This window comes from Floccifex porci (genome assembly GCF_009696175.1).
Lineage (GTDB): Bacteria > Bacillota_I > Bacilli_A > Erysipelotrichales > Erysipelotrichaceae > Floccifex > Floccifex porci.
On record NZ_VUMM01000014.1, the window covers coordinates 1 to 43,604 of the forward strand.

Consider the following 43,604-nt stretch of genomic DNA (forward strand, 5'->3'; position numbering starts at 1 on the left):
TAATTGCTTGTATGATATTCCTTGTTTTCGTTTCTTGTAAATTTCGATTTTTTGTTCTCTTGTAAGCTTTCCCATAAAGAAAATGAACCTCCTTAATTGGAAGTCCAATTTTTGGGGTTCATTTCACTGTTGTCTCCCTTTTTTATCCATCACTTCGACTGAAACGATTTAACATATTGTTGCTTCGAATATCTAAAATAGTATGAAGTAAAGCGTAAGTATTTTCTTTTACAAATTTTTCAATTTTTAAATTCGCAATCTTTAATAAAGAAAGATCCTTTGTCTTGTTAAATTCTATATCTGTTTCATTTATAATATTATGACCGTAGGAAGGAATCTTATCCTGATATCTTTCGATATGAGGAATGGATTGTGAATAATCGGCATCGGCCATAGCTGCAATTAAACGGGATGTCCAGTATAAAGAATCGGTTGAGACTTTTTCTTCACAAGTTCCATAATATTCAGGAATTTCATTCACATTGGCATAAAATGGAATGAAGGCATTAAAGGCATTGGAAGCAAACGAGATCCATTCAATTGCCTGTATTTGTTCAGGGACATAAGGTCTTAATTGAACGCAGGAAAGAAAATTGTTACGATTGATTCCAATTGTTCGATAACAGTTTGGAAGCGTTGCGTTTTTTCCATATGGATCATAAGGGGTACCCTGATAATGATTGGATAAAATGCATTTAACATCTTCTACTGTGACTTTTCTTTCTGGAACCATACACCAAGGCAAAGTATCCTGTTCCGGATGACCCTGGAAAGATGGATTTAAATATCGTAACATGATCCAGGCACGTGGTGTGTTGTAGATATGGTCTGAATCACTGTGTGAACCAAAAGCAAGTCTTGGATCAAAGGGTCTATCTGGATTTAGATCCAAATGATTCTTATTGACAAATTCTTTTAAATCAGAACAGCACATATAGTTTTCCTGTTTTCCATATGCATCTTCAAAATCAAAAGCATCGATTCCCAATTGATTTGGCATGACAACATAACAATCATCTGGAACTCTACGAGCCATCCAGTGATGACCTCCAATGGTTTCAAACCACCATATTTCATTGACATCACTAAAGGCAATTCCATTCATTTCATAAGTCCCATAAGTTTCATGAAGATATCCTAAACGAATAACTCCTTCTTTTGCACTGTGAATATAAGGCAATGTAATTGTCACAATGTCTTCTTCACCAATTCCATTTTCAACCAGTGGATCGGCTCCTAAAACTCTAGGATTGCTGGTAATGGTTTCGGTTGCGGTCATAGAAACATTTGCTTCATTGACTCCTGCAGCTGCCCAGATTCCATTCTTGCCATGAGCACTGGGCATAGCTGTATAACGCATAGGATTTTCTGGTAATTCTATCTGAACTTTTGAAAGAATAGACTGATAGTGTACAGGCTGTTCTTCTGGATGAACAACAATCAGTTTTTTTTCATCAAAAGAACCTGCAACACTGTCTTCATTACGAGCAATCATTGTAGATCCATCATAACTTGCATTTTTTCCAACAAGTAAAGTTGTGCATGACATAATTTCACCTTCTTTTCAAATATAAATTATATATCAACTTTTCATTTAAAAAAAATAATTTGTGCTAAAATACAAAGGGAGTGTTTATGAAACAAAGAGATTCTTTTTTTGACAATTATAAAGCTTTTTTAATTTTATGTGTGGTTTTAGCTCATTTCTTAAATCATTTTAAACCAGATTTTGAGATTGCCAATATCATTCGAATCTTTGTTTATTTTTTTCATGTACCTGCTTTTGTCTTCATATCTGGATATTTTGCACATAAAAAAGATATAAAGTCTTTAATTCGACAATTGGCTTTTCCTTATTTATTATTTCAGCTGGTTTATTATGGTATGTACCAGCTTATTGATCATAATGTTTCCTTTTCCATATATGATCCATATTTTACTTTATGGTATATCATCGCCTTATTTTTCTGGAGATTGATTTTAAATGTTGCAGAAGATAATAAATATCTGCTTCCTGTATCCATTATCAGTGCCTTACTGATTGGATTTTTACCCGATGAACTGGATTATTTTAGTATTTACAGAGTCTTTTCCTTCTTTCCTTTTTTTGTATTAGGACACCAATTTAAAAAAGATCGGTTTATGGAATTAAAGTCAAAGCCATTTATAAAATACATATCTTTTATGGCTTTATTTATTTTATTTCTATTTGTCTGCAGACATTATGAAGCCATTGATCTGGAAGTTTTAAACTATCAGGATTCGTATGAAAATTTAGGAGTGGATTCTTCAGGAATTGTTATACATTTTATTCTTTCCTGTATATCTTTTTTCTGTATCTTCTGTATTGGATTTTTAATTCCGTTAAAAACAACTCCTTTTACAATGATTGGAAGAAATACAATGAGTGTCTATCTGCTTCATGGAATTATATATAAATATATTTCACTGGGAATGAATGTACTGGATTATGTAGATGGAAGAATGGATCTTTTGATTTATATCATTTTGATTATTGGTTTAGTGTATGGATTAAGTGTAATTCCTTTAAATCGTTATTTAAATGAACTGTATGATAGGATTACTGGAATTCCAAAAAGAATATATAAATGGATATGTTAATTTGCGATGCTGGAGGAAATTCTCTATTTTACATACAATTTGTAAAAGGAGGAAAGGTTTATGTTGAAATATAGTATAAATAAAGAATTACTAGAGATCACAAAACAAAAAGCACCATCAAATATAAAGCTTTATCCTCTTATAAGTTTTGCGATGAAATATATGTTCAAATGTAAATCAGATGATGATGTTGATGTTTTACAATATGAAATTGAAGGATATATGGGCGCAAAAATAAAGACATATGTTATTGAACCAAAAGGTTGTAAGGAGATACTTCCATGCATAGTTTATTTTCATGGGGGTGGATTTATATTAAGGGCTAGTGCAGCACATTATAAAATCGCAAAATGGTATGCTCAAAAAGTGAAATGTAAAATTGTTTATGTAGATTATCGGTTAGCACCTAAACATCCATTTCCAATTCCAGTAGAAGATTGTTATAGTGCATATCAATGGACAATTCTCAATGCAGACAAGTTAGGAATTGATAAAAATAAGATTGGAATAGGTGGTGACAGTGCGGGTGGAAATTTAGCGGCTTCTGTTACAACTATGTTAAAGGATAGAAAAGAACAGCTTCCTGTTGGAGCAATGTTGATTTATCCAGTGATGGATAGAAGAATGAAAACAGAATCTATGAAGCGATATACAGATACGCCTGTATGGAATGCAAAGTTATCTAAAATGATGTGGAAGGCGTATTTAAGGGATATCAATGTTGATGTGAAGTATGCTTCACCTATGGAGGCGGAAAGCTTAAGCTTTTTTCCAAGAACGTATATAGAAGTGGCAGAATATGATTGTTTACATGATGAGGGCATGGATTTTTCTGATAGACTACAACAAGAAGGTGTAAAAGTCGAATTGCATGAGGAAAAAGGAACTTGTCATGGATTTGAAATGCATTAAAAAGTACAATATTAAAGAATGCAATGGAAAGAAGAGTGAATTGGTTAAAAGAAATCCTGTATAAGTACTAATCTTATACAAAAATTAACTATAAATGGAAAATTGCAATCACATTTTTAATAATGAACAGTTTAGTTATACAGCTATTCCGGCTAAAGATTTTTGGGTTATTGATGATGATACATTTGGTTTTGAAAATGGAAAAGGGGGTTAACTTTACAACACCTACGGCCAAAGGGCCAGATACAGAAGGAATTACAGTGGATGGAAATGGCTTTGTTTATTTAGCAAGTGAATGTGACAATTCGGATAAGGGAGTTAACTACAATGTGATCTTAAAAGCTGATCCAAATGCACAAGGGACTTCTCAGAATGCGATGCAGCAATGGGATTTAACAAGTTCACTTCCATCTGTTTCAGCCAATATGGGAATTGAAGCAGTAGAATGGGTTTCCAATTCAAAAGTTGCAGGGAAATTATTTGATCAGAATACAAATAAAGTCTTTGATCCATCAAATTATCCAAATGAAGTTGCGGATATCGATTCAAAATTAGATGGGCCATTGCATTGGATTACGATATATATGAAAATAAATTATGGGTAACAGCGGATTATTGTTATTCATGTAAGTCCAACTGCTAGTGTAGATATTACATTCAATAATGAAGGATTTGCCATTGCAGGTGTAGAGTATACAATCAATGGACAAAAACCTGTTTACCACTTTAGAGATGGTGTTACATCTGGAGCTTTAACAATAGGTTCTTTAAGTAGTTCATATAACCAAGAGCAAACACATGAGCATGTGTATGGAGATTTGCAATATGATCAGACAAATCATTAGAAAGAATGTGAATGTTCCGATAAAACGGAAATGGGTACTCATACTTATGAATGGGTAATTGATAAAGAAGCAACAACGACTTCTACAGGACTGAAACATTTAGAATGTAAAGTATGTAAAAAAGCACTTCCTTCGGAAGTCATTAGTAAGGTAAGTGAAAATACTACAACAAAAACAAAGAAAAAAATCCACAAATGCAGGAAATCTCACTCATTTAACAATGTGGCTTTCAATGTTTGTTGTATCTGGAATGGGCATTGTAGCGATCCTTTTTAAAAAAATACGATAATTAACTCTTTCACAGGTCAAATAAATTTTACTTTTTCACTCATAAAAAAGCTTTGTATTATGGTTATCATAGTACAAAGTTTTTTTATTAGGGGAATTATTCATCATTATATAAAACTCTATCAGATAATATAGAATTAAAACCTCTAAATCCACTTTGAAAATGATATATTTATAAAATATATCGGATATAACACAAAAAATAAAAGAATTATCAGGTTATATAAGCCCTATTGACTATATAAAATCACTTGGTTATCATACTTATAAAGTATAAGAAAGCATCCGTATCCCTTTTATAAAATTTATAGTTGTGCAGCATTATGAAATTATAATTAAGGGATTTTTTATAAATAAAGCATAAAAGTATTCAGGAGGTTTAATCTATATGAAGCAAGTCAAAATCATTAGTGATCCCTATAAAAAAGAAACGTCATTTCAAATATTTGATGAAAATCAAAAAAATTGGATAAATATTGATAAACTGTCAAATCCAAACAGTAAATTAATAAGTGACGATTTTAAAAGCAGTTTTTTTCCATTTAAAATTCAAGAGATAGTTGAAACGATTATTAAAGAGTATGGTATTGGTGATAATCAATTAGATATTTATTTTAAAGGTACACCAGACCATTTTGATGATTTGCAACAGATTATAGAAACGATTGATGTATCTTGTAAACTTACGTTATTTCGTGATGATAGCTATTTAATTAATGCACAAGATGTATTACCAGAAATTATAAATATCTTTAAAAAACTTAAACCAATTATTGAATTAGGTGAAGATAATAAAGAAAAGCTGAAAAAATACATTGAACGTTTTTCCGATTCTTCTGCTGACAGAATTCCATTATGTGTAATTGGAAATTACAGTTCTGGGAAATCAACTTTTATCAATGCATTAATAGGGAAAGAAATTCTACCTAGTGGTGATGATCCTGTTACTGCAAAAGTATTTAAAATTAATCAATTAGAAAATGATAACAGTACGTACATTAAATTTGAATATGATGGGAATGACGTTCAAATTTTAATAAATGATAAGAATTTTGAAGTTTTAGGTCAAACATCATCTTTTGAGCAAGAGTTAAAAGAAATCCTTAAGGAAAATATTGAAGATGGTAATGTAAAGACCATTAATGCATGTATTGCTTATATCAATAAGACTGACTACACAAGAATATCTTCAATCATAGAAATTGGGACATCTTTTAAAGGTGGTATTTGGAATGAATGTTCAAGTAGGTTTATTATCATAGATACTCCCGGATCAAATTCAGCTACTAATTTAGACCATAGTGAGGTTCTAGATAAAGCTTTAAAAGGATTAACAAATGGATTGCCACTTTATGTTTCTGAAGCCAATAAATTAGATAGTACAGATAACTTTGATCTGTATAAAAAAGTTAAGGACATGCCAGAAATTGATTCACGGTTTACTATGATTATTGTGAATAAAGCAGATGATAGTGATTTACCTGAAGAGGGTTATTATACTGAAGAAAATGAAATTGCATTGCTTAATCAGGCAATTCCAAAAAGTATGTATTCAATTGGAATTTATTTTGTTTCTTCTATTATGGGATTAGGTGCTAAGTGCAATGGAGATTTTGCTAACAAACACTCTAGAAAAATTCATAGAAAGAATTTAGATATGTTTAGTGATATTGAAGATGAAGATTACACATGTCTGTATAACTTTAATATTATGCCACGACAAATAAAAACGAATTCGATTGAAAAATGTAAATCAATTATGAATGATTTAGTATATGTAAACAGTGGTTTATATGCAATTGAACACGGTATTCAAAACTTTGCAAATAAATACTCTGCTTATAACAAATGTAAACAATCTTTGATGTATCTGGAAAAAATTATTAAATTAATAGATTCAGAAATTAAAAAGTTAGTATCAGAAAGTGAAAAGAAAAAGAAAGAATTGATCGAATCACTTAATGAAGAAAAGGCAAATTTATTAGATACAATTGAAAAAACCAGTAGAGATCGTAAAAGCGAATTCGTAGAAGAAGGAAGAGTCTTCTTAAGACAGTATACCCAAGAAAATAAACCTTCAATATCTCATAATGAACTGGTTTCTTATGAAGAGGAATTTATCAAAAAACAAAGAAGAAATATTCAATATTCTTTTTATCAAGAACAAGTTAAAGATTCTAAGCGTTCATTTGTAAACAACTTAAAGAGTGGATTTGGTGATACAATTCAGAACTTATCATTTGATATCATCAGCAATGCTGTATCTACAGCAATTAGTGATGGAAAAAATATTATTGAAAGCTATTATGATCGTAATAAAGCAGAAAAGGATGCTGATAAATTAGCAGCTAAGGATATTATTGATAAAATTGATAAGGACTTAACTATTAATTCAGATGAATTTTTCAGTAAAACTAATGAAGCTTCTATTCAATATTGGGATGATAAATCTTCAGAGGTTAGAAAAGAGTTGTCGAAAATTGTTTTAGGATCAACTGCTTTATCAGAAAGTAAAAAGAATGAGTTAACAGAATTAATCATGAATTACGATGCCATTGAGTACAATGTAATACACGATAATATATTGAAAGTTGAAGATTATAAATTTCGATTCTTCTCAGAGAAACTTATTAAAATAAAATTATCAATTGATGTGAATAAATTGTATGATTCGTTTGCTAAATATACAAACAATACAATTTATGAAAGCCATAGCTTAAGTTTTAAAAGATGGATGGATCAATTATCTCATATCATTACTGAAAATATTGTAGATTACAATCCATTATTATCTGAGCTTCAAAAGGCAATCAATGCTGAAATTGATAAAATACATGAATTGCAATACAGACAAGAAGTGGTTGAAAGTAATATTGCCTATATTCGTAAAAAAATTGATTGGCAAACAAATGAATAATGGAGGAACCAAATGGGGATTAAGAATGTAGTAAAGAAAATTGCTGATAAATCCGCTGGTACAGTATCTAAGTTAGCATCATTAAGTTCTGAAGAATTGGAAAAGATAGAAAATCAACGTTTATCATACTTATTTGATATGCCTTCAGTTGATGATGATGAATCCTTGGAACTGACGGGAAGATTAATGGCGGCTGCATCAGTAGAAATATATAACGCATATTTACCTCAAATCAAAAATCTGTATTCACCTATAAAAAACAATGTTGAATATGGAAAAGATTTTATTCCAGGTCACAATATTCGCTATATCAATATTACAAAATGGGTAACAAATAAGGAAGAAAACAGTCTTGAAAAACTTATTAATGTTTATGAAGTATTATCAAATGAAGAATGTAATATTGCATTAGTTTTCAATAGAACCGTAACTAAAACAAATGTATATTTAGCAGTAACTAATACTCTAAATGAAAACAACAATACGAACATTGACATCTATAAGAGGAGAATCGTAGATGCTATTAAAGGAAACTTTCCTGGTTCAGAATACATAGATGATGGAATTGGTACTCTTCCTTGTTTTAACGATGAGTTAAAATATTCTATTGCATATGCATCGAATATTCCAGCTGAAAAATCGGAAAAATTTATAAGTCAAACAATAGAAAAATTATTAGATGGAATTGTACCAATAAGAAAGAATCAAGAATACACAATTGTTTTATTGGCTACACCTATTCAAGATGTAGAAGAAAGAAAATTAAAACTTGCTGAATTCTATACAGCTTTATCACCATATGCTTCATGGCAAACGGATTTCCATTTCAATGATATGCAAGCATTTGGAGCATCTGCAACAATTGGAGTAAATGTTGGAGCAAGTGCTGGAGTGCAAAAAGGAACAAATCATTCCAATACAGACACAGATGGAAGTACAACAAATGAATCAAAAACAGATACAGATACAACATCTGAGGCAGTAACTAAAGGTTCTAGCGATACTGCTGGCGGAAGTATTTTTGGTTCAGGAACAGCTTCAGCAGGGGTCTTAGGAACTGGAGCTTCTGCTACTGCTGGCACAAGTGTAGATTATCGTCACACATGGAGCAGAAGCAAAACTTCCACAACAGGAAAAAGTGTTGCAAAGACCGTTGGTAAAGCTATAACCAAAAGTTCAGCAAAAACAATTGGATCTACTGCTAGTGGAAGCCTAGGAGCTAACTTTGGAGCTAACTTTGCTAGATCATCAAGTGTAACTGCGACAGTAGGAAAAAACGAAGGTATCACTCAATCGCATACAAACTATACTATCAAACATACTCTTGAAGTATTAGAAGAACAGATGAAGAGATACGAACAAAGTGTTGCTTTAGGAATGTGGGATTTTGCCGCCTATATTCTAAGTGAAGATATGGATATTGCTAATAATGTAGCTCATTCATATGTAGCTTTAACACAAGGCGAAAAATCATATATGTCACAAGCGTCTATTAACTTATGGCGAGGGGATACAGATAGTGAGGAAAGTTTAAATGCAAAAGAAATTTATCAATATATTTCTAATTTAAGACATCCTATTTTTGGCTTAGATCCAGGAATCATTAATTTAGACAGTACTTTCCTAGTATATCCTTCTGTTGTGACAGCAACTACATGTTTATCAGGTAAAGAATTAGCTTATTCATTAAATTTTCCTAAATCATCAATTTCTGGATTACCGGTAATTGAATGTACGGAGTTTGGTAGAGATATTTCAAGATATAGTCAATTTGAATCTGAAAAAAACATTAAATTGGGAAATATTTTTCACATGAATCATATGGAAAGTACAACTGTATCTTTAGATGTTAACTCTATGGCTTCTCATACTTTTATTACAGGTAGTACAGGTACTGGTAAAAGTACAACAGTATATAGACTGTTAAATGAATTAAGGAAAAAAGATGTTAATTTTTTAGTTATCGAACCGGCAAAAGGAGAGTATAAAAACATCTTTGGTAATAGAAAAGATGTAAATGTATTTGGAACTAACCCAAAGAAAAATGAATTATTAAAACTAAACCCATTTAGTTTTAATGAAGATATTCATGTGTTAGAACACATTGATCGTCTTACAGAACTATTTAATGTATGTTGGCCAATGTATGCAGCAATGCCAGCTGTATTAAAGAAAGCAATTGAATATGCATATAAAGATTGTGGATGGGATTTAGATAATTCTATAAATGAATATTCAGAAAGCTATTATCCTACTTTTACAGATGTAGCTCGTAACATTAAATCTATTATTGATTCTAGTGAATACGATGCTGAAAATAAAGGTGCTTATAAAGGATCTTTACTGACAAGATTAGAATCTTTAACAAATGGTATTAATGGAATGATTTTTACTAAAGATGAATTATCTGATGAAATCTTATTTGATGAAAATACTATTGTGGATTTAAGTAGAGTTGGATCGAATGAAACTAAATCATTATTGATGGGAATTTTAGTTTTAAAATTGCAAGAATATAGAATGTCTACATCGGATATGAATGCAAACTTAAGGCATATTACTGTATTAGAAGAAGCACATAATTTATTAAAAAGAACTTCTTTTGAACAATTTTCAGAGTCATCTAATTTATTAGGTAAGAGTGTTGAAATGATTAGTAATGCAATTGCGGAAATGAGAACCTTTGGGGAAGGATTTATCATTGCAGATCAAGCACCTGCCTTATTAGATATGGCAGCAATTAGAAACACAAATACAAAGATTATTATGAGATTACCTGATCAAGGGGATCGTGAATTAGTAGGAAAAGCGGCCAATTTAAATGATAATCAAATAAAAGAACTTGCTAGACTTCCTAAAGGGGTTGCAGCTATTTATCAAAATGAATGGATCGAACCTATTTTATGTCAGATAAAAAAACCAAAGATAAATGAAAGCAGGTATGAATTTACACCTATTCCAATTAAAGGTGATATAGAACCGTTTAATAACTATAGGTCATTCTTGGCAACATTGATTTCCAAATGTAATTCGATTACTGATGAAAATACATTGAAAGAAATAAAAGTTGCGATTGATAGTATCAATATTCATGATTCATCAAGAGTCGCAATAATTAATTGGTTAACAAATCCACCAAAAGAACCTAAAATGACAAAAATGGCTCCATTGATTAGTGAATTGTATCCTGAAGTTTATAGAGCAGTAGCAAAATCATTTTATGATTCAAACAACCCAAGAGAATGGACTTTAGCTGCTGTTAATACTCTTGAAAATATTGATTGTTCGTTACAAGGACAAATTAGAAGAGATATTATTCAATCTATCATCACAAATCATATTTATCTTGAAAGAAATGATATCAAATCATTAGAAAAATGGACCAAAGTAGGAGGATTAAAATGAATCTAGACAAACTATCTAAACCAGAAATGTCAAATTCTACTTCATTAGAATCTTCTTTGTTTGATCCTGACAACCGCATAGAATTAAACGATACAGATCCTGAGGAATTTACGGATGATAAACCTGATTTGAATGAAGAATCTGGAAATAGTGATCCAGATAAACGAATTAAATCAGATGATATTGATAAAGATAATCATCTAGATTCAGTAATTGACTCAGATTGTCTTAATAATATGGAAACAGGAGGAAATGAATTTAATCCTAATAATAGAATAGATACAAAAAATAAGGTGTATTATGATGATAATGAAAAACAATATCGTGAAGGAGATAAACTTCTACCAAATAACAGTTATGAATTAAATGGGTATGCTTATGAAACTGATAAAAAGGGAAGAATCGTTTCTGCCGGAGGAAAACTTAGAATCGTTGATTCAACTTCAAGGAATATGGAAAGAGATATTAATACGGTAGGTAAAGGATACGAAAAAGAAAATGACAATAAAGGTCATGTGATTGGTCACCAATTTGGTGGAGATGATCGTTTAGGTAATCTTATAGCGCAAGACAAAAAAGAAAATCAAGGTGAGTATGCAAGACTTGAAAACAAACTTGCTGATGCGGTAAAAGAAGGAAAAAATGTGACAGTTGATATTAAAATAGACTATTTACAAGGTTCATATAGACCATCCAAAATTGTATATACTTATAGTATTGATGGTAAAGTAAGTCAGCAAACATTCAAAAACAGGAGTAGTAAGTAATGACAATAAAATTATTTCAAAAAATATATGAAAAGTTAAATGTGTATCTACCAGAAGAGTGGGAAAAGATCGTATACTACGCTTATTATCCAACAGATGACAGTTATGACATGAAATTCTATGTTAATGTTGATCAAAAATATAAAAGTTGTTTTGATTATATTAATCATTATAAGATAGCTGATTTGTTTTCTGATATTGATGATTTGATTTATCCAATTAGAGAGACTATGAATGATAAGTGGACAATCATGACCATCACCGTTGAAAAAAATGGAAAATTTAAAACTGATTACGTATACGATAGAATAAATGAAACAGAATTCTTTAAAAAATGGGAAAGTCAATATTTAAAATAAACTGAAGAAATTCAAAAATACAATAAAGCGACTTAAAGCAATTTGCTGTAAGTCGCTTTCTTTTATGACGTATATATTTCGATTTAAAAGTAGTAGAATCTTAACAAAGAAAGTCTAGGAATATTTGTAAAATAGAAAACTTCTTTCCTATAACGGAATTGTAGATTTTTGTTGATTTAAAAAGTTATTCATGATTAATCTTGAATCAATACGATCTCTAACACATTTAGAAAACAATTCAATCAGTATATTGTTTGACATAGCACAGAAGAATTATTAGTTTATGTGAGTTAATGGGTTTAAGCTAAAAATAGCTAAAGAGATCAGTTTTTATTATCCTAAGTGTGTTGTCCATAAAGCTCAGGTAGAAACCTCTGATATTATATTGTACAATGAAATCACAAGTGAGATTTAAATTTGAATTAATGGAGTTTTGATATGAATAATAAAATATATAAGATGTCCTTTTCAAAGGTTTATTCTCTTCTTATCGCAAAGGCTGAGAAAAAGGGACGAACAAGAGATGAAATGGATGAAATCACTTGCTGGTTAACGGGATATAGTAAAGAACAGATTGATGAATTTTTAATAAAGGATATTGAATATGGAGAGTTCTTTTTGAATGCTCCACAACTTAATGAGAATCGGAAAAAGATTACAGGAAAGATTTGTGGTATTCGTGTAGAAGAAATAGAAGAACCGCTGATGCAGGAAATTCGCTATCTTGATAAATTGGTTGATGAACTAGCAAAAGGAAAATCATTGGATAAAATATTGAGAAAATAAAATATTTTTTTGAAGGTTTTGTTGTGTAGACATGTCCTAAATGTGGAAGAATATTTAAAAGAACGAACCAGGGACACTATTGTGGTACGGCACCTGAAAGTGTTGATGAATATATAGAATTACAGATTCTACAAGCAAGAATATATATTATAGAATTAAGAAATATAATTCAACGTTGTGTTCCTGAAGTAAAAGAGAGAATTGCCTGGAGCATGCCTTTATTTGAAAAAGACAAGCATTCGATATCTTTAGCTGATTGTAAAAAACATATCAGTCTATATGTGGATACAAAAACGATTGAAATGTTAAAACCACAACCAAGTGAATTGGAAATAAAGAAAAATGCGATTTATATTCCATACGATAAAGATTTGCCAATAAAGACAATTGAAAATGTGATAAGACAAAGTTTTGATACAAAATGATTCATTTAGTTTCTGAAACAGAAAAGACAAGATGATTTAAGTAAGAATGATAAAAATTTCAGTCTTGTGGAGAGTCTGAAAGCATGTATGAATTTGCAGGAGGAATGAACATGAGAAAATGCATACGTTGTGAGATTGAAATGATAGATGGACATGATGTTAAAGTAGAAGGAGCAGCTTACGGATTGAAGATTACAAAGCCTGATATCTTTAAAGAAAACTTAGGAAAGGTTCACGCAGCTGTATGCCCTGAATGCGGATATATAGAGTTTTATCTTGAGGATACATCAAAGATAAAGAAGTAAAATTCCAGTTTGTCAAATTAGGAAATTGGAATTTTTGGAGGTATATGGAAATGAATAAGAAACAGCTACACGCAGCACAAACAGCAATGATTGAATGGTTATCTGACCCTCATGAATTAGGAAAAAAGCCTTTCAAAATTGAATGTGCAGGTGAATTTGATTTTAATGAAATGCATTATTACATTTTCAAATTCAAAGCATCGTTGCTTGGTAAATGGCTTGTTGGCGTTTGTGGTGGTTTTGAAGATGATGATTTAGAACCATGCGGACATATTTTCAGCAAGATGCAAGAATATAATGAAACTACTGCTAAAAATGTGTGTATTACAATGGTTGAAAATATTATGGCATACTGGAAAGAACAAGCCGCCAAATATAATAACCAATAATACAAATCCCGGTTTGTCAGACTAACTCCAAACATGTAAGATTGCTTTCATTATGCAGGCGGTCTTTTTTTTTGCGTTCATAAATTTAATAAAATAATAAGTAATCTTAATAAAAGATAAATATGCTTTGGTACAAGATGAAAGATATTGATTATAGTTTCAATTTCATATATGGATTGGAAAGTATGGTATAATACAGAATAATACCATCGTAAAATTTAAAGTTTGAAAATAATATACAACAAATAAAATACAGGCTTATTCATAGTTGGATTTAAGTTAACCTGATTTTTTTAGTGAATAATAGAAAGCGTGAAAAAATATGAAAGAAATAATAAAAAATATAAAGGCAGCTCGATCTGAAAAAAAAGCAGAGCTGGTTTTAAAAAACGCAAATATTGTGAATGTTTTTATCAATGCACTGGAAAAGGCGGATGTTGCTATTGAAGATGGCATTATTGTTGGTATTGGTGAATATGAAGGAGAGACAGAAATTGATTTAGAGGGGAAATACTTATGTCCCGGTTTTATAGATGGACACATTCATATTGAAAGTTCTTTTCTTTGTGGAGCCAATTTTGAGAAAGCAGTTTTACCACATGGGACAACCGCTATCATTACCGATCCGCATGAAATAGCCAATGTTGCGGGTATAAAAGGAATCAAATTTATGATGGAAACAACAGAAAATTTGAGTCTGTCTGTTTATTTTACTTTGCCTTCCTGTGTACCATCTACGGATTTAGATGAATCAGGTGCTATTTTAGAGGCAGCAGACTTATATTCCTTATATTCCAGTCCACGTGTGGTGGGTCTTTCAGAAGTGATGAATGTATATGGAACCATTCATGGGGATGAAAAGGTTCTTCAAAAGATTGTAGATTGTAAAGTAAATGGAAAAGTAGTGGATGGACATGCGCCAGATGTAAAGGGTAAAGATTTGAATGCTTATATTGTTGCAGGGGTACAATCGGATCATGAATGTACAGATATTCAGGAAGCAATGGAAAAGCTAAAACGAGGACAGTATATTATGATACGAGAAGGGACAGCGGCACATAATTTAAAGGCATTATTGCCTTTATTTAAAGAGCCTTATTGTCAAAGATGTATGCTTGTTACAGATGATAAACATCCGGATGATTTACTGCGTTTGGGACATATTGATGATATCATTCGAAAAGCCATTTCGTTTGGAGTGAATCCTTTAATTGCAATCAAAATGGCAACTTTAGTTCCATCACAATATTTTAAATTAGAAAAGATGGGAGCTGTTGCTCCTGGTTTTAAAGCCGATCTTCTTGTTTTATCGAATTTAGATTCTCTAAGAATTGAAAAAGTATACAAGAGTGGAAAATTGATAGTAGAGAATGGAAAAGTTATACAATCTTCAAAATTATCCATTGATTCATCTGATTATGAGGAAGTTTTACATTCATTCCATCTTAATGAAATTACTATAGAAGATCTTCAACTTCATCAACAAGGAGAAAATGAACGTGTTATTTGTTTGATGCCAAATGAATTATTAACAACAGAAAAAATTATACCATTTCAGAAACAGGAAGGAATGGCACCTGGTGTAAATACAAAAGAAGGAATTGTGAAATTAGCTGTATTTGAAAGACATAAAAATACGAATCATGCTGGATTAGGTTTTTTAGGAAATTATCCTCTTAAAAAAGGAGCGGTTGCTTCAAGCATTGCTCATGATTCGCATAATTTAATTGTAGCTGGAACCAGAGATGAAGATATGGTGTTAGCTGCAAATACAGTGATTCAGAATCAGGGAGGTCTTGCTTTTGTTGTGGATGGAAAAGTTTTAGGCGAAGTTGAACTTCCTATTGCAGGTTTAATGAGTTTTAAAGATGCAGAAACATTGAGTAAGAAAATGAATCAAATGAAACAAATTTTATCAGAATATGGAATAAATAGTGATATTGATCCATTTATGACGTTAGCTTTTGTGAGTTTACCAGTTATACCAGAATTAAGATTGAATACATTTGGTTTAATAGATGTAGAGAAACAGGAAATCATACCTTCTGTGTTTTAATAAAATACAATCAAAGTGAAATTAAATTGTGTTATTAGGTTCAAGAATGAATTTTTATTTTATTTCCTTTAAATTAATAATTTATGCATTTTAAGAGTTTTTTTGCCATAGAAATATTTTTATTTGCATAACTTGGCTATCTAAAATATTTTGGGGGCGATCTTGGGGTCGGCCCTTTTAAATTGTACCCTATAGAATGGACACCTATGCACTGTATAACATCTTTTCTCTGTCATATGTCATTACCTCACATTTCATTATTTTGGAGTCGGCATTCCAAATACTCCCTCTATATATCCAAAGTTTCAGAGAGGCTTATACAACATGTTTTAGTAAAAAAAATGTCAAGATGAGAAAAAGGGCAAAAAGAAACCTCCGTATGAATTGAATCATACGAAGGATCAATATACTTATCATCATCAATTATCCTGAATGGGATATATTACAAAATGGAAAACTAACTGCTATTATTTCCAATCCTAATATAATTACATGATTGGATATCTTTTCAATCGGATTAAACAGAAGGAGTAATGCTAGCGTGATTCGTACGAAAAATTCTATCATTGGTATAACACAATTATTATTTCTACAAAAGAACTGCCTAATTGTCACATTCAATGATTTAGATGCTTTTCTTATACCGATAATTGCCCAAGTAATTCCTAATGCCTTCAACGAATTGGAACCTTTCAGTAGAAATGCAACCCCCATAATAAACATCATAATACTATATGCTAATTCGTCTGCCTGCTTTTCAAAGAACTTTTTTTCCTTAAAATAGCTTACTACCATCAGTGTGCCTACAAGTACCATAGCGCTTCCTAATAAATAAGGCAACAGAAGAGTTACTCTATCAGAAAACAAAATACAGATTAATCCTAGAGATGGAAACAATATACTCTTGACTTTTAATATTCTATTCATTTTTCTCATTTCTCTCTTGTTCTTTTATTCATATAGTGTTTCAAGACAACAGTTCCGGCAGCAACAAAAATTCTTAATAATAATACCATGATAAACTCTATTAAAATGGATTGCTCAACTTAGTTCCAAGCAAAGTAGTAGTAACAATACTGAGCAAAGAACCGCTTATTCCTCTGTCAGATAAGTAGTGAATTTCACTCCACAAGTGCCAAAATACAGGCTCACAATGTCACCTGGCAAAAATCCAACAATTCTGGTAATAAAGCATACAAAAAAGCATTTTCATTCTGATATCCTGTCAGTTGTTGAACCTTGGGATATCTAGTCCCAATATACTGTATAATATCCTCACCGCTCTATCTTCTGATCCAATAAGGAATCGTAATGGTTGTCGTCAGTCCAACCATACTTACCATCACAGCTATAAATGGTGTAAACAGAATTCCACTTCTCAAATATAGAATCGACAATGGGAACATAATTGTAAGGCTTTTGAGAGCAAAGAATAATCTGAAATAGCATCACACATTTTATCTGGATGCCCTTCTGTGACAGACTCTAATGTAAAAAATCGGTTACTTTTGTTCATTTTTTGTTTACTTTCATTTATTTCTATTACCTGAATAAATACTTCAATGTTCAAATTTATAGTTTTTCTTTAATCTGCAATTTTCTTTTTCGCCCTGTTCTCTTTCCAAAGTTCATCTGCAACCGGCTTCCAATTCTTCGCATACTGGTCACATTTTGCACAAAGATGTTCTGCCATTTCTGGAGATTGAAGATCTGTTGAGTGAGCACCTGATTTTTTAACCATTGCACGAAGCTTTTCAGGATTTTCCAGCATAGGACACGGACGAAGCATATTTTCATTAAATGGCTGATTATCATGGTAAGCCATCATCATCGGTGACTGCAGTGCTTCCAGAAGTGTCTTTTCCCGAATATTAGAATCTGAATAATGAATAAATACACATGGATCGATATCACCGTTAGCATTTATATGTAAGTAGCGATGACCACCGGCGATACATCCGCCAACGTATTCTGCATCATTCTGAAAATCCAGTGCAAACAATGGCTTTGTGGCACGATAACGACGGATTTTCTCATAAACTCCGGTACGCTGCTGCGGTGTAGGCATCAACTCTGGAACAGCATCGTTTCCTACCGGCATATAATGGAAATACCATACAAAATAGGCACCCATTTCAATCAATGTATCATAGAATTCCTCTGATGTAATTGAATCATAATTAGCGCTGGTATAGCAGCAAGAGATTCCATAAATCAATTTCTTTCTTCTGAGAAGTTCCATGGCTTTATGTACTTTCTGATATACACCTGCTCCACGTCGTCCATCAGTTGCCTCTTCAAATCCTTCCAGAGAAATGGCTGGTACAAAATTACCTACACGGAGCATTTCATCCGCAAATTCTTCGTCAATCAATGTTGAATTTGTAAAGCAAAGGAATACGCAATCCGAATGCTTTTCACAGATCCGAATCAAGTCTTTTTTACGAACCAGTGGCTCGCCGCCAGTGTAAATATAAAAATAAACGCCCAATTCTTTTCCCTGGCAGATAATATCATCAATCTCATCAAAAGTAAGATTTAATTTATGTCCGTATTCCGCTGCCCAGCATCCCGTACAGTGCAGATTGCAGGCAGATGTAGGATCCAGAAGAATAGCCCATGGAATATTACAGTTATACTTCTTTCTAAGTTCTTCTTCCTTTTTCCAGCCAGCCAGAGTGGCATTAATAAAAAAATTCACGGCAAGTGTCTTGGTCACATTGGGATCTACCTCTTTAAAAAGACGGCGGATATAGCTATAATAAGGATGTTCTGGATCTGTAATTGCTTCTCGAATTATTTTTCTCTGAGAAATAAATTCACCATCAGCAAATTTATCTGCCCAGTCCATCATCTTCGGCATATGCTTATCCGGATCCTTGTAAATATAATTGAATGCCTGCTCGATTCCCAGTTTCTTTAAAGTATTTGATGCGTTCATAATAGAATTCCTCCTTATAATTTTATATTTGTTAATAATAAGTTTTACTTAAACATTTTATTCTTCCCAGTCAGTATCTTCCTCGTTCTTTTCCTGTCCTTGGATTTGTTTTAAAATCTTCACCGTTTCCTTGACGGTGAGATGATTCCTGAGACCTTCTGCAAAAAAACGCATCCGATAATGACATGACTGATCTGACTTTCCTGAAACGGCTTTATTATAATTAAGATCCCAAAAGCAGTTACAATGATGGAAAGTGTCAATATCTATTTCCAAATTTCAAGTCCAAATACTTTTGCGTCTTTTGAGTTCTGAACTTTTAATACATCGTCAAGCAAAATCAACAATCTTAGTCCTGAGGAAAGATATGATCGGATACGTAAATTACATCCAAGCACTATCACTCCTAGCACTATCAGTAATATTCCACAGGCCAGATCATATTGGAAAGCCAGATCATACAAATTATCTGAAAGATATACAATAATCTTAACAATTCCATAGGCAACTAATATGATGCCCCTGTGATACATAGCACCAGTGGGGATATAGATGGTATTGCCATACATACGATTCCAACTATATAGAAAATAATTGAAATCAAAACATATCCACCTCTTGCCATACGAATCTTTTTCAATATTTTCCCATCCATTCTATTTTTCTTGCCTAAATTCTAAATACTATTTCATTCTTCTTCTATGGGCAAACGTCTTCTATATATCCAAAAACCAGGCAATCTTAACATGTTTGTCTGGATTCATTCAAAGTCCAAGGTCGATAAAAGCTTCCCATTGCCGACATAAATGTCGACAAAGGAAAGCATTTGCTTATTTGTTTATCATGGAAAAGAATATGATTATTTTATTTTTTCAAACTCAAATAACATGATATTCTTTCAGCAATTTTTCCACATCTGTGTTTTTGATAAAGTCTAAAGCCTTTTTAACAGCAATCTTTTCCTTGATTCCCAGATTCATCTGAGTTAGTGGTTCTCCATCACGCAATTTGACAGTCGCATTCAAAAGATCTCTCACATCATATGTGCTGCACCAAACTTCCGGAACTCCACGGTCTACATTAAGCAAGGTATAAACAGCTTCCATACCGGTACGCATGGAATACTCTGTTGTAAAAATAGTATCCTTTGCGGTCTCGGCAAACTGGCCAATAAATGCAAAGTTTACTGCTCCATCAGGCACAACTTTTGGACGATCCGTATCATTACGTGGCATGAAAAAGGCATCAATATAAGGCATCATAACTGGAACTGTGTTTGCACTGTTCTCAGCCAGTTCTTCAATCTCGTTTTCCGGCACACCAATATGGTACAGCCATTCCATACAGATCTCTTTTCCTGTACAATCTCTCATTGGCTTTTTGACATAGTCACCAGGTCTATCATTAAAGAGCGCATATACCCAAACGAGACAATGGTCTTTTGGCTGGGAACGGAACTGTGGCTGACGGTTAATCGTCCAACTCAAAAGCCAGCTGGAATCTTTTACAGATACAATACCGCCGGTGACCACTTTACCAGTAAATGGATCTCGTTTACAGATATTTGTGATATATGGAATAATTCTTTGATCAAGTGTCTCCACAGTGGCACTCATCCAGTTGCACAGCTCACTGTCATAACAGAATTTATCCGGATTTCCAAAGTCAGGGCTTTGGGCGGCAATACGTCTCCACATATCCCATCCGCCACCTGGCTTGATTTCGGGATTATATGGAGCCGGTGTATTCTGGGATCCCATTGCAGAATTTTCCACACATCCACCATTTGTGATGAACACAAGATCATCCTCTGTGAGGGCTACGAAATGTGTTTCACCTTCCGCCTCAATTTCAATACGGGTAGCCTGTTTTCTGTTGAATGTAACATCAAACTCAACATTTACAACCTTTGTATTATAGTGGAATACGACACCGGCATTTTCCAGATATTTTACCATCGGAAGGATCATACTCTCATACTGATTATATTTTGTAAAGCGCAGAGCGGTGAAATCAGGAAGCCCTCCAATATGGTGAATATACCGCTTAATGTAACGCTTCATTTCCAGTGCGCTGTGCCAGTTTTCAAACGCAAACATCGTCCGCCAGTACAGCCAGAAGTTTGAATCAAATACTTCATCGTCAAAATATTCATCAATACGTTTATCATACAATTCTTCATCCGGCGTGAAAAACAGCCTCATGATCTCCATCTGTGCTTTGTCTGAAACTGCAAATTTCTTATCTGTATGTGCATCCTGTCCCCGGTTGACAGTAGCACGGCAAAGGGAGTAATTCGGATCTTCTTTATTGAGCCAATAATACTCATCCAATACACTGACTCCCTCAGTTTCAATAGATGGAATAGAATGGAATAAATCCCACATAACTTCAAAATGGTTATCCATTTCACGTCCGCCACGCATTACATAACCTACACCCGGATATTCAAACCCATCACAGGCACCACCAGGAATCGAATCTTTTTCAAAAATGTGTATACGTTCACCTTTCATCTGACCATCACGGACAAGGTAACATGCGGCTGAAAGTGCTGCCAGCCCTGTACCAATAATATAAGCTGACTTGTGATCTACTCCTTCTGGTTTCTTCGGATGTGCAAAAGCTTCATAGTTTCCACTTGAATAATACATAATCATACCTCCTGAATTTCAATTCGTTATATATTTTTCAATTACATCCTCAATATACATTGTAGGATAACTACTCTCAATCAACAGAATAGCCCCATCATCGAAGAATTCGATGATGGGGCTATATTGTTGTTTTTTTCGACAAACTCCATTATTTGTTGATATTATTATATGGCTTATCAATCTGGCATTTTTCAAGCATACGAATGATATCTCCCTCTATTAAATTACTCAGTTTGAAAATCATCTTTTCCGGTGATGGTTTCATGTTCTGCCGTATCCAGTCCAGCATCATACCTACAAAAGCATACTTGTAAAAATCGGCAATAAATTTTTTATCCTCCTCCCTGACACTCATGCCTTGTGCACATTCTTCAACAACGTTAATAATCAATTGATAAACAACCCTGTACAGATATTGAATAATCTGTTCCTGACTCACATGATGGTAAACATTAAGTATAAAAGGCTTGTTTTCTTCTACGGCTTGAAAAATATTCAGAAATCCCTGTTCCCATGTATCATATGTAGTATTTCCATTTGCTGCTATGCGGGAATCCTCCTCACAGGACCATTCAATGAGGTCATAAATATCTTTGAAATGATAATAAAAAGTTGCACGATTGACACCGCAGTCTTCTGTAATATCACTAATTGTAATTTTGGTAACCGGTTTTTTCAGTAACATCTTTTTAAGAGATGCCTCTAATGCTCTTTTTGTAATATCCGACACTTATCAATCCCTCCTATTCCGTATATCATTCCATTCGTTTGAAAAATATTATACCAAACTCGCATATTTTCCACAATGAACAAAGAATAAATCAAATTACAAATGACGAATCAGCCAATGCCTGATATCTTCATAAACGTCTTCATTGTCTGTCTCATTGATCTGTTGCTGATAATGGTAAAGTAGTACAACAAGTGCATATGTATGACAAACCTAAATCATCGACTCCAAACATTGGAGTTCCTGGACCAAATCCAATCTATTTTACAGGTGCAATCACTAGTGGTTTAGGTATCATTTTATTATTGAGAAAGAAAAAACAATCTAAATAATCACCTTTATAGAGTCTAGTCTAATTTATTAGACTTTTTATTTTAGGAGAGCTCTGTGGTTCTGTTAATTCCTGTCAAGACCAGATAAGACCTGAAAATTAGCAGATTCTTTGAGCTGCTAACATCCGGGGAAAGCTCTGTTGTTACTGACAGATATCATCTTCCGGCTACCATCTCCTTACAAGCGGGAATGATAAACAATTTTCAATTGACCAGATTTCTATTATTACTATTCACCGTTATTGAAAATTTGTCTATGGTGTTTCGACCACGACAGCCGATTTAAATACGAACATATCCAGTTGCCGGCCCGGCACCTACTTTTACGATATATCCACTTTTAACCAGTTCCGTCAGGGTTCTTTCTACAGTTACCTTGCTTATATCCGGACATAACTCCATGATTTCTTTTTTGGTAATTTTTCCTACCTTATTATCAATCACTGCCTTTATACGATCCGGCTTTGAAAGGTTTCTATTTTTCAGGTGCTCTACACGCCCCCAAAATTCACTGTATGCTTTCAGAATAATTCCTAGATAATATTTTACAAATGGCTCATAACTGTTTTCATTTTCGTGCCATCCATTGGAACTTTCCTGTAATGCCTCATAATAAGTTTCTTTTGTCTTTTCAATCAGCATTTCAACACTGACATACTTTCCGACAATATAGCCGGCTTTGTAAAACAAAAGAAGTGTTAACAGGCGGCTCATTCGCCCATTTCCATCATTAAATGGATGGATACACAGAAAGTCAAGAATAAACATAGGGATAAGAATTAACTTATCTATTCGATCTGCTTCCCATGCTTCCAGAAAATTTGTACAAAGTTCATTCATATCTTCTGGAGTCTGAAATGCCGGCACCGGGATAAAACGCGCTTTTTGATGAACTTCTGCATCTGTTTCTACAATTACATTATCCAAATTTTTATAATTTCCACCAGCATTTCCTCCGGAATATGAGTATAAATCCCGATGCAATTGTAAAATAATATTGGGTCTCGGATTAAAATACTCATAGCTTTCATGGATAGTGGAAAGAACTTCCCGATATCCGGATATTTCCTGTTCAGACCGGTCACGCGGTACGGCTTTCTGTCTTACTAATTCTTCCAAACGTTTGTCGGTAGTATAAATACCTTCAATCCTGTTAGAAGACCTTGTACTTTGAATCAAAGCAACTTCCTGCAGAGTTTTCAATTCGTCTATATTGGCTTCAAGGAACAATTCCTGTTTACCTTTATGCTCATGAATGCTTCCGACCATCTGAACAATTTCAGGTTTTAGCAATTGCTCCGGAGTTTTTATATAATCAAAACTTCTCATCGAAATCTCCTTCATTTTAATATTATCTCCATCATTTTACCATCAAATGACGGTGATATTAATTAGCATGATGGAGATATATTTTTAACATTCCTTTTAACGAAACCCGTTTTTTCACTAAAATTACACTATTTTTCACTTCATTGTCTTCGCCAGTGACGTAAGAAGTGCTGCCATCTCAGGATTATTAAGGACCTTTGCAAGCAGCTCTTCATCCACGCCTTCCAGAACCGCTACCGTGTTTTGTGCTGTATTCGGATGCATCTGCGGATCCAGATCTCCTTTCCCATAACCATTAGCTAGTAGTGGATATGTAAAGGATTTTTGTGTGGTTTGATCGTTTTTTGTCTGTAATGTTGTGCGGTTTGGTGATTGGTGACAGAGGTCTTATTAGCAAGAGTTGTTATTTTATTAGAAAAAAAGGCATGAAAATGTTCGAATCCACTAAAATTTATTAGATGAATTTTTGGAAAAGAAAAGCGATGAACAGTTGTAGCTCATCGCTTACTTTTTTGGCTGAAAATGCCAAAAATGTCGTTATTTACGTCAAAATGGCGTCCTCGAGGTGATTTGAACACCCGATCTACCGCTTAGGAGGCGGTTGCATTTTCCAGCTGTGCTACGAGGACACATAAAATTTTAGGCACATTTAGATACAGAACCACCGATCTCTTAGGAGGCGTGTGCTCTATCCAACTGAGCTATTGGGACGTATTTAATTTTTTGTCAGCCTCCGCAATGATCGGACTCAGCTCCCAACTAAGGTTTTTCCAAGGTGAGCGTTGTAACGCAACCTTAGGAGGCGGATCCTCTATCCACCTGAGGTACAAGGACAAAAATAAATGGTGCGCCTGACAGGGATCGAACCTGCAACCGCCAGAATCGGAATCTGATACTCTATCCAATTGAGCTACAGGCGCATCTTAAATCATTATATAGTATTGAAAGTGAAATTTCTATGACAAATCTATTTCTTTTTACATTTAAAATATGTTTATCTTACATTGGATTGATATTTTTTAAAAGAAAGAAGGAAGGATATTATGATTAAATTATTTGTTTCCGATTTAGATGGAACTTTATTAAATGAAATGCACATGACCGATTCTTTTATATTAGAAACGATTCAATTGGTTAAAGAAAACGGATATCTTTTTTCAACCGCTACAGGTCGTTCTCTACATGAGCATGAAGTGAATCGTCTACAATTAAATGACTGTTTTAGAATTAGTATGAATGGTGCTTTAATTAAGAATCCACAAGGTGAAGTATTGTATTCACAACCAATTGATTCAAAATGTATAGAGGAATTTTTAGAGTTATTTTATGGTATGGATTGTGATTATTCTTCTGATGATTTTACTTTATCAACTATTTCAATGGAAGAAAAAATTGAATATTTTAAAAAAGATGGATTTAAAGAAATTGCAGGGTCACCCCTTCGTATTCGTGACTTTTTAAAGGATTATAAATTTAATCAAAACAAAGAAGATATTAAAAATAAAAACATTTATAAAATCAATTGCACAATTACAGATCAAACCATTCAAGAACAATTCAGATCTTTTATTGATAAACATAAAGATTTAATAGTAAATGCACCAGCAGAAGAAAATCACTTTGAGTTAACTTCTAAACAAGTCAATAAAGGCCATGCGGTAAGTGTATTATTAAAACATTTGAAACTGGAAAAAGAAGAAGTAATGGTGTTTGGAGATGGAGGAAATGATTTAGAAATGTTGTCTATGTACCCACATTCATGTGCAATGGCAAACGGGAGTATTATGGCACAAGTAAAAGCCAGTCGTATAATCGGATACAATAAAGATTATGCGGTATGTAAAGAAATGTTAAAAATCATAGAATAAAAAAAACATCTCATTTGAGATGTTTAATTGCGAATGGCGCCTGAAACAGGACTCGAACCTGTGACCTGCCGGTTAACAGCCGGATGCTCTACCGACTGAGCTATTCAGGCATTTCCTTAGCGCTCATATATATTATCATGTACATATATTTAATGCAAGTCTTTTTTTGAAAAATATGGTAAAATTTAAATATGATTAAATACATAGTGATGGATATAGATGGAACTTTATTAAATTCTAAAAATGAGATTTCAGAAAAGACAAAGGAAATACTGATTTCATTTCAAAAAAATGGAGGGAAATTAATTTTAGCTAGTGGAAGATCGTATCAAAGACTTTTGCCGATTGCTTCACAATTATGTATGAATCGATATGGTGGTTTTTTGATTGAAGTGGATGGAATTGGATTTTATAATATTGAAACTGAAAAAAGAGAAATATTAAAAGAGATGAATCTTTTGGAAGTACAGTCATTGATACAATATTTAATGTCTTTGGATTGTGAAGTGCAGGTATGCGAAGAGAATGCGATATATGCTTATATACCTGAAAGATTGATTCCCATAAAAGAAAAAATCCGTAAAGAAAGAAATCTGGATAAAGACTTTCCGTGGACATCTGGACCATGGGATTTCATATTTGATATGCGAAAAGCATATTCCAGTATTTATTATTTTGAGGATTGTTCAGAGATTAAAGGAAAAATTAGAAAAATTCAGATTATGGATTATGAAACCCATATTCAGGAAGTGTTTCAATCATTAAATAAAACGTTCAAGAATCAATTTGAATTCTTTAGAACATCTTATCGTCAAATCGAAATTCTTCCTTTTGGTTATAGTAAAGGCAAGACATTAAAGCATATTATGAAATTGAATCATATTCATAGAAATGAAATTCTTTCATTTGGAGATGGAGAAAATGATGTCAGTTTATTTGAGCAGACGGAAAAATCTTATGCGATGGGACAGGCAAAAGAATATGTAAAACAACATGCAAGTCATATCACGAAATCAAATAATGAAGATGGTATTTATTATGCATTAAAAAAAGAAGGCTTTTAGTAAACCTTCTATTTTTGTATCATATAAGCATACAACAATTTCATTGTGTTTAAAATTCCATCCATATGGCATCTTTCCATACCATGGGAAGCATGAACACCAGGTCCAATTAATGCTGTACGAATATTATTACCTCCACTTTGCGCAGCAGAAGCATCGGAACTATATTTTGGATAAATATCAACTGCATAAGATAACTGATTCTTTTTGGATAATTCGATAAGATTGGATACCATATCATAATCGTAAGGACCACTTGAATCTTTTGCACAGATTGAAACATCTTGTTCTGTACAGCTTAAATCTAAACCAATACAGCCCATATCCACCGCAAGAAACTGAACGATATCCTTTTCTATATAAGAGGAACCATGACCCACTTCTTCATAGGTGGAAAAGATAAATTTGAAAGTGTGGCAAGGAATGATCTGATTGTCATGAAAATATTTTAAGACTCCCATTAAAATGCAGCATGAAATTTTGTCATCGATAAATCTGGATTTCACAAATCCATTTTCTGTTATCGTTGTTTTTGGATCGATGCAAATATAATCTCCTGTTTCAATTCCCAGTTTTTGCGTATCTTCTTTAGAATATACAATTTCATCCAGGCGGATTTCCATATTTTCTTCATTTCTTTCTCTGGTTAATGCATCTAAAAATACATGAGAAGAAGGAGATTTTGATAATATGGTACCTGTATATATTTTATTGTTTCTTGTATAAATACGGCAATATTCTCCGTCCAATGTATTTAAATTGGGCCCTCCGATCTTTTCGAAATTTAATTTTCCATTGTCCTGAATGGATCGTACCATTAATCCTAGTGTATCCAAATGAGCTCCTACACCATATACAATGTTATCCATACCATTAATTGTACAAACCAGATTTCCAGATTGTGTATAATGTGTTTCATATCCTAACTCTTTAATTTCTTTTTCAAGATAAGCAGTGGCATTTTTGGTAAATCCAGATGGAGAATCGATGGAAAACAAATGATGAATCATAGATTTTAAATAAACTAAATCAAACATAACATCCTCCTTTAACTCATATATTTTATCATAATCCTTTGAATCTTTTTAATAAAATCATATAATGTAAAAAAAGTGAGGATCGTTTATGGAATTTAATGAAGTATTAAAAGAAAGAAAAAGTATTCGAAGTTATGAATACAAAGAAATTACAAAAGATGAAATAAAAGAACTGATTGAATTTTCAAATCTGGCTCCTAGCTGGAAAAATTCCCAGACGGTAAGATACCACATAATTTTATCGGATAAAATGAAAGAGAGTATGCAAAAGGAAGGATTGGCTCCTTTTAATGCACAAAGAACAAAAGAGGCCTCTGTTTATATTGTAATTTCATTTGTGAAAGACATTTCTGGATTTAATGAAGATAAGACACCCATTAATGAAATGGGGCAAGGATGGGGCTATTATGATGCAGGAATCGCAACCAATCAACTGATCCTGAAAGCTTGTCAAATGGGGTATGGAAGTCTGATCATGGGAATTCGTGATGCCGAAGCGATACGTAAAATGTTACAAATTCCAAATGAAGAAATAATTACATCCGTTGTGGCAATCGGAAAAACGAAAGTAATACCTGAAAGAAACAAACGGAAAGAAATTGATGAAATTATGAAAATATACTAAAAATAAACTGTTATGAGCGTATCATAACAGTTTATTTTTTATAGAATGTCGATTAAATTGCGTATACCTAATAGGAATTTGCGAGGATCCAACAAGAACATTGCACCAATCTGATCTGAACTTCCACCTGTACCAGGGTCCGTTCCTGTACCTGGGTCTGTACCCGTTCCAGGATCTGTACTTGTACCTGGATCGGTACTTGTTCCAGGATCTGTACCAGTACCTGGATCGGTACTTGTTCCAGGATCTTCTGGTGTATCTGGTTCTTCTTCCTCTTCTTTTATACAAGTTTCGCTTTCTTCATCCCATTCGCCTCCATCGGCTTTACATGCTTTTTCTTCATCGGATTCATCCTTCGCATTTGTTTCGTCTCCTTTTGACAGGTATTCGGTTTTAATGTACCCACCTTTATAAGAAGAAACACCATCTGGAACTTCAATATCATGATAGTCATAATAATCCTGACAGAAATCCAATAAATTATGTGTGATCTGGAACGCAGTTCCCTGCATTAATTCAGCATAAGAGAAGTAATATCCTAATTTCTGATATTGAGCGGTAAATCCAGACCATACTGCAATGGTAATTTCACTCGTATATCCTACAGACCATTCATCTTTGTAAGTGTAAGCTGGAATTCCGTACTGTAGACCATCTGTACCCCAGTCGGATGTACCTGATTTACCATAGGCTGTATAATTTGGAGAAATCAGCCATTCATTTAAGTTCTGGTATCCACCTGTAACTACATTTTCCAGCAAGTAAGACATCATGAAAGCTGCTTCTTCAGAAATCAATTCATACTCTTCCGTATTTCCTTCGACTTCCTGGTTGTCAGAACGACGAATGACTTTACGAACTGTATGGGCGTTTACACGATTTCCTTTATTAGAGAAAATCGTATATGCACTGGCTTGTTGAATTGGAGATGCGTACATATCCGCCCCACCAATTGAGTATTGTTCCACAAAATTTTCACAGACATCTTCTGAATATCCAAGTTTACGACAGAAATCAATCCAATAGTCATATCCTTTTTCATTCACAAGTTCAACCATAGCTGCTGCAGCCGGACAGTTCTTAGAAACCCCTAAAGCACGCTTTAAAGTCATTAATCCATCATATTTTCCATCCGAGTTATTTAAATTCGAACCTGTATGGAAATAATCCTTGGCCTTATCGTTTACAGCATGCTCTGTTGACCATCCCAGTAAATCAAATGTTGAACAATAAGCCAGAAGTGGTTTCATTGAAGAACCAGGCTGTTTACGGTCTGTGGAATTATCAATTTTTACCGCATCGGTATGATATCTTCTACCAGGACCTACCGCAATGATTTCACCTGTTTCACTTTCGATGACTGAAAAACCAATATCAAATTCATCTCTTGAAAAATCCACTACATTTCCTGCACAAATTTCATCTGCCTGCTTTTGAACAGCCTGATTACAGGTTGTATAAATATCCATTGGGATAATACCTGGATCCTGTCCTGTTAAGCTGATGGTTTCTGCAATGGCCTGATCGATAAAGGCTTCATTCGGATCGGTACTTGTCATTTCTTTGTAGTTTAAAGCCAAAGATAAATCTGTACTGGAAGCCAGTTTATATTCATTATCGGATATATAACCATGCTGATTCATTAATTGTAAAGTGACATTTCGACGTTCCTGTGCCAGTTCCAGATGGTCAACTTCTGAATCGTACATATTCGCAAGAGGATTGTATTGTCCTGGAGCATTGATACATCCTGCTAAGAAAGCCGCTTCGCTCAAATTCAGCTGAGATACATCTTTTCCAAAGAAATACTGAGATGCTTTCTGAATACCACGTGTATTGTTTCCAGAACCAAACCAGATTCGGTTTACATAATATTCAAAAATTTCCTCTTTTCCAATGGATTGTTCGGCAATTAAAGATAAATAGATTTCCTGAATCTTTAATTTGACCTGATCCAATTTACTGATGCTTCCTTTCGTATTAAGCAATTTATCTTCCTGATTTTTAGTAAACGCATTGTCAATCATCTGCATTGTCAATGTAGAACCACCCTGAGAAAAATCACCTGTTCTAAGATTGGTCAAGGCAGCAGATATAAAACGAGGAAGGTCAAATCCATTGTGGTCAAAGAAACGAGAGTCTTCAATAGATAGAAACGCATCAATTACATTCTGAGGAATCTGTTCATATGTGACATCTTCACGTATTTCATCTCCAAATTCATACATAAGATTTCCATCACGATCATATATACGAGAATTAGATAAAGTGGTCAAACCATCCTCAGAGAATCGCATTCCTTCTGGATCGTTGATTACATTAACCAGTATGAAGAAAACGGAGATACATCCAACCAGAAAACAAGTCAGAACAACAATCGCAATTTTATTCCATATATCCAGTTTTCTACGTCTTTTTGATGTATTTTGTTTGACTTTTTTGGCCATAGTCTAATTATCCTCCTTAAAATATTTCGCATCGACTGCATCTAAATAAGAAAGTCTGGGATATAGACCTTCTTTGATCACAATTCCATTTTTTTCAAACCACATATAGGGAATAAAACTTTTTTCAGCTTTTTCAATAGCCAGTATCAGATCGGCTGAATCAATTAAAAAAGTTTTATCATGGGAATTGAATCGGATTAGAAAAAAACCAATTCCCCCATGGTATTTCACACCTTTTAAATGTTCAATCTGATGAGAATGAATCATACTGATTGGAAACTGAGTCTTGTTTTTGGTTTCTTTTGCTTCAAAATCCAGATATTTTCCCCTATATACTCCATTATAATCGGTCGTTGAAGGAGTTCGATAATAAGCTTCTACAATTTTAGCTTTATTACGAGCTGGATAATCAACGCGAACAACCTGGACAGGAGTGGGTTTTTTATATATGAGTGCCCGTTTGCATTCTCGATAATACTGATTGGATTCATTGACATCATTTTCTAGAAACATTCCCCTTTTCGAATGATGATCCATAACATTTGAACCCTTAATTACAGGATGCTGTGCACCCGGATATTTGATTGTGCTCATCAAAAACATTATATATTAATTTATAGTAACATTCAAATTGCGGTTGATTTTTTAATGTCTAAAAGGCATAATATTTATTAGAATTACTAGATTGGGGGAAATAATATGGCTCAAAAAATTAATCTAACTGCAGATCAGATTGTAGAAAAAGAATTTCATATTGATGTAAAAGGATATGCAGCTTTAGAAGTGGATATGTTTTTAGATGAAATCGTTGAAGATTATGAAAGTTTTGATGAATCCATTCAGGAATTATCACAGGCAGTGATGCGCTATGAAGAAAAAATTAAAGAACTTCAACAGGAAATTTATACATTACAGAATGAAAATCAGAGTTTAAATGAAAAATTATCAGTAGCTCAGTCATCTGGAAGCTATGATCAGGTCGATATTTTAAAACGTATTGCACGTTTGGAACAGGCTGTATTTAAAACAGAAGAATAATCAGATTCGACAGTCGCTGACAATTTGTTAGAGGAAAGTCCATGCTCGCACAATCTGCGATGATTGTAGTGTTTGTGCTAGATGAATTAATAAGTCTAGGCAAGAAATTGACGGCTGTTCTTCGATCTAAGGCAATTAAGCTAAGAAAGAAGACTTTAAAAGTGCCACAGAGACGAGCTGGTATGGAAACATACCAGGTGGAACGGGTAAACCCCACAAGCGAGAAACCCAAATTTGGTAGGGGAATCAGCCAGAATGAAATGAAAGGATGGCTGGAAGGTGAAAACCTTAGATAAATGACTGTCACTGGGAAACCAGAACAGAACATGGCTTATGAATTTGATTTTAAGAAAACCGCTTTGGCGGTTTTTTTATTTGACATTAAAAAGATATAAAGATATAACAAATATGAGGTGATGTTATGAATTTAGGAATTATCAGTGATCAGATCGATCTGGATTTGGAAAAAGCCATTCAAATTATTAAAAATCAAGGTTACAATACGATTGAATTACATAGTGTATTTAATAAACCGGTTGAAACATTAAATGAAGAAGAAACTAGAAAAGCGGTTGAAATCTGTGAAAAATATGAAATGAAAGTATCTAATCTGGCAACTACTTTATTTTTTCTTTGTCCATTATATGAAGAAGATAAAGTCAGTTTATTTAATGATTCTTTTCATTGTATAAAAGGAAATGTAAAAGATCATTTAAATCATATTGAAAATGCATGTAGAGTCGCAAAAGCATTTGGCTGCGATAAATTAAGAATGTTTCCATTTCGATTTCCAGATAATCGTAAGCCTCCATTTGGAACAGAAAAAGATATGGAAACGATATGTACTTATTTTCAAATGGCAGCAGATATTGCTCAACAGTACGATTGCACATTAATCATTGAAAACTGTCCATATTCTCATTGTCCTAAAGGAGAAATGACATTAAAACTATTAAAAATGTGCAATCGTCCTAATTTAAAACTGCTTTGGGATCCAGCAAATTCTTATCGTGCTTATCAGAATCAGGTAGAAGACAAATATCTTCATAAAACTTTATTAGAAGAATTGAAATGGATTTATCCATATATTGGTCATATTCATATTAAAGATTATCATTATGATTCTAATTTTGAAAAACCATTTATTCATAAACCGATTTATTCAGGTGATATAGATTTTGATGTATTATTTCAATATTTAAAAGAAAAAGAATATCCATATACTCTTTCTTTAGAACCTGAAGTGGCTTTTGAAGAAGCAATTTTATGTATGAAAAGACTAAAAGAAAAAGCATAATTACTTATGCTTTAACATGATATAAAGTATTTCAGAAGTGGAATTGAGTCTTGCTTTTATATGAGAACAGCCTGTACCCATTGAAATGATATAGGGGAAAGATAATTTTTCCAATTTTGTTCGATTAATGGTTTTGGCTCCTTCCACTTCTTTGTATCCTCCTAGTATAGGGTATGTAACCTGTGTTCCATGAGAATGACCAGCTATGGCATAATTCACAAAGGAATTGGATAATTGATTAAATAAATCGGGCTGATGAGCAATGAGTAAAGTATATTGCTCAAGGCTCGAATTTTTCATTATATAGTCGGTATTGGATAAAAGACCCATCAGCTGAATTCCATTGGAAGATTGCTTTGTCAATTTGGTATAGGAATCGGATAAGACTTCTACCTGGGACTGAGAATAGATACGATTGACTTCGCTGGTCCTTGTATCCGATTCTAAATCTTTTTCTCCTAAAACCGCAAATTTACCTAGAGGGGATTCAATTTCATTAAAAAGAGAAACAAGAAAATTAATTTCTTCTTCAGTAATCGGATATGCATTTTCAATCAGATCGCCTCCAAAAATAAGCAGATCGGGATTAAGATTCTTTATTTTCTCAAATATTTTTTTACATTCTTTTTCATTCTGAAGCTCACCAAACTGCAGATCGGTAAAATAAGCAATGGTTACATCATTCATGTCGGATGGAATCTTTTCATCTTTCAGTGTGATGTAATTGACTTCTAAGCGATATGGATTGACTTTAAATGCTCGATAAATTGTGATATTTAAACTGATAGAAATGACAGTTAATATAGCTATGACCAGAATCAATTGTTTTCGATAGCGATTCATGAGTCCTCCTTAGTGTGATTGTATCATAAAAGAAAAATATAAAAAAAACAACCCAAATGGGTTGTTATGCGTTTTCAAAACGTTTTTTACGGTAATTTTTTCTTTGAGCTGCCAATTCTTCCATTGTCTGTTTTGAATTAATAATGACGGGAATTACAATTGGATTTCTATGTGTTTTCTGATATAAGAAAGGTTCTAATGTTGAACGAACACAGTTTTTGATTTCCGAAAAAGTGATTTTTTCTTTCATTTTTTCCTGTAAAGAATTATATACAATATATTCTGCTTCTTTTATCAGACTTTGAGAATCTTTAATAAATACAAATCCACGGGATACAATAACAGGTTTCATTAAGATTTTATTAACTTTAGAATCAATCGCAATTACAACGGCTACCAGCCCATTGTCTGCTAAAATGCGACGATCTTTTAAGACGGCTGTAAACAATCCGGAAATATCATTTCCATCTACATATATATCGTCTCCCTGATATCTCCAGTTGCTTTGGATGACTTCGTGATTTCTTAAAATCAATATATCTCCATTGGCACAAACAAATATGCTTTCTTCAGGCATGCCCAATTCCATAGCGGTTCTTTTATGAAGCATCAGCATCTTGAATTCACCATGAATTGGCATAAAATAACGAGGGCGAATCAGATGAAGCATTAATTTCTGTTCTTCTCTTGAAGCGTGTCCTGTTGTATGCAGATTGTTTAATACGGATTTTGTCAGCACAGTAGCCCCAGATCTGAATAATTTGTCAATGACTTTATTAACGCTAGATGCATTTCCTGGAATTGGATTGCTTGAAAATATGATCGTATCACCAGGTTTTAAATGAATGAAACGATGAGTGCCATTGGCAATTCGGGATAAAGCGGCTAAAGGTTCACCCTGTGAGCCAGTGCATATAATACATATTTTATCATCAGGAGTATAGGCTAGATCTTCAGGGGATAATAAGTCGCTGTTTTTAATATGAATCGTCCCCATTTTTCTTCCAATATCCACAATATTTTCCATACTGCGTCCAAATACGATGACTTTTCGTTTACACTTTATCGCAGCTTCAATAATTTGAGCAACGCGATGTACATTGCTGGCAAAAGTCGCAACGATCAGTCTTTGTTTTGTTTTTCGGAAAATATCGTTGATTTCATTGGCAACTTTTGTTTCAGAAATCGAAAAATCTTCAATGGCTGAATTGGTAGAGTCCGATAACAGTAAATCGGGATTGATGGCTCCAATATAAGCCATTTTCTGATAATCTGCATTGGTTCCTACTGGAGTTAAATCAAATTTAAAATCTCCTGTATGAACAATGGATCCATTTGGTGTAGTAATTAAAACACCTAAAGAATCTGGAATAGAGTGAATGGTATTAAAAAATCCCAATGAAAAATATTTTGTTTTGATGCTGGAATTTTCATCAATTTCAATCACTTTTGTATTTTCCAAACCTTTATATTCACTTAACTTTTTATGAATCAGAGCTTTGGCAAAACGAGGTGCATAAATCGCATCTATTTTTACCTGCTGAAGTAAAAAAGGAATTCCCCCAATATGATCTTCATGACCATGGGTAATGACTAAAAATTTTCTTTTTTTATTCATGCGGATCAGATGATGATAATCAGGAATAACATAATCCACCCCAAGTAAATCATCGCCTGGAAATAATACTCCACAATCAATGATACAGATTTCATTTTCATGTTCAAAACAATACATGTTTTTTCCTACTTCACCCAATCCACCTAATGCATATATCAATGTATCATTTTTTTGAGTGATATTATTGGCTGGTAAATTTTTCTTTGTTTGCCCATTTGATTTTTGTGGCATATATACCTCTTTTCTAATAAACAGAATAAAAGACAGAAATTATATAACTTCTGCCTCTGCATCTTCTTTCCATGGATTATTTTTATCGATTCGATCGTAGAATAATATGCCAGATAAATGGTCAATTTCATGTTGTAGAGCAATTGCGAAATAACCTTCTGCACTGATCACAACATTTTTATCCTGGATTAAATCGTAGCCACGTACTTTAATACGTGCATGTCGAAAAACATGTCCTGGATGCTCATCCTTAACGGATAAACAACCTTCTCCTGAATCCAGATATCCCACCTGCGTGGATTCTGATATTATTTTTGGATTGGCTAATGCCACTTCGTCTACACCATCTTCATAAGGAATGACCACGGCTATTAATTGTTTGGGGATTCCTAATTGGATGGCTGCAATTCCAACGGCTGGCTGTAAGCCTTCTTTTTGAGCAATTTCTGGATCCTGAGAATCTCTGACATAAGTTAACATGCTGGACAGCAGTTCTTTGTCTTCATCATTCAATGGTAATGAAACCAATTCGCTTTTTTGTCGAATTCTGGGATCACTATCCAAAATTATATTACTGCTATTAATTTTCATAGTTTTTTCCCTCGTGAATATAATATATGTTTTTTGTGAATTTTACAAGTCATTCGTTTTATGTGTTTCTTATTATGAAATATGATAGAATAAGAACATGACGAAAAAGAAAGAGAACAAACCATTTAAAATTTCTTTATCCCTGAAAAGAAACAGCGATTCAATCATTAATCTGGTTGTATTTTTACTGATCTGTTTTGGAAGTACTATGATCGTATCGACCAATGTTGGACAGACAACCACCAATTCTATGGTTGTACTGAATACCTTTGTACGACAGATTATATATGTTGGACTGTCTTATTTATGTATGTACCTGATCAATCGTTTCTTTTCGTTAGAACGATATGGCATGTTTAAATTTATTATATTACCTGCAGCTGCATTCGCTTTAGGGATCACACAGTTTTTTGCGGAATCTGGAGGATCTAAATCCTGGATTCGTATTGGAGGCTTTTCGATCCAGCCTGCGGAATTTGTTAAGCCATTAGTGGCAGTAATGATTGCGTATGCAGTTTTTTCTGTTAAAAACAGACCTAAAAAGCTGAAAAATTTCAAATCTTTATATGGAAAAACAATTGCCTGGATCTTTGTTTTCCTTTTAGAAATTTTATTTCAGAAAGATATTGGTACATTAACAATTGTTTTTATGATTTCATTTGTTTGTCTTCTTACCGTTGACTTTCCATCGATTCGAAAGACAACGCGAAATTTAAAGCGATTGTTTTTTGCTGGAGTAATGATTATACTGATTTTTTTCTGTTTTACGGATATTGGAACCAATATTATTGCACAGACTCCATTCAGTCATATCGCAACACGATTCCGTAATATGAAAAATCCTTATGACGATGTATATCAGGAAGGCTATCAACCAGCCAATGCGTTATATGGAATCGCAAACTCGGAAATAATTGGACAGGGAATCGGAAATTCAATGCGAAAGTATGGATATCTGACGCAGGCAGATAACGATTATATTTTTGCGGTAATGATCGAAGAAACAGGAATTTTTGGTTTATTTATTTTAGTTATATTATATGGAATATTATTTTTTAAATTGTTTTATTATGCTTTTAAAACAAACAATCTGGCTTATAAAGTCATTCTTACAGGAAATGCGACCTATTTATTTATGCACTTCTTTTTAAATGTAGGAGGAGTTACGTGTCTGATTCCTATGACAGGAGTACCTTTGCTCTTTATAAGCAGTGGAGGATCGGCTTTAATGGCCATTTGTATCATGATAGGAATATCTCAGAATTGTATAAGTGATATTCGAAACAATGAGTTAAAGAAAGGATGATGTCTATGACAATTGCTGCATTTTGTGGAAGCTTTGATCCCATCACAAAAGGACATCTGGATATTATTGAAAGAGCCAGTCGGATGTTTGAAGAAGTCTATGTTTTTATTTCAATCAATTCTGGTAAAACCAGTTCATTTAGTTTAGAACAAAGAATGAACTGGATAAAACAGTCATGTCAGCATTTATCCAATGTACATTGTCGGATACAGAATGGATTGAGTGTAGAAGCCTGTAAAAGTGTCAATGCAACGGTTTTAATTCGAGGTTTAAGAAATACACTGGATTTTGAATATGAAAAGAATATCGCTGCTATGAACACATTACTGGATCCTTGCATTGAAACCATCAATTTATTCACAAAAGATGAATATGCGAACTGTTCAAGTTCAAATGTCAAAGAATTATTAAAATATCATCAGGACATATCCCGTTTAGTTCCTGAATGTGTATTAAAGGAGATAGAGAAATGAAATCATTTTTAGAATGGATGGATAAAAATGGCTATCCGCATACAAACGATAAATTATATATAGAAGCCTGTACTCATTCTTCCTATGCCAATGAACATCATAATCAGGGAAGTGACAATGAAAGACTGGAATTTATGGGTGATGCCGTTTTACAGATCTGGAGTGCTTATCAGCTGTTTCAGATGAAACCAAAAATGAAAGAAGGACAGATGACCACTTTAAGAGCACAGACCGTATGTGAAGCCACGCTTGCCAAGTTGAATAAACAATTAGGATGGTATCAGTATCTTCGTTTAGGAATTGGCGAAGAAAAAACAGGAGGACGGATGCGGATCAGTTTACTGGCGGACCAGTTTGAAGCCTGTATTGGGGCCATTTATATTGATCAGGGATATGAACTGGTGGATCGTATTTTACTTCAGTATATGAAACCATTGATTGGAACGGTAAAAGATGAAGATGTAACGGATTATAAAACACATCTTCAGGAAGTGATTCAGGCAGACAGTCGAAAAACCATTCAATATCGTTTACTGGAAGAAACAGGACCAAGCAATGCGCCTACCTTTACTATGGGAGTGTATCTGGATGATATATTGCTGGGAACTGGAAAAAGTACGACAAAGAAAAAGGCGGAGCAGAAAGCAGCCAAAAATGCTTTTGAGAAAATGGCGAAATAGAAAGGAATGTGTATGAGTGTATGGAAAATATTAAGTTCCGTTCTGAATCCAGAACTGGAGAGCTATCTTAAAAATGCTTCTTTTGTTGAAAATCCGAAATACCATTCCATTAAAAGAACATTAGATTTGAAAATAAATACAGATAATGTGCTTCCTTTTGATATTTATGAACAGATCGTTCATCAATTAAAAGTTCACTTTCAGGTTCATGTAAATGTATATATTCAGGCCAGGAAGACCTCTGTGTCGGTTGATGAACTGTATTTATATGTAGAAAAAATTATCGAAAAGAATGCTTCTTTACGTTGTTTTCGTTTTTTACATCCATATATGGAAAATGAAACAGTATGTTTTTCCACAAAAGATGATAGTCGATTAATCGATTTAAATAAAGGACTTCCTCAATTACAGGAAGAATGTAAAGCGTTTGGTATTCACATGGATATGAAATGCATGCTGGTTTTTGATGATGATGAAATTGAAACAAATGTGATTGAAATTCCAGAGAAACCAAAAGAAGAAAAGAGAACGTATGCCAGAGAAGCAAAAGTTGAATGTAAAATTTGTGAACTTCAAGTGGGAATGAAGAATATTGTATTTGAAGGTCATGTATTTTCATTGGAAAATAAAGTCTTAAAAAGTAAAAAAACACTTCAGCAGCTTTATATCAGTGATTATGAAGATGCCATTATTGCCAAACGTTTTGAATCCGCTCGTTTACCTTTAGAAGAGCTTGAATCGATAAAGAATGGACAGACGGTTCGTATTACAGGGGATGTAATCTACGATACATTTTTAAAATGTGATACGGTAATGATCAATAAGCTGGAAACCATTTCAGAATCAAAACGAATGGATACAGCTATGGAAAAAAGAACGGAATGGCATGTTCATTCTACATTTTCGGAAATGGATGGAGTGTGTGCCATTGAAGAATATATACAGACTGCCTATGACTGGGGAATGGATGCCATTGGAATTTGCGATCATCAGGTCGTGCAGGCTTTTCCAATGGCACAGCATAAAATAGAAGCTTTAAATAAGAAAAATCCCAATAAACCATTCAAAATGTTGTATGGCTGTGAAATGCTGATGGTCGATCCAGAATATAAAATCGTTTACAACAATAATCATACTCGATTAGAAGATGCGACTTTTGTGGTATTTGACCTGGAAACAACCGGATTGTCACAAAGACTGGATAAGGTCATCGAATTTGGTGCCGTTAAGATGAAACACAGGGAAGTTTTAGAAACCAAACAGGTTTTTATTAATCCTGAAAGAAAAATTCCTGCCAGCATTTCCAGTTTGACAAATATCCGTCAAAGTGATGTGGATCAGGCCAAAACCATTGATCAGGTCTTACCTGAACTTTTAGATTTTATAAAAGACAGTATTCTTGTAGCACATAATGCAACCTTTGATGTTGGTTTTATGAATGCGGCCTGTAAAGCATGTGGATATAAAACATTAACCAATCCTGTAATAGATACGCTTCCATTAGCTTATTCTTTACTGGATACCAAACGATACAATTTAGGAAGTGTATGTCGTCATTATGGAGTGGGATATGATGGAGAAGGGGCTCACAGAGCGGATTATGATGCACGTGTATTGTCTCAGGTTTTATGTCATATGATGAATGATGTTGGCAGTGATGCAACCTTAGATACACTTCAGAGTCTGCAGAAAGAAGATAGTTTTAAAAAAGTAAGACCTTCCCATGTAACGGTTTACGCGAAAAATAAAGAGGGATTAAAAGAATTATTTGAATTGATCACGTTATCACATACGAAATATCTTGCATATAGTTCAAGCAGTTCAGAACCTCGTATTATTCGTAGTGAAATTGAAGAAAAATATAAAAATGGAAATTTATTGATTGGATCTTCCTGTCAGAATGGAGAAATCTTTGAACTGGCTCATACCAGAAGTGAAGAAGAATTAAAAGAGGCTATGAAATTTTATGATTTTATAGAAATTCAGCCATTGGCCTGCTATAAAAATTTACTGGATCGTAATTCCATAAACAGTATTCAGGATTTGAAACAGATCTTATTGTTTATCATTGATGCTGCAAAAGAAATGGATAAAAAAGTCATTGCATCCAGTGATGCCCACTATGTTCATCCATATCAGAAACGAGTTCGTGATGTCTATATTAATGCCAAAGCAATTGGAAATTCCAGACATCCTTTATATATTTATAATGATACAAAGAGAAAAGCAACTTCTTCACCTGATCAGCATCTGTTAACAACCAATGAAATGCTGGATGCCTTTGATTGGCTGGATAATGATCTGGCTTATGAAATTGTGATTCTCAATCCAAACAGACTAAAAGAATTGACAGAGCCTATCTTTCCAATCAAAGATAAATTATATCCTCCTGATATTGAAGGATCGGATCAGAAATTAAGAGATATCTGTTATGAAACTGCACATAAAGTATATGGAAAAGACCTGCCTGAAATTGTTGAAGCTCGATTAAAAAGAGAATTGGATAGTATTATTGGACATGGATATTATGTGGTGTATTATATTTCTCATCTTCTTGTGAAAAAAAGTAATGATGATGGATATTTAGTAGGATCCCGTGGATCGGTAGGATCCAGTTTTGTAGCAACGATGTCTGGAATTACAGAAGTAAATCCATTAAAACCACATTATGTATGTAAAAAATGCCAGTATCATGAATTTTATGAGGATGAAGTTGGAAAATCTGGATTTGATTTACCAGATAAGATTTGTCCTGTCTGTGGTTCTGTCATGAGAGGGGATGGCCAGGATATTCCATTTGAAACATTCTTAGGATTTGAAGGCGATAAAGTTCCAGATATTGATTTGAACTTTTCAGGAGATTATCAGCCCAAAGCACATGCCTATACCAAAGAAGTATTTGGAGAAGATCACGTATTTAGAGCGGGTACTGTTGGAACGGTGCAGGAAAAAACAGCTTATGGTTACATTAAAGGATACGAAGAAGAAATGGGAATTGTGTCTGGTTATTCAGAAGCAAAACGCATTGATCTGGCAAAATGCTGTGAGGGAGTAAAGCGAACAACAGGGCAGCATCCTGGTGGTATTGTCGTAGTCCCTTTAGATATGGATGTTCATGATTTTACCCCGGTTCAATATCCAGCCAACAATCCAAATGCAGAATGGAAAACCACTCATTTTGACTTTCATCAGATTCATGACAACATTTTAAAATTTGATATTTTAGGCCATGTTGATCCAACGGCAATGAAAATGATGGAAAGAATTTCTGGAATTGATGTAAAGACCATTCCAATGAATGATAAAGAAACAATGTCCATCTTTTCATCTACAGATGCATTAAATATTGATTCGACACACTACAATCAGGTAACAGGAGCTGCTGGTCTTCCTGAATTCGGGACTCCATTTGTTCGTGGGATTCTGGAAATGACAAAACCGACAACTTTTGCAGAGCTTGTCACCATTTCTGGATTGTCACATGGAACCGATGTATGGCTGGGCAATGCGAAAGATTTAATTGACAATGGAACTTGTAAGCTAAATGAAGTAATAGGATGTCGTGACGACATCATGGTGGATCTGATTGGGTATGGACTGCCTTCAAAAATGTCATTTACTATAATGGAAAGTGTACGAAAAGGAAAAGGATTAAAGCCGGAATGGATCGAAGAAATGAAAAAGCATGATGTTCCAGACTGGTATATTGATTCTTGTCAGAAAATTAAATACATGTTCCCAAAAGCGCATGCGGTTGCTTATGTTATGATGGCTGTTCGTATCGCATGGTTCAAGGTTCATATGCCACTGGTTTATTATTGCCAGTATTTCAGTATTCGCTGTGATGCCTATGATATACAGACAATGATTGCTGGAGAAGAGGCCATTCGACAAAGAATGTCTGACATTCGAAGAGCTCGAGAAGATAAAACGCAGAATGTATCCGATAAAGAAAATGCGATATATGACGTTCTGGAACTGGCTTTAGAAATGAGTTTAAGAGGGTATCGTTTTTCAAATGTATCCATCAATCGAAGTGCAGCCAATGAATTTATTCTGGATCCAGAGGATGATAAAGCCATTATTCCTCCATTTACAAGTTTAGATGGATTGGGAGACAACGTAGGAAAGTCTGTTGTACAAGCCAGAGAGCAACGTCCTTTCTTATCAAAAGAAGATGTCTTAAAACGTACACAGTTGTCTAAAACTTTACTGGATCGGCTGGATCAGATGGGCGCATTAGAAGGATTGGACGAAGAAAATCAGATGACATTATTTTAAAAAGAGCACATTTTGAAATGAACCCCAAAAATTGGACTTCCAATTAAGGAGGTTCATTTTCTTTATGGGAAAGCTTACAAGAGAACAAAAAATCGAAATTTACAAGAAACGAAAACAAGGAATATCATACAAGCAATTAT

General features: G+C 33.6%; 38 protein-coding genes, 3 tRNA genes and 1 other RNA gene. 24 read left to right on the forward strand and 18 right to left on the reverse strand.

The features are described 5' to 3' along the window. Window positions 1-142: 142 nt before the first annotated feature. Window positions 143-1,549, reverse strand: a complete 1,407-nt coding sequence (locus tag FYJ50_RS07145) for a C69 family dipeptidase (RefSeq protein ID WP_154460540.1) — start codon at window positions 1,547-1,549, stop codon at window positions 143-145. Window positions 1,550-1,635: 86 nt separating this feature from the next. Between FYJ50_RS07145 and FYJ50_RS07150 the strand changes: the two genes are divergently transcribed. The 13 genes from FYJ50_RS07150 (at window position 1,636) to ade (ending at window position 16,076) form a co-directional block, all read left to right on the forward strand. Continuing rightward, a complete protein-coding gene (locus tag FYJ50_RS07150; protein ID WP_154460542.1) occupies window positions 1,636-2,622 on the forward strand; it encodes an acyltransferase family protein in 987 nt (328 codons plus the stop codon). A gap of 60 nt (window positions 2,623-2,682) precedes the next feature. Continuing rightward, window positions 2,683-3,534, forward strand: coding sequence for an alpha/beta hydrolase (locus FYJ50_RS07155; RefSeq protein WP_154460544.1), 852 nt, complete (start codon window positions 2,683-2,685; stop codon window positions 3,532-3,534). Window positions 3,535-3,725: 191 nt separating this feature from the next. Next, window positions 3,726-4,139: a hypothetical protein gene (locus FYJ50_RS07160; protein ID WP_154460546.1), complete on the forward strand. Its 414-nt coding sequence runs from the start codon at window positions 3,726-3,728 to the stop codon at window positions 4,137-4,139. 270 nt (window positions 4,140-4,409) lie between these two features. Next, window positions 4,410-4,655, forward strand: a complete 246-nt coding sequence (locus FYJ50_RS07165) for a hypothetical protein (RefSeq protein WP_154460548.1) — start codon at window positions 4,410-4,412, stop codon at window positions 4,653-4,655. 400 nt (window positions 4,656-5,055) lie between these two features. Next, window positions 5,056-7,584, forward strand: a complete 2,529-nt coding sequence (locus tag FYJ50_RS07170; RefSeq protein ID WP_154460550.1) for a dynamin family protein — start codon at window positions 5,056-5,058, stop codon at window positions 7,582-7,584. A 12-nt stretch (window positions 7,585-7,596) separates the two neighbouring features. After that, window positions 7,597-10,989, forward strand: a complete 3,393-nt coding sequence (locus tag FYJ50_RS07175; protein WP_154460552.1) for an ATP-binding protein — start codon at window positions 7,597-7,599, stop codon at window positions 10,987-10,989. Then, window positions 10,986-11,756, forward strand: coding sequence for a DNA/RNA non-specific endonuclease (locus tag FYJ50_RS07180; RefSeq protein ID WP_205946468.1), 771 nt, complete (start codon window positions 10,986-10,988; stop codon window positions 11,754-11,756). Before FYJ50_RS07175 ends, FYJ50_RS07180 begins: the two co-directional genes overlap by 4 nt. Beyond that, on the forward strand, window positions 11,756-12,115 hold the full coding sequence (locus tag FYJ50_RS07185; RefSeq protein ID WP_154460556.1) for an immunity protein YezG family protein: 360 nt from the start codon (window positions 11,756-11,758) through the stop codon (window positions 12,113-12,115). Before FYJ50_RS07180 ends, FYJ50_RS07185 begins: the two co-directional genes overlap by 1 nt. 438 nt (window positions 12,116-12,553) lie before the next feature. Further along, window positions 12,554-12,901: a DUF2200 domain-containing protein gene (locus tag FYJ50_RS07190; RefSeq protein WP_154460558.1), complete on the forward strand. Its 348-nt coding sequence runs from the start codon at window positions 12,554-12,556 to the stop codon at window positions 12,899-12,901. A gap of 149 nt (window positions 12,902-13,050) precedes the next feature. Then, window positions 13,051-13,326 carry a DUF1801 domain-containing protein gene (locus FYJ50_RS10660; protein WP_338083004.1) on the forward strand — a complete coding sequence of 92 codons (276 nt, stop codon included), beginning with the start codon at window positions 13,051-13,053 and terminating at the stop codon, window positions 13,324-13,326. An 83-nt stretch (window positions 13,327-13,409) separates the two neighbouring features. After that, a complete protein-coding gene (locus tag FYJ50_RS07200; RefSeq protein ID WP_235900943.1) occupies window positions 13,410-13,631 on the forward strand; it encodes a nucleic acid-binding protein in 222 nt (73 codons plus the stop codon). Window positions 13,632-13,681: 50 nt separating this feature from the next. Then, on the forward strand, window positions 13,682-14,020 hold the full coding sequence (locus tag FYJ50_RS07205) for a hypothetical protein (protein ID WP_154460560.1): 339 nt from the start codon (window positions 13,682-13,684) through the stop codon (window positions 14,018-14,020). A gap of 322 nt (window positions 14,021-14,342) precedes the next feature. Then, window positions 14,343-16,076 (forward strand): adenine deaminase, encoded by a 1,734-nt coding sequence (gene ade / locus FYJ50_RS07210; protein ID WP_154460562.1) that lies wholly within the window; start codon window positions 14,343-14,345, stop codon window positions 16,074-16,076. A 423-nt stretch (window positions 16,077-16,499) separates the two neighbouring features. Here the strand turns inward: ade and FYJ50_RS07215 are convergent, their stop codons facing one another. The 6 genes from FYJ50_RS07215 to FYJ50_RS07240 form a co-directional block, all read right to left on the reverse strand. Then, window positions 16,500-17,003, reverse strand: coding sequence for a DUF308 domain-containing protein (locus tag FYJ50_RS07215; protein WP_205946469.1), 504 nt, complete (start codon window positions 17,001-17,003; stop codon window positions 16,500-16,502). A 451-nt stretch (window positions 17,004-17,454) separates the two neighbouring features. Beyond that, complete coding sequence (locus FYJ50_RS10830; RefSeq protein ID WP_205946471.1) at window positions 17,455-17,592, reverse strand: S-adenosylmethionine synthetase N-terminal domain-containing protein; 138 nt, start codon at window positions 17,590-17,592, stop codon at window positions 17,455-17,457. A gap of 69 nt (window positions 17,593-17,661) precedes the next feature. Then, window positions 17,662-19,017, reverse strand: coding sequence for a radical SAM/SPASM domain-containing protein (locus FYJ50_RS07225; protein ID WP_154460566.1), 1,356 nt, complete (start codon window positions 19,015-19,017; stop codon window positions 17,662-17,664). A 508-nt stretch (window positions 19,018-19,525) separates the two neighbouring features. Further along, window positions 19,526-19,672 (reverse strand): hypothetical protein, encoded by a 147-nt coding sequence (locus FYJ50_RS07230; protein ID WP_154460568.1) that lies wholly within the window; start codon window positions 19,670-19,672, stop codon window positions 19,526-19,528. A 223-nt stretch (window positions 19,673-19,895) separates the two neighbouring features. Next, the gene (locus tag FYJ50_RS07235) at window positions 19,896-21,671 is read right to left on the reverse strand and encodes an oleate hydratase (RefSeq protein WP_154460570.1); all 1,776 of its coding nucleotides are present in this window, start codon (window positions 21,669-21,671) and stop codon (window positions 19,896-19,898) included. 151 nt (window positions 21,672-21,822) lie between these two features. Beyond that, complete coding sequence (locus FYJ50_RS07240) at window positions 21,823-22,404, reverse strand: TetR/AcrR family transcriptional regulator (RefSeq protein WP_338083003.1); 582 nt, start codon at window positions 22,402-22,404, stop codon at window positions 21,823-21,825. Window positions 22,405-22,604: 200 nt separating this feature from the next. On the opposite strand from FYJ50_RS07240, the gene FYJ50_RS10750 reads away from it, so the two are divergent. Then, window positions 22,605-22,736 (forward strand): hypothetical protein, encoded by a 132-nt coding sequence (locus FYJ50_RS10750; protein WP_268891885.1) that lies wholly within the window; start codon window positions 22,605-22,607, stop codon window positions 22,734-22,736. Between the two features lie 282 nt (window positions 22,737-23,018). Here the strand turns inward: FYJ50_RS10750 and FYJ50_RS07245 are convergent, their stop codons facing one another. The 4 genes from FYJ50_RS07245 to FYJ50_RS07255 form a co-directional block, all read right to left on the reverse strand. Continuing rightward, window positions 23,019-24,065, reverse strand: a complete 1,047-nt coding sequence (locus tag FYJ50_RS07245; RefSeq protein ID WP_205946470.1) for a Fic family protein — start codon at window positions 24,063-24,065, stop codon at window positions 23,019-23,021. Window positions 24,066-24,200: 135 nt separating this feature from the next. Continuing rightward, on the reverse strand, window positions 24,201-24,329 hold the full coding sequence (locus FYJ50_RS10755; protein ID WP_268891886.1) for a hypothetical protein: 129 nt from the start codon (window positions 24,327-24,329) through the stop codon (window positions 24,201-24,203). A gap of 288 nt (window positions 24,330-24,617) precedes the next feature. Beyond that, a tRNA-Arg gene (locus tag FYJ50_RS07250) sits at window positions 24,618-24,694 on the reverse strand. A gap of 214 nt (window positions 24,695-24,908) precedes the next feature. Further along, a tRNA-Arg gene (locus FYJ50_RS07255) sits at window positions 24,909-24,985 on the reverse strand. 123 nt (window positions 24,986-25,108) lie between these two features. Between FYJ50_RS07255 and FYJ50_RS07260 the strand changes: the two genes are divergently transcribed. Further along, a complete protein-coding gene (locus FYJ50_RS07260; protein ID WP_154460574.1) occupies window positions 25,109-25,933 on the forward strand; it encodes an HAD family hydrolase in 825 nt (274 codons plus the stop codon). Window positions 25,934-25,967: 34 nt separating this feature from the next. On the opposite strand, the gene FYJ50_RS07265 is transcribed toward FYJ50_RS07260, so the two are convergent. Continuing rightward, window positions 25,968-26,043 (reverse strand) — tRNA-Asn (locus FYJ50_RS07265). An 81-nt stretch (window positions 26,044-26,124) separates the two neighbouring features. Here FYJ50_RS07265 and FYJ50_RS07270 point away from each other — a divergent pair. Further along, window positions 26,125-26,997: an HAD family hydrolase gene (locus tag FYJ50_RS07270; RefSeq protein ID WP_154460576.1), complete on the forward strand. Its 873-nt coding sequence runs from the start codon at window positions 26,125-26,127 to the stop codon at window positions 26,995-26,997. An 8-nt stretch (window positions 26,998-27,005) separates the two neighbouring features. On the opposite strand, the gene FYJ50_RS07275 is transcribed toward FYJ50_RS07270, so the two are convergent. Next, complete coding sequence (locus tag FYJ50_RS07275; protein WP_154460578.1) at window positions 27,006-28,034, reverse strand: M42 family metallopeptidase; 1,029 nt, start codon at window positions 28,032-28,034, stop codon at window positions 27,006-27,008. Window positions 28,035-28,122: 88 nt separating this feature from the next. Here FYJ50_RS07275 and FYJ50_RS07280 point away from each other — a divergent pair, with 88 nt between their 5' ends. After that, complete coding sequence (locus FYJ50_RS07280) at window positions 28,123-28,659, forward strand: nitroreductase family protein (protein ID WP_154460580.1); 537 nt, start codon at window positions 28,123-28,125, stop codon at window positions 28,657-28,659. Between the two features lie 38 nt (window positions 28,660-28,697). On the opposite strand, the gene FYJ50_RS07285 is transcribed toward FYJ50_RS07280, so the two are convergent. Both FYJ50_RS07285 and recU read right to left on the reverse strand, forming a co-directional pair. Then, on the reverse strand, window positions 28,698-31,106 hold the full coding sequence (locus tag FYJ50_RS07285) for a transglycosylase domain-containing protein (protein WP_154460582.1): 2,409 nt from the start codon (window positions 31,104-31,106) through the stop codon (window positions 28,698-28,700). Between the two features lie 3 nt (window positions 31,107-31,109). After that, complete coding sequence (recU, locus tag FYJ50_RS07290) at window positions 31,110-31,700, reverse strand: Holliday junction resolvase RecU (RefSeq protein WP_420841796.1); 591 nt, start codon at window positions 31,698-31,700, stop codon at window positions 31,110-31,112. Window positions 31,701-31,805: 105 nt separating this feature from the next. Between recU and FYJ50_RS07295 the strand changes: the two genes are divergently transcribed. The 3 genes from FYJ50_RS07295 to FYJ50_RS07305 all read left to right on the forward strand — a co-directional run bounded on the left by FYJ50_RS07295 (window position 31,806) and on the right by FYJ50_RS07305 (window position 33,441). Beyond that, window positions 31,806-32,144 (forward strand): DivIVA domain-containing protein, encoded by a 339-nt coding sequence (locus FYJ50_RS07295; RefSeq protein WP_154460586.1) that lies wholly within the window; start codon window positions 31,806-31,808, stop codon window positions 32,142-32,144. Between the two features lies 1 nt (window position 32,145). After that, window positions 32,146-32,483, forward strand: an RNA gene (gene rnpB / locus FYJ50_RS07300) — RNase P RNA component class B. Between the two features lie 82 nt (window positions 32,484-32,565). Beyond that, window positions 32,566-33,441 carry a sugar phosphate isomerase/epimerase family protein gene (locus tag FYJ50_RS07305; RefSeq protein WP_154460588.1) on the forward strand — a complete coding sequence of 292 codons (876 nt, stop codon included), beginning with the start codon at window positions 32,566-32,568 and terminating at the stop codon, window positions 33,439-33,441. On the opposite strand, the gene FYJ50_RS07310 is transcribed toward FYJ50_RS07305, so the two are convergent. The 3 genes from FYJ50_RS07310 to def form a co-directional block, all read right to left on the reverse strand. Continuing rightward, on the reverse strand, window positions 33,442-34,284 hold the full coding sequence (locus tag FYJ50_RS07310; RefSeq protein WP_154460590.1) for a metallophosphoesterase: 843 nt from the start codon (window positions 34,282-34,284) through the stop codon (window positions 33,442-33,444). Between the two features lie 64 nt (window positions 34,285-34,348). Continuing rightward, the gene (locus tag FYJ50_RS07315) at window positions 34,349-36,133 is read right to left on the reverse strand and encodes a ribonuclease J (protein ID WP_154460592.1); all 1,785 of its coding nucleotides are present in this window, start codon (window positions 36,131-36,133) and stop codon (window positions 34,349-34,351) included. A 39-nt stretch (window positions 36,134-36,172) separates the two neighbouring features. Then, complete coding sequence (gene def, locus FYJ50_RS07320; RefSeq protein ID WP_154460594.1) at window positions 36,173-36,724, reverse strand: peptide deformylase; 552 nt, start codon at window positions 36,722-36,724, stop codon at window positions 36,173-36,175. A gap of 97 nt (window positions 36,725-36,821) precedes the next feature. Between def and FYJ50_RS07325 the strand changes: the two genes are divergently transcribed. From FYJ50_RS07325 to FYJ50_RS07340, 4 genes are read left to right on the forward strand one after another with little or no spacing between them, the layout of a single operon-like run. Continuing rightward, entirely contained in the window at window positions 36,822-38,030 is a 1,209-nt protein-coding gene (locus FYJ50_RS07325) for an FtsW/RodA/SpoVE family cell cycle protein (RefSeq protein WP_154460596.1), read from the forward strand. A gap of 5 nt (window positions 38,031-38,035) precedes the next feature. Continuing rightward, window positions 38,036-38,503 carry a pantetheine-phosphate adenylyltransferase gene (gene coaD / locus FYJ50_RS07330; protein WP_154460598.1) on the forward strand — a complete coding sequence of 156 codons (468 nt, stop codon included), beginning with the start codon at window positions 38,036-38,038 and terminating at the stop codon, window positions 38,501-38,503. After that, a complete protein-coding gene (gene rnc / locus FYJ50_RS07335) occupies window positions 38,500-39,183 on the forward strand; it encodes a ribonuclease III (RefSeq protein WP_154460600.1) in 684 nt (227 codons plus the stop codon). Before coaD ends, rnc begins: the two co-directional genes overlap by 4 nt. Before the next feature lie 12 nt (window positions 39,184-39,195). Further along, window positions 39,196-43,464, forward strand: coding sequence for a PolC-type DNA polymerase III (locus FYJ50_RS07340; RefSeq protein ID WP_235900944.1), 4,269 nt, complete (start codon window positions 39,196-39,198; stop codon window positions 43,462-43,464). The last annotated feature ends 140 nt before the right edge of the window (window positions 43,465-43,604 follow it).

Excerpts from the sequence above, each read along its gene's own strand:
- FYJ50_RS07315 (WP_154460592.1), bottom strand. The coding sequence starts at position 36,133 with ATGCCACAAAAATCAAATGGGCAAACAAAGAAAAATTTACCAGCCAAT.
- FYJ50_RS07190 (WP_154460558.1), top strand. The coding sequence starts at position 12,554 with ATGAATAATAAAATATATAAGATGTCCTTTTCAAAGGTTTATTCTCTT.
- FYJ50_RS10830 (WP_205946471.1), bottom strand. The coding sequence starts at position 17,592 with ATGAACAAAAGTAACCGATTTTTTACATTAGAGTCTGTCACAGAAGGG.
- FYJ50_RS07200 (WP_235900943.1), top strand. The coding sequence starts at position 13,410 with ATGTATGAATTTGCAGGAGGAATGAACATGAGAAAATGCATACGTTGT.
- FYJ50_RS07165 (WP_154460548.1), top strand. The coding sequence starts at position 4,410 with ATGGGTACTCATACTTATGAATGGGTAATTGATAAAGAAGCAACAACG.
- FYJ50_RS10750 (WP_268891885.1), top strand. The coding sequence starts at position 22,605 with ATGTATGACAAACCTAAATCATCGACTCCAAACATTGGAGTTCCTGGA.
- FYJ50_RS07145 (WP_154460540.1), bottom strand. The coding sequence starts at position 1,549 with ATGTCATGCACAACTTTACTTGTTGGAAAAAATGCAAGTTATGATGGA.
- coaD (WP_154460598.1), top strand. The coding sequence starts at position 38,036 with ATGACAATTGCTGCATTTTGTGGAAGCTTTGATCCCATCACAAAAGGA.
- FYJ50_RS07150 (WP_154460542.1), top strand. The coding sequence starts at position 1,636 with ATGAAACAAAGAGATTCTTTTTTTGACAATTATAAAGCTTTTTTAATT.
- FYJ50_RS07285 (WP_154460582.1), bottom strand. The coding sequence starts at position 31,106 with ATGGCCAAAAAAGTCAAACAAAATACATCAAAAAGACGTAGAAAACTG.
- FYJ50_RS07205 (WP_154460560.1), top strand. The coding sequence starts at position 13,682 with ATGAATAAGAAACAGCTACACGCAGCACAAACAGCAATGATTGAATGG.
- FYJ50_RS07175 (WP_154460552.1), top strand. The coding sequence starts at position 7,597 with ATGGGGATTAAGAATGTAGTAAAGAAAATTGCTGATAAATCCGCTGGT.
- FYJ50_RS07270 (WP_154460576.1), top strand. The coding sequence starts at position 26,125 with ATGATTAAATACATAGTGATGGATATAGATGGAACTTTATTAAATTCT.
- FYJ50_RS07245 (WP_205946470.1), bottom strand. The coding sequence starts at position 24,065 with ATGAGAAGTTTTGATTATATAAAAACTCCGGAGCAATTGCTAAAACCT.
- FYJ50_RS07215 (WP_205946469.1), bottom strand. The coding sequence starts at position 17,003 with ATGAATAGAATATTAAAAGTCAAGAGTATATTGTTTCCATCTCTAGGA.
- FYJ50_RS07340 (WP_235900944.1), top strand. The coding sequence starts at position 39,196 with ATGAGTGTATGGAAAATATTAAGTTCCGTTCTGAATCCAGAACTGGAG.
- FYJ50_RS07180 (WP_205946468.1), top strand. The coding sequence starts at position 10,986 with ATGAATCTAGACAAACTATCTAAACCAGAAATGTCAAATTCTACTTCA.
- FYJ50_RS07170 (WP_154460550.1), top strand. The coding sequence starts at position 5,056 with ATGAAGCAAGTCAAAATCATTAGTGATCCCTATAAAAAAGAAACGTCA.
- FYJ50_RS07305 (WP_154460588.1), top strand. The coding sequence starts at position 32,566 with ATGAATTTAGGAATTATCAGTGATCAGATCGATCTGGATTTGGAAAAA.
- FYJ50_RS10755 (WP_268891886.1), bottom strand. The coding sequence starts at position 24,329 with ATGCATCCGAATACAGCACAAAACACGGTAGCGGTTCTGGAAGGCGTG.
- FYJ50_RS07235 (WP_154460570.1), bottom strand. The coding sequence starts at position 21,671 with ATGTATTATTCAAGTGGAAACTATGAAGCTTTTGCACATCCGAAGAAA.
- rnc (WP_154460600.1), top strand. The coding sequence starts at position 38,500 with ATGAAATCATTTTTAGAATGGATGGATAAAAATGGCTATCCGCATACA.
- recU (WP_420841796.1), bottom strand. The coding sequence starts at position 31,700 with ATGAGCACAATCAAATATCCGGGTGCACAGCATCCTGTAATTAAGGGT.
- FYJ50_RS07260 (WP_154460574.1), top strand. The coding sequence starts at position 25,109 with ATGATTAAATTATTTGTTTCCGATTTAGATGGAACTTTATTAAATGAA.
- FYJ50_RS07295 (WP_154460586.1), top strand. The coding sequence starts at position 31,806 with ATGGCTCAAAAAATTAATCTAACTGCAGATCAGATTGTAGAAAAAGAA.
- FYJ50_RS07280 (WP_154460580.1), top strand. The coding sequence starts at position 28,123 with ATGGAATTTAATGAAGTATTAAAAGAAAGAAAAAGTATTCGAAGTTAT.
- ade (WP_154460562.1), top strand. The coding sequence starts at position 14,343 with ATGAAAGAAATAATAAAAAATATAAAGGCAGCTCGATCTGAAAAAAAA.
- FYJ50_RS07325 (WP_154460596.1), top strand. The coding sequence starts at position 36,822 with ATGACGAAAAAGAAAGAGAACAAACCATTTAAAATTTCTTTATCCCTG.
- FYJ50_RS07185 (WP_154460556.1), top strand. The coding sequence starts at position 11,756 with ATGACAATAAAATTATTTCAAAAAATATATGAAAAGTTAAATGTGTAT.
- FYJ50_RS07230 (WP_154460568.1), bottom strand. The coding sequence starts at position 19,672 with ATGGATGGGAAAATATTGAAAAAGATTCGTATGGCAAGAGGTGGATAT.
- FYJ50_RS07310 (WP_154460590.1), bottom strand. The coding sequence starts at position 34,284 with ATGAATCGCTATCGAAAACAATTGATTCTGGTCATAGCTATATTAACT.
- FYJ50_RS07225 (WP_154460566.1), bottom strand. The coding sequence starts at position 19,017 with ATGAACGCATCAAATACTTTAAAGAAACTGGGAATCGAGCAGGCATTC.
- FYJ50_RS07155 (WP_154460544.1), top strand. The coding sequence starts at position 2,683 with ATGTTGAAATATAGTATAAATAAAGAATTACTAGAGATCACAAAACAA.
- def (WP_154460594.1), bottom strand. The coding sequence starts at position 36,724 with ATGAAAATTAATAGCAGTAATATAATTTTGGATAGTGATCCCAGAATT.
- FYJ50_RS07275 (WP_154460578.1), bottom strand. The coding sequence starts at position 28,034 with ATGTTTGATTTAGTTTATTTAAAATCTATGATTCATCATTTGTTTTCC.